General features: G+C 42.3%; 59 protein-coding genes (2 of these 59 cut by a window edge). 26 read left to right on the forward strand and 33 right to left on the reverse strand.

The window, feature by feature from the left end; translation table 11 throughout:
* Positions 1-48, reverse strand: partial view of a DoxX family membrane protein gene (locus ACNURT_RS17885; RefSeq protein ID WP_419698873.1) — the 5' end (the start) only. The gene continues 333 nt to the left of window position 1, outside the view; only the first 48 of its 381 coding nucleotides appear in the window; its start codon is at positions 46-48; its stop codon lies beyond the left edge, outside the window.
* Positions 49-312: 264 nt separating this feature from the next.
* On the opposite strand from ACNURT_RS17885, the gene map reads away from it, so the two are divergent.
* A complete protein-coding gene (map, locus tag ACNURT_RS17890) occupies positions 313-1,077 on the forward strand; it encodes a type I methionyl aminopeptidase (protein WP_419698874.1) in 765 nt (254 codons plus the stop codon).
* 146 nt (positions 1,078-1,223) lie between these two features.
* On the opposite strand, the gene ACNURT_RS17895 is transcribed toward map, so the two are convergent.
* Positions 1,224-1,361, reverse strand: a complete 138-nt coding sequence (locus tag ACNURT_RS17895; protein WP_419698875.1) for a hypothetical protein — start codon at positions 1,359-1,361, stop codon at positions 1,224-1,226.
* A 116-nt stretch (positions 1,362-1,477) separates the two neighbouring features.
* Here ACNURT_RS17895 and ACNURT_RS17900 point away from each other — a divergent pair, with 116 nt between their 5' ends.
* From ACNURT_RS17900 to ACNURT_RS17910, 3 genes are all read left to right on the forward strand, one after another.
* On the forward strand, positions 1,478-2,299 hold the full coding sequence (locus tag ACNURT_RS17900) for an SDR family NAD(P)-dependent oxidoreductase (RefSeq protein WP_419698876.1): 822 nt from the start codon (positions 1,478-1,480) through the stop codon (positions 2,297-2,299).
* A gap of 59 nt (positions 2,300-2,358) precedes the next feature.
* Positions 2,359-3,255 (forward strand): helix-turn-helix domain-containing protein, encoded by an 897-nt coding sequence (locus ACNURT_RS17905; RefSeq protein ID WP_419698877.1) that lies wholly within the window; start codon positions 2,359-2,361, stop codon positions 3,253-3,255.
* 299 nt (positions 3,256-3,554) lie between these two features.
* Positions 3,555-3,770, forward strand: coding sequence for a hypothetical protein (locus tag ACNURT_RS17910; RefSeq protein WP_090465504.1), 216 nt, complete (start codon positions 3,555-3,557; stop codon positions 3,768-3,770).
* Between the two features lie 57 nt (positions 3,771-3,827).
* On the opposite strand, the gene ACNURT_RS17915 is transcribed toward ACNURT_RS17910, so the two are convergent.
* A complete protein-coding gene (locus tag ACNURT_RS17915) occupies positions 3,828-4,379 on the reverse strand; it encodes a DUF2892 domain-containing protein (RefSeq protein ID WP_370995327.1) in 552 nt (183 codons plus the stop codon).
* A 72-nt stretch (positions 4,380-4,451) separates the two neighbouring features.
* On the opposite strand from ACNURT_RS17915, the gene ung reads away from it, so the two are divergent.
* Positions 4,452-5,129, forward strand: coding sequence for a uracil-DNA glycosylase (gene ung, locus ACNURT_RS17920; RefSeq protein WP_419698878.1), 678 nt, complete (start codon positions 4,452-4,454; stop codon positions 5,127-5,129).
* Between the two features lie 139 nt (positions 5,130-5,268).
* Here the strand turns inward: ung and ACNURT_RS17925 are convergent, their stop codons facing one another.
* Positions 5,269-5,739, reverse strand: coding sequence for an Lrp/AsnC family transcriptional regulator (locus ACNURT_RS17925; protein ID WP_090465496.1), 471 nt, complete (start codon positions 5,737-5,739; stop codon positions 5,269-5,271).
* A 141-nt stretch (positions 5,740-5,880) separates the two neighbouring features.
* Between ACNURT_RS17925 and ACNURT_RS17930 the strand changes: the two genes are divergently transcribed.
* The 3 genes from ACNURT_RS17930 (at position 5,881) to smpB (ending at position 8,991) form a co-directional block, all read left to right on the forward strand.
* Complete coding sequence (locus tag ACNURT_RS17930; protein WP_419698879.1) at positions 5,881-6,534, forward strand: metal-dependent transcriptional regulator; 654 nt, start codon at positions 5,881-5,883, stop codon at positions 6,532-6,534.
* A complete protein-coding gene (locus tag ACNURT_RS17935; RefSeq protein WP_419698880.1) occupies positions 6,531-8,414 on the forward strand; it encodes an Nramp family divalent metal transporter in 1,884 nt (627 codons plus the stop codon). The genes ACNURT_RS17930 and ACNURT_RS17935 overlap by 4 nt, the downstream gene beginning before the upstream one ends.
* Positions 8,415-8,535: 121 nt before the next feature.
* Positions 8,536-8,991, forward strand: a complete 456-nt coding sequence (gene smpB / locus ACNURT_RS17940) for an SsrA-binding protein SmpB (protein WP_370995332.1) — start codon at positions 8,536-8,538, stop codon at positions 8,989-8,991.
* Positions 8,992-9,160: 169 nt separating this feature from the next.
* Here smpB and ACNURT_RS17945 read toward each other — a convergent pair whose 3' ends face one another.
* Complete coding sequence (locus ACNURT_RS17945; protein WP_370995335.1) at positions 9,161-9,820, reverse strand: protein-L-isoaspartate(D-aspartate) O-methyltransferase; 660 nt, start codon at positions 9,818-9,820, stop codon at positions 9,161-9,163.
* A 214-nt stretch (positions 9,821-10,034) separates the two neighbouring features.
* Between ACNURT_RS17945 and ACNURT_RS17950 the strand changes: the two genes are divergently transcribed.
* The gene (locus ACNURT_RS17950; protein WP_419698881.1) at positions 10,035-10,466 is read left to right on the forward strand and encodes a GxxExxY protein; all 432 of its coding nucleotides are present in this window, start codon (positions 10,035-10,037) and stop codon (positions 10,464-10,466) included.
* A gap of 24 nt (positions 10,467-10,490) precedes the next feature.
* Here ACNURT_RS17950 and priA read toward each other — a convergent pair whose 3' ends face one another.
* Positions 10,491-12,983: a replication restart helicase PriA gene (gene priA / locus ACNURT_RS17955; protein WP_419698882.1), complete on the reverse strand. Its 2,493-nt coding sequence runs from the start codon at positions 12,981-12,983 to the stop codon at positions 10,491-10,493.
* Between the two features lie 95 nt (positions 12,984-13,078).
* Positions 13,079-13,465, reverse strand: a complete 387-nt coding sequence (locus ACNURT_RS17960; protein ID WP_419698883.1) for a DUF423 domain-containing protein — start codon at positions 13,463-13,465, stop codon at positions 13,079-13,081.
* A gap of 85 nt (positions 13,466-13,550) precedes the next feature.
* On the opposite strand from ACNURT_RS17960, the gene ACNURT_RS17965 reads away from it, so the two are divergent.
* Together ACNURT_RS17965 and ACNURT_RS17970 are read left to right on the forward strand one after the other, a co-directional pair.
* Complete coding sequence (locus ACNURT_RS17965) at positions 13,551-15,146, forward strand: hypothetical protein (RefSeq protein ID WP_419698884.1); 1,596 nt, start codon at positions 13,551-13,553, stop codon at positions 15,144-15,146.
* Positions 15,147-15,283: 137 nt separating this feature from the next.
* On the forward strand, positions 15,284-16,756 hold the full coding sequence (locus ACNURT_RS17970) for a DUF5723 family protein (protein ID WP_419698885.1): 1,473 nt from the start codon (positions 15,284-15,286) through the stop codon (positions 16,754-16,756).
* A 20-nt stretch (positions 16,757-16,776) separates the two neighbouring features.
* Here the strand turns inward: ACNURT_RS17970 and tsaB are convergent, their stop codons facing one another.
* From tsaB to rpmH, 4 genes are all read right to left on the reverse strand, one after another.
* Entirely contained in the window at positions 16,777-17,469 is a 693-nt protein-coding gene (gene tsaB, locus ACNURT_RS17975) for a tRNA (adenosine(37)-N6)-threonylcarbamoyltransferase complex dimerization subunit type 1 TsaB (protein WP_419698886.1), read from the reverse strand.
* A gap of 116 nt (positions 17,470-17,585) precedes the next feature.
* Complete coding sequence (yidD, locus tag ACNURT_RS17980) at positions 17,586-17,828, reverse strand: membrane protein insertion efficiency factor YidD (RefSeq protein ID WP_370995346.1); 243 nt, start codon at positions 17,826-17,828, stop codon at positions 17,586-17,588.
* Position 17,829: 1 nt separating this feature from the next.
* A complete protein-coding gene (gene rnpA / locus ACNURT_RS17985) occupies positions 17,830-18,243 on the reverse strand; it encodes a ribonuclease P protein component (RefSeq protein ID WP_419698887.1) in 414 nt (137 codons plus the stop codon).
* Between the two features lie 66 nt (positions 18,244-18,309).
* Positions 18,310-18,468: a 50S ribosomal protein L34 gene (gene rpmH, locus ACNURT_RS17990; RefSeq protein ID WP_110583460.1), complete on the reverse strand. Its 159-nt coding sequence runs from the start codon at positions 18,466-18,468 to the stop codon at positions 18,310-18,312.
* 140 nt (positions 18,469-18,608) lie between these two features.
* On the opposite strand from rpmH, the gene ACNURT_RS17995 reads away from it, so the two are divergent.
* Positions 18,609-19,487 (forward strand): ChaN family lipoprotein, encoded by an 879-nt coding sequence (locus tag ACNURT_RS17995; protein ID WP_419698888.1) that lies wholly within the window; start codon positions 18,609-18,611, stop codon positions 19,485-19,487.
* An 81-nt stretch (positions 19,488-19,568) separates the two neighbouring features.
* Here ACNURT_RS17995 and mscL read toward each other — a convergent pair whose 3' ends face one another.
* Positions 19,569-19,979 (reverse strand): large-conductance mechanosensitive channel protein MscL, encoded by a 411-nt coding sequence (gene mscL / locus ACNURT_RS18000; protein WP_419698889.1) that lies wholly within the window; start codon positions 19,977-19,979, stop codon positions 19,569-19,571.
* Between the two features lie 193 nt (positions 19,980-20,172).
* On the opposite strand from mscL, the gene rpoN reads away from it, so the two are divergent.
* The gene (gene rpoN / locus ACNURT_RS18005) at positions 20,173-21,648 is read left to right on the forward strand and encodes an RNA polymerase factor sigma-54 (protein WP_370995353.1); all 1,476 of its coding nucleotides are present in this window, start codon (positions 20,173-20,175) and stop codon (positions 21,646-21,648) included.
* Between the two features lie 152 nt (positions 21,649-21,800).
* Here the strand turns inward: rpoN and ACNURT_RS18010 are convergent, their stop codons facing one another.
* From ACNURT_RS18010 to ACNURT_RS18030, 5 genes are all read right to left on the reverse strand, one after another.
* Positions 21,801-22,817: a type IX secretion system membrane protein PorP/SprF gene (locus tag ACNURT_RS18010; RefSeq protein WP_419698890.1), complete on the reverse strand. Its 1,017-nt coding sequence runs from the start codon at positions 22,815-22,817 to the stop codon at positions 21,801-21,803.
* A 131-nt stretch (positions 22,818-22,948) separates the two neighbouring features.
* Positions 22,949-23,398 (reverse strand): response regulator, encoded by a 450-nt coding sequence (locus tag ACNURT_RS18015; protein ID WP_419698891.1) that lies wholly within the window; start codon positions 23,396-23,398, stop codon positions 22,949-22,951.
* Positions 23,399-23,549: 151 nt separating this feature from the next.
* On the reverse strand, positions 23,550-24,254 hold the full coding sequence (locus ACNURT_RS18020; protein ID WP_370995359.1) for an NUDIX hydrolase: 705 nt from the start codon (positions 24,252-24,254) through the stop codon (positions 23,550-23,552).
* 352 nt (positions 24,255-24,606) lie between these two features.
* Entirely contained in the window at positions 24,607-26,367 is a 1,761-nt protein-coding gene (locus tag ACNURT_RS18025; RefSeq protein WP_419698892.1) for an ABC transporter ATP-binding protein, read from the reverse strand.
* 151 nt (positions 26,368-26,518) lie between these two features.
* Positions 26,519-28,270 carry an ABC transporter ATP-binding protein gene (locus ACNURT_RS18030; RefSeq protein ID WP_419698893.1) on the reverse strand — a complete coding sequence of 584 codons (1,752 nt, stop codon included), beginning with the start codon at positions 28,268-28,270 and terminating at the stop codon, positions 26,519-26,521.
* Positions 28,271-28,492: 222 nt separating this feature from the next.
* Here ACNURT_RS18030 and ACNURT_RS18035 point away from each other — a divergent pair, with 222 nt between their 5' ends.
* The 5 genes from ACNURT_RS18035 to ACNURT_RS18055 all read left to right on the forward strand — a co-directional run bounded on the left by ACNURT_RS18035 (position 28,493) and on the right by ACNURT_RS18055 (position 33,820).
* Positions 28,493-29,125 carry a MarR family winged helix-turn-helix transcriptional regulator gene (locus ACNURT_RS18035; protein WP_419698894.1) on the forward strand — a complete coding sequence of 211 codons (633 nt, stop codon included), beginning with the start codon at positions 28,493-28,495 and terminating at the stop codon, positions 29,123-29,125.
* Between the two features lie 21 nt (positions 29,126-29,146).
* Positions 29,147-29,746 (forward strand): GNAT family N-acetyltransferase, encoded by a 600-nt coding sequence (locus ACNURT_RS18040; RefSeq protein WP_419698895.1) that lies wholly within the window; start codon positions 29,147-29,149, stop codon positions 29,744-29,746.
* A 136-nt stretch (positions 29,747-29,882) separates the two neighbouring features.
* A complete protein-coding gene (locus ACNURT_RS18045; RefSeq protein WP_419698896.1) occupies positions 29,883-30,572 on the forward strand; it encodes an ABC transporter ATP-binding protein in 690 nt (229 codons plus the stop codon).
* The gene (locus ACNURT_RS18050) at positions 30,550-33,135 is read left to right on the forward strand and encodes an ABC transporter permease (protein WP_419698897.1); all 2,586 of its coding nucleotides are present in this window, start codon (positions 30,550-30,552) and stop codon (positions 33,133-33,135) included. The genes ACNURT_RS18045 and ACNURT_RS18050 overlap by 23 nt, the downstream gene beginning before the upstream one ends.
* A 4-nt stretch (positions 33,136-33,139) precedes the next feature.
* Entirely contained in the window at positions 33,140-33,820 is a 681-nt protein-coding gene (locus tag ACNURT_RS18055; protein ID WP_419698898.1) for an arylesterase, read from the forward strand.
* 6 nt (positions 33,821-33,826) lie between these two features.
* Here ACNURT_RS18055 and ACNURT_RS18060 read toward each other — a convergent pair whose 3' ends face one another.
* The 3 genes from ACNURT_RS18060 to ACNURT_RS18070 form a co-directional block, all read right to left on the reverse strand.
* Positions 33,827-35,110 (reverse strand): serine hydrolase domain-containing protein, encoded by a 1,284-nt coding sequence (locus ACNURT_RS18060; protein ID WP_419698899.1) that lies wholly within the window; start codon positions 35,108-35,110, stop codon positions 33,827-33,829.
* Between the two features lie 47 nt (positions 35,111-35,157).
* Positions 35,158-36,171 carry a LacI family DNA-binding transcriptional regulator gene (locus tag ACNURT_RS18065; protein WP_419698900.1) on the reverse strand — a complete coding sequence of 338 codons (1,014 nt, stop codon included), beginning with the start codon at positions 36,169-36,171 and terminating at the stop codon, positions 35,158-35,160.
* 201 nt (positions 36,172-36,372) lie between these two features.
* A complete protein-coding gene (locus tag ACNURT_RS18070) occupies positions 36,373-37,068 on the reverse strand; it encodes a hypothetical protein (protein WP_419698901.1) in 696 nt (231 codons plus the stop codon).
* Between the two features lie 207 nt (positions 37,069-37,275).
* Here ACNURT_RS18070 and ACNURT_RS18075 point away from each other — a divergent pair, with 207 nt between their 5' ends.
* Together ACNURT_RS18075 and ACNURT_RS18080 are read left to right on the forward strand one after the other, a co-directional pair.
* Positions 37,276-38,586 (forward strand): PQQ-dependent sugar dehydrogenase, encoded by a 1,311-nt coding sequence (locus tag ACNURT_RS18075; RefSeq protein WP_419698902.1) that lies wholly within the window; start codon positions 37,276-37,278, stop codon positions 38,584-38,586.
* Positions 38,586-39,047 (forward strand): c-type cytochrome, encoded by a 462-nt coding sequence (locus ACNURT_RS18080; RefSeq protein WP_419698903.1) that lies wholly within the window; start codon positions 38,586-38,588, stop codon positions 39,045-39,047. The genes ACNURT_RS18075 and ACNURT_RS18080 overlap by 1 nt, the downstream gene beginning before the upstream one ends.
* Before the next feature lie 311 nt (positions 39,048-39,358).
* Here ACNURT_RS18080 and ACNURT_RS18085 read toward each other — a convergent pair whose 3' ends face one another.
* From ACNURT_RS18085 to ACNURT_RS18110, 6 genes are all read right to left on the reverse strand, one after another.
* Complete coding sequence (locus tag ACNURT_RS18085) at positions 39,359-39,880, reverse strand: tetratricopeptide repeat protein (RefSeq protein WP_370995377.1); 522 nt, start codon at positions 39,878-39,880, stop codon at positions 39,359-39,361.
* A gap of 330 nt (positions 39,881-40,210) precedes the next feature.
* Positions 40,211-40,453, reverse strand: a complete 243-nt coding sequence (locus tag ACNURT_RS18090; RefSeq protein ID WP_419698904.1) for a hypothetical protein — start codon at positions 40,451-40,453, stop codon at positions 40,211-40,213.
* A 34-nt stretch (positions 40,454-40,487) separates the two neighbouring features.
* Positions 40,488-41,237, reverse strand: coding sequence for an ABC transporter ATP-binding protein (locus ACNURT_RS18095; RefSeq protein WP_419698905.1), 750 nt, complete (start codon positions 41,235-41,237; stop codon positions 40,488-40,490).
* A complete protein-coding gene (locus ACNURT_RS18100; RefSeq protein WP_419698906.1) occupies positions 41,234-42,103 on the reverse strand; it encodes an ABC transporter permease in 870 nt (289 codons plus the stop codon). Before ACNURT_RS18100 ends, ACNURT_RS18095 begins: the two co-directional genes overlap by 4 nt.
* Positions 42,104-43,078, reverse strand: coding sequence for an ABC transporter substrate-binding protein (locus ACNURT_RS18105; RefSeq protein WP_419698907.1), 975 nt, complete (start codon positions 43,076-43,078; stop codon positions 42,104-42,106).
* Positions 43,079-43,246: 168 nt separating this feature from the next.
* Complete coding sequence (locus ACNURT_RS18110) at positions 43,247-43,702, reverse strand: NUDIX domain-containing protein (protein ID WP_419698908.1); 456 nt, start codon at positions 43,700-43,702, stop codon at positions 43,247-43,249.
* Positions 43,703-43,780: 78 nt separating this feature from the next.
* Here ACNURT_RS18110 and ACNURT_RS18115 point away from each other — a divergent pair, with 78 nt between their 5' ends.
* Complete coding sequence (locus ACNURT_RS18115; protein ID WP_419698909.1) at positions 43,781-44,278, forward strand: SRPBCC family protein; 498 nt, start codon at positions 43,781-43,783, stop codon at positions 44,276-44,278.
* 238 nt (positions 44,279-44,516) lie between these two features.
* Positions 44,517-45,101, forward strand: coding sequence for a riboflavin synthase (locus ACNURT_RS18120; RefSeq protein ID WP_419698910.1), 585 nt, complete (start codon positions 44,517-44,519; stop codon positions 45,099-45,101).
* 184 nt (positions 45,102-45,285) lie between these two features.
* Here ACNURT_RS18120 and ACNURT_RS18125 read toward each other — a convergent pair whose 3' ends face one another.
* Complete coding sequence (locus ACNURT_RS18125) at positions 45,286-46,434, reverse strand: hypothetical protein (protein WP_419698911.1); 1,149 nt, start codon at positions 46,432-46,434, stop codon at positions 45,286-45,288.
* 118 nt (positions 46,435-46,552) lie between these two features.
* Here ACNURT_RS18125 and ACNURT_RS18130 point away from each other — a divergent pair, with 118 nt between their 5' ends.
* Entirely contained in the window at positions 46,553-46,843 is a 291-nt protein-coding gene (locus ACNURT_RS18130) for a hypothetical protein (RefSeq protein WP_370995388.1), read from the forward strand.
* A gap of 217 nt (positions 46,844-47,060) precedes the next feature.
* Complete coding sequence (locus ACNURT_RS18135; RefSeq protein ID WP_419698912.1) at positions 47,061-47,585, forward strand: DinB family protein; 525 nt, start codon at positions 47,061-47,063, stop codon at positions 47,583-47,585.
* 135 nt (positions 47,586-47,720) lie between these two features.
* Here ACNURT_RS18135 and ACNURT_RS18140 read toward each other — a convergent pair whose 3' ends face one another.
* The 4 genes from ACNURT_RS18140 to ACNURT_RS18155 all read right to left on the reverse strand — a co-directional run bounded on the left by ACNURT_RS18140 (position 47,721) and on the right by ACNURT_RS18155 (position 53,181).
* Positions 47,721-48,731: a hypothetical protein gene (locus ACNURT_RS18140; RefSeq protein ID WP_419698913.1), complete on the reverse strand. Its 1,011-nt coding sequence runs from the start codon at positions 48,729-48,731 to the stop codon at positions 47,721-47,723.
* Between the two features lie 183 nt (positions 48,732-48,914).
* Entirely contained in the window at positions 48,915-50,771 is a 1,857-nt protein-coding gene (hscA, locus tag ACNURT_RS18145; protein ID WP_419698914.1) for a Fe-S protein assembly chaperone HscA, read from the reverse strand.
* Between the two features lie 162 nt (positions 50,772-50,933).
* Positions 50,934-52,253 carry an MFS transporter gene (locus ACNURT_RS18150; RefSeq protein ID WP_419698915.1) on the reverse strand — a complete coding sequence of 440 codons (1,320 nt, stop codon included), beginning with the start codon at positions 52,251-52,253 and terminating at the stop codon, positions 50,934-50,936.
* A 118-nt stretch (positions 52,254-52,371) separates the two neighbouring features.
* Positions 52,372-53,181 carry an SDR family oxidoreductase gene (locus tag ACNURT_RS18155; RefSeq protein ID WP_419698916.1) on the reverse strand — a complete coding sequence of 270 codons (810 nt, stop codon included), beginning with the start codon at positions 53,179-53,181 and terminating at the stop codon, positions 52,372-52,374.
* Between the two features lie 181 nt (positions 53,182-53,362).
* On the opposite strand from ACNURT_RS18155, the gene ACNURT_RS18160 reads away from it, so the two are divergent.
* Complete coding sequence (locus ACNURT_RS18160) at positions 53,363-54,016, forward strand: FadR/GntR family transcriptional regulator (RefSeq protein WP_370995395.1); 654 nt, start codon at positions 53,363-53,365, stop codon at positions 54,014-54,016.
* Between the two features lie 27 nt (positions 54,017-54,043).
* The gene (locus tag ACNURT_RS18165) at positions 54,044-55,273 is read left to right on the forward strand and encodes an MFS transporter (protein WP_419698917.1); all 1,230 of its coding nucleotides are present in this window, start codon (positions 54,044-54,046) and stop codon (positions 55,271-55,273) included.
* Positions 55,274-55,377: 104 nt separating this feature from the next.
* On the opposite strand, the gene ACNURT_RS18170 is transcribed toward ACNURT_RS18165, so the two are convergent.
* Together ACNURT_RS18170 and ACNURT_RS18175 are read right to left on the reverse strand one after the other, a co-directional pair.
* Positions 55,378-56,184, reverse strand: a complete 807-nt coding sequence (locus ACNURT_RS18170; RefSeq protein WP_370995397.1) for a polysaccharide biosynthesis/export family protein — start codon at positions 56,182-56,184, stop codon at positions 55,378-55,380.
* Between the two features lie 4 nt (positions 56,185-56,188).
* Positions 56,189-57,116, reverse strand: the 3' portion of a protein-coding gene (locus ACNURT_RS18175) for a DUF1972 domain-containing protein (RefSeq protein ID WP_419698918.1). It continues 233 nt past the right edge of the window; 928 of the gene's 1,161 nt are visible here — the last part of the coding sequence; the start codon falls outside the window, past its right edge; it ends in the stop codon at positions 56,189-56,191.

Below are 57,116 nucleotides of genomic sequence, written 5' to 3' on the forward strand. Positions count from 1 at the left end.
CATCAAACCGGTTAGCAAGCATAAAACAAATAGAATTTTACTTTTCATAATTATTTATTTAAATAAGAAACCAACTGGTTGCAAATATATACGCAACCGACTGGTTTCGCAAATTTTATTAAAAAAATTTCTCCCCTTTTTGCTTATTCTGATCAAATTGAAGGAATGGATCTCTTTATGTGAGTGGAAGGTTGCTTAAATAGCAGGAAAAGCTGAACAAAATTGCCGGGAACGTTATTTTCATAAACTGACGTTTGGCAAACGGTGTAGAATGTATTAATTGTTATTTTTGTTACGGATAAAAGCTTAACAATGTCTATAACTACCGAAGACGAAAAAATTGGCATGCAGCAGGCAAGTAATGCAGTTGCCATTACGCTTAAAAAGATGCGTAAGTTTGCTAAACCTGGCATTTCAACAAAGGAACTTGATGAGTATGGCGGCGAATTGCTGGCACAGATGGGCGCCCGTTCTGCACCTATGCTAACCTATGGTTTCCCTGGGCATACATGTATCAGTATTAATGAGGAAGCTGCGCATGGCATACCATCAGTGGATAAAATCCTAAAAGAAGGCGATCTGGTAAATATTGATGTATCGGCAGAATTAAATGGCTATTGGGCCGACAATGGCGGCTCGTTTGTATTAGGCGAAGATATCCACGGCCATGGCAGGCTGGTAGAAGCATCAAAAGAGATATTGAGAAAGGCGATCAGCAACATTAAAGGTGGTGTCAGAATATCGGAGATAGGCAGGTTGATTGAGACTGAAGCCAAAAAAGTTGGCTACACAGTAATAAAAAACCTGACCGGGCATGGTGTTGGTCGCAGTTTGCACGAAGAACCCCACGAGATAGCTAATTACAGCGACAGGTACAACACTACGCGTTTCAAAAAGAATTCGGTAGTAGCGATAGAGACATTCATTTCAACACGGTCAACAATTGCCGATACCCAAGCCGATGGCTGGACGCTACGCGGTAATAAAGGTGGTTTTGTTGCACAGCACGAACATACCATTATGGTAACTGGCGGTCAGCCGGTAATATTTACAGCGCAGAATGGCATTTGGGATTAATTATCGCACAACAGTAATGTAAACCAGAATTGCTGCCAAAACACCTCCAACTTTTACACCACCTTTTTAATAAGCATGGGCCCGTTTTTTGTAAATCGGGCCTATTTATGTATTTAACATATTACGCTTTTTTTGGCCGATCTGGCTTATGGGGTAGCTATAGGTGTAGGTTTACCTGCATTGCTTTTTAAATAAAACAAGCAAGAAATCGTATACTCATCAATGTAATGATACCGCTGACGCTCGGTTGAAGCAGGGCGGCTTTTTACTGGATCAATCTCCATTGATATGATATAAAGCCCCAGAATCCCATACTGGAAAAATATGTATCCGATATTCAGCGATATGTATAACTCACCGATACCCGCCACCGGTAATTTTGTATCATAAAATAATTGATATGAAATCTAAAGTAATTTTAATAACAGGCGCATCCAGGGGGCTTGGTAAAATATGGGCCGAAGCATTTTTAAAACGTGGTGATAAAGTAATCGCAACCGCACGAAACACTGATTCATTAAAGGATCTGGTAACCATTTATGGAGACGCTGTATTGCCCGTTCAATTAAATGTAAATGACCGCGAACAATGTTTTGCCGCCGTTAAGCAAGCTAACGAACATTTTGGAGGCATCGATGTTTTGATCAATAACGCTGGTTATGGTCTGTTTGGTGCCATTGAAGAGGCGACTGAACAGGAAGCCAGGGATCAGTTCGAAACCAATGTGTTCGGCTTGTTGTGGATGACTCAGGCGATTATCCCGGTTATGCGGGATCAGGGTCATGGACATATCGTACAAGTTTCAAGTTTGGCAGGTCACACAGGCGCACCTATCATAAGTATTTACATCGCCTCTAAATGGGCGGTTGAAGGATTAAGCGAAAGCCTTGCTGCGGAGGTAAGAGGATTCGGCATTAACGTAAGCCTTGTTGAACCCAATGCCTTTGGCACAGACTGGAGCGGAGATTCGGCCGTTAAAACTCAATCTCTTGCCGTATATAACGGCCTTAAGGAAACATTCAATGGCTATTTTACCCCTGAAATGGTTGGCTACCCCGAAGCAACAGTACCGGCTATTTTAAAATTGGTGGATAGCGATCAGCCGCCATTGCGTTTATTTTTAGGAAAAGTCGCCTTACCCAGAGTACAACAGGTTTATGCAGACCGGCTGGCAGTTTGGGAATCATGGAAAGAAGTTGCAGCAGCAGCACACGGTCATTGATCAGTTAAATTAAAAAACGATACAGTATCCTATCAGCCGGATGCTGTATCCTTATTAAAATGAAGCATTTTAAAAGTTTAAGCGAACTGCATAAAGCCAGAGGGTGGCCGATGTCGGAAAGCCCCTTACTTAGCCTGATTACATGTATAGATACATGCCCAACTACCTGCGGTATCCCTAACAATGAATATACAACCGACTTTTATATTATCGCGTTTAAGAAAGTCATATCCGGCAGTCTTTATTACGGCCGTACCAAATACGATCACAATGGAGGTTCCATGATCTATATTAAACCAGGTCAGATTGTTGAACTTAAAAACATTAAACTGGAAGGTAGTGGGTTTACGATCATGTTTCACCGTGATTTCCTGAATGGGGAACCGTTGCATCAGACCATCAAAAAATATAGTTTTTTTGATTACGAAACCAATGAGGCCCTCCATATTTCGCCTCGCGAGGAAGAAATTATGTGGGAACTATTCCGCAAGATCGAGACTGAATATAATAATAATCAGGATGAGTATACCAAGGAGATCATTTTAGGTCATATTGAAGCTATCCTCAAATATTCACAACGGTTTTATAAACGTCAGTTTCTGAACAGGACCGAGCTGACGGGCAAGGTAATTTCCAAATTTAATAAAGCCATCCGGCAGTATTTTGAGAATGGTGCATTACAAACCAATGGTTTGCCAACTGTTACAGCTATTGCAGCCCAGCTAAAAATGTCGCCTCATTATCTCAGCGACTTACTTAGGCAGGAAACAGGAAGGTCAGCAATTGACCACATTCACAGTTACCTGATCACAGAAGCAAAAAACCTGTTAATTGGGGCCGATCTTACTGTGGCGCAGATCGCCTATCAGCTTGGATTTGAAAATCCCCCTTACTTCTCCAGGCTTTTCAGAAAAGAAACAGGCATCAGTCCTGTGGCTTATCGTAACCAGCATTAATAAAAAGTGCGGTACGGTAATAACACCAACTACGGTTAAGATATCAAGATATAAGCCACAGGAGATGCTGACAAGTGTCCATATATAAAAATAAAAACGAAAACTCTCCGATTTGTATTTCTTTTTATGCTATTTTTACCCCAGTTAACACCTTAACAGGGCCATTATCCGGGCTACTTCGATACCCAACTCTGTATCAGTAATTTAATAACAATTTATTAATAAAAGCTTAAAGCAAACAGTACTTTGTGTTTAATTATGTTGATTATACTTGCAATAAACAACTATTAAAAAAAGTCATGACCAATTCAATTTTGGAGATCACCGAGAACGAATACCTGATCAAACTGAACAGAAGTAACTTCAACTTATCGTTCATCAGGAGTTTATTAAAGATGGTCGAAGTGGCCAACCCGAGCGAAGAAAGCGACTATTCTTATAGCGACCGTGTAGTATCGCCTTACCAGAACCATTCTGCTACTGCCGATTATTTCAGCGCTATCGACGAGAAATAAAAAAGGGATGCTTTCGCGTCCCTTTTTTATTTTATTCCTTTTTATTTTCTTTCCCGATCAAAACTGGCGATATCCGCCCCTTACTACCTGTTGTTTATCCATCTGAGCCATTTGCCCTTTCATCATTTTGATCTGCTCGGCCAGTAATTTATTCTTATCGTCCTTGGCAGCTTCTGAAAGATACATTTGCGCTTCGCGCTTATTACGTTTAGCCATGGAGATACCTGCCAGGCTCAATTTAGCTAAAGCCGTATTGTGCGACATTTTCATACCCAGCTGAAGCGCTTTTTTAAAGTATTTTTCCGACTTCATAGGTGCCTTACGCGATTCAACCAAACCAATCAGTAAGTTATAATAGCCATGCTGGTTTTTATGCAGCTGTTTTTCATAATCAGTGATCTTCATTAACCAGGCCTCGGCTTTTTCTGAATTTTCTTTACGCAGGTAAAACTGTGATATGATCATGTTCTCGTTAAAAAAGAAACTCAATAGCACAATACCGCCTAAAAACAAAACTAAAATTCCCCAGCCCCAAAATCCGAAGGCACAAAGCGCAACCGCCGCACCGAACAGTACACAGGCTATAATTAGCCTAACAATATTTGACATAATTTATGATACTATATATTGAGTACAAATATCCGTTAATTTGTACGCTTAATCAACATTATATCAATATTTATGGCAAATGCATTAGACCCCTCCTGGATGGAAGTTCTGAAAGACGAGTTTGGGAAAGACTATATGATAAAACTAAAGGATTTTTTACAAAATGAAAAGGCAGCAGGCCAAGCGGTTTACCCCAAAAACAGCGAAATTTTCAATGCCTTTAACACCACCCATTTTGATGATGTAAAAGTGGTGATACTGGGTCAGGACCCATATCATGGTGCGCACCAGGCCCACGGGCTTTCGTTTTCGGTGCAAAAAGGCATTGCTATCCCCCGTTCGCTCAGCAATATTTATAAAGAACTGCAAACCGATATTCCCGGCTTTAAAGTACCCAACCATGGCAACCTGGAAGACTGGGCCAAACAAGGGGTATTATTATTGAACGCTACTTTAACGGTTAGGGCCGGCAGTCCGGGTTCGCATCAAAAGCAGGGCTGGGAAGAATTTACCGACGAGGTGATCAAAACTATATCCGACAAAAAAGAAGGCATTGTATTTATACTCTGGGGAGCCTTTGCGCAATCAAAAGCAGCGCTGATAGACGAGAAGAAGCATTTTATCCTGAAATCGCCCCACCCCTCACCTTTCTCTGCCGACCGTGGCTTTTTCGGCAGCAAACCATTTTCAAAAACCAACGAGATATTAAGAAGAGAAGGTAAACAAGAGATAAACTGGCAGATCAGTTAGATGTGCAGATTTCAGATGTGCAGATATGCAGATGAAAAACAACCAGTAATATTATATAAAAAGAATATACCTAAACAAAAATGTGCAAATCAGCTTAATTGAAGCTCATTTGCACATCTGAAATCTGCATACCTGCACATCAATATTCAAGCGGCACAATAGGTTCCTTTTTGCTGGTCGACATGATCATCATGGTTTGGAAAGTTTTTACTACCGTAATACGGCTTATCTTTTCCATGATCAGTTGTTCGTATGATTTAATGTCGCGCACATAAACTTTCAGCAAAAAGTCGCACTGGCCGGTTACGTGGTGGCACTCCGTTACCTCTTTAATGTGCTTGATCTCATCCAAAAATGTTTGAATGGTATTTTTCTGATGAAAATCAAGAGATATCTGTATAAAGGTTTTGATCCCCAGGCCCAGTTTTTCCTCATCAACCAGGGCATGATAGCTCTTAATGTACTCGGCATTTTCCAGCTTGCGCACACGCTCCAGGGTTGGGGCTGGCGAAAGCCCTATTTCGTTTGAAAGTTGAAGGTTGGTTATTCTTCCGTTTTCCTGTAATATCTTAAGTATTTGAAGATCGATTTTATCTAATTCCGCAGCCATTAGGTTACAATAATGTACGCAAATATACAGTTTTCCTCTGTTCACAAAATTATATTTCTCTTAAAAGTAATTCAGCAAAAATATATTTCCCACGATTTTCATAATTTAGATAAGTCTAAATTTTTTATTAGATTTGTATAAATGAATACGTTAGCCGAGGAAAACTATTTAAAATCCATCTATCACCTGTCAATGGATGCCGAGAATGTGAGCACCAATCAAATCGCCTCGTCATTAAATACCAAGGCCTCGTCGGTAACGGATATGCTGAAAAAGCTGGCCGATAAGACGCTGATCAACTATACCCGGTACCAGGGCGTAAGCCTTACCCCATCGGGCGAAAAAATAGCCATTAACATTATCCGCAAACATCGGCTTTGGGAGTATTTTTTGGTAGAGAAATTAAAGTTTAAGTGGGACCAGGTACATGATATGGCCGAAGAGATGGAGCATATATCATCGGTAGAATTAATTGACCGGCTTGATGAATTTATGGATTATCCGCAGCACGACCCGCATGGCGAACCCATTCCTGATTGTAATGGCCGGTTTACCGCTTCGGAGCTGACGCCCGTATCTGCATTAAGCGTAAACGACAGCGGCACCATATCCGGTGTACGCGACCACAGCTCGTCGTTTTTACAATACCTGGAAAAACAACAGCTTACCCTCGGGAAAAGAATATCCATTATAGAAATTGTGGAGTTTGACCATTCCATGATCATACAAATGGAGAATAAAAAAGAAATACACATCAGCCGCGAAGCGGCCAACAATTTACTGATAGCTTTATGACCGATAACCATAATCAATCATTAGGAGACGTACATAGTTCGGTTACAACCGAAAACAAAACGGGCTGGCGTAAAATAATGGCCTTCCTGGGACCCGCCTATCTGGTAAGCGTGGGTTATATGGATCCGGGTAACTGGGCAACCGACATTGCCGGCGGCAGCGCGTTTGGCTATAAACTGATATGGGTGTTGTTCGCGTCCAACCTGATAGCACTACTCCTGCAATCGCTCAGTGCACGGCTGGGGATCGTTCGCGGGCTCGATCTGGCGCAGGCATCCAAAAACGCCTATCCCCGCTTTGTTAACTTCTGGCTATACATACTGGCGCAAATAGCCATTATAGCCTGCGACCTGGCCGAGATAATCGGTATGGCTATCGGCTTAAAACTGCTGTTTAACCTGCCCCTGATATGGGGCGTATCGCTTACTATTACCGATACCATCCTCATGCTGTATTTAATGAATAAGGGCATGCGCAAGCTGGAGGGCTTTATCATATCGATGATATTTATTGTAGGTCTATCTTTTTTAATAGAGATGTTTATTGTGAACCCCAGCGTAGTTGAAATTGCCAAAGGTTTTGCTCCAGGTAATTTAAGCGGCGAATCGTTATACATTGCTATTGGTATTATTGGCGCTACGGTGATGCCGCATAACTTGTACCTTCACTCCTCGCTGGTGCAAACCCGGCAGATCACCCGTACAGACGCGGGTATTAAATCGGCCATTAAATTCAATCTTTTCGATACTGTTATAGCGCTTAACCTGGCCTTTTTGGTGAACGCGGCTATACTGATATTGGCAGCTACCGCGTTTTATAAGAACGGTTATTTTAAAGTTGCCGAGATACAGGATGCTTATAAATTGCTGGAACATATTTTCGGCCGTGTTGCCCCTGTGCTTTTTGCCATCGCCTTGATCGCCTCCGGTCAAAGCTCAACCATTACAGGTACCCTTGCCGGGCAAATTATTATGGAAGGCCATATTAACCTGCGTATTGAGCCCTGGCTGCGCCGTTTGCTTACCCGTGTGCTGGCTATTGTGCCTGCTGTTTTTACCATTATTTATTTTGGCGAGGCTGGGTTAGGCAGCCTGATCATATTAAGCCAGGTAGTACTGAGCCTGCAGTTGGGTTTTGCGGTTATCCCACTTATCCACTTTACATCCGACAAGAAACGAATGGGCAAATTTGCCATCCGCTTTAAGGTAAAAGTACTAGCCTGGGCTTGCGCTCTCCTTATTGTTGCCTTGAATGCAAAACTGGTGTACGAGCAATTATTCGACTGGATAAAAGAGTACCCATCCTCCTCTATCTGGATCTATTCCCTCGTTTTTCCCATCGTAATTGGTGTAGCTGCGCTGCTGGTATATGTATTTTTCAGACCGATGCTGTACAAGCATAAAGATCAACCGGTTTATATTCCGCATGGCATTGCCAGCGCCATTACCGAGCTTGATGCCATTACCTATAAACACATAGCCATAACTATAGATTTTTCAAAAAATGATAACGACTGCCTGCGGCATGCCATTATGCAGGGTGGTAAACGGGCCAATTACACGCTGATACACGTAGTAGAAACTGCCGGGGCACGCTACTATGGTAAACAGGTAATGGATAGTGAAACGCAAAGCGACGTTGACAACCTGAACCAGTATGTAACCGCGATGGAAAACCTGGGCTATAAGGCGCAGGCGCAAATTGGTTATGGTAACCCGGCAAGTGCTATCGCTAAGATAGTAAATGAAGAAGGCGTTGATTTTATTGTGATGGGGTCTCATGGTCACAAAGCGCTCAAAGACCTTATTTTTGGTACAACTGTAAACTCGGTAAGACACATGGTTAATGTGCCGGTACTGGTGGTAAAGCCGAGCCGGTAACCAGAGCCCCACCCAACCCTCCCCAAAAGGGAGGGCTTTGAAAATAAAGTCTCCCCAACCGGGGGAGATTTAGAGGGGGCGGAAATTTTACGTAAATTTGTACCTCACCGAAAGGAAAAACATGACTACCCAGGATAAAATATATATAAAAAACAAGAAGGCTTATTTTGAATACCACATACTGGATAAATACGTGGCAGGCATTCAATTATTAGGCACCGAAATAAAGTCGATACGGGAAGGTAAGGCTAATATTAACGATGCTTTTTGCACCTTTATCAACAATCAGCTATTTGTACGCAACCTGCATATATCTGAATATTCATACGGGTCATTCTACAACCACGAGGCTAAACGCGATCGTGTGCTGTTACTTACCAAAAAAGAGCTCAAAAAACTCCTGACCCGCGGTGAAGAAAAAGGCCTGACCATTGTACCATTGGCCCTGTTCATCAGCGAGCGCGGTTTTGCCAAACTGGAGATCGGCCTGGCCCAGGGTAAAAAGACATTTGACAAACGCGAAACCTTAAAAGAGCGCGACACTAAAGTTGAAATGGACCGGGCGCTGAAAAGGTAGACCCTCTTTTGAATGTGCAGGTGTGCGGATTTCAGATGTGCAGATGATTTTTATAAAATGAAAAGCCCGGCTTGGTTAAAGTCGGGCTTTTCATTTGCACATCTGAAATCTGCACATCCGCACATCTACCAAAATCATCTGCACATCTGAAATCCGCACACCTGCACATCTACCAGGCCTTATCCCCCACCAATGGCACAAATCTGAAGGTATCGAGTACAATCTTTTCGTAATCATGTTCGGCAACTTTGAGTACGGTTACCATTTTTTGGGTTTCCTCGTCGCCAACAGGAATCACCAAAATGCCGCCTATTTTAAGTTGTTTCAGCAGTACATCGGGTACCGTAGGTGCACCGGCTGTTACGATGATCTTATCATAAGGTGCGTGTTTGGCTATACCAATGGAGCCGTCACCGCAAAAAAAGTTAGGTTTGTAACCCATTTTTTCGGGCAGGATAAACCGGGTGCGCTCGTACAATTTTTCCTGGCGCTCAATGGTATAAACTTTGGCGCCAAGCTCCATGAGTATACAGGTTTGATAACCTGAGCCTGTGCCTATCTCCAGTACTTTATCACCTTTGCGAATGTGCAGCAATTCGGTTTGGTATGCAACGGTATAGGGCTGTGATATAGTTTGTCCCTCGCCTATCGGAAAAGCGATATCGCTGTAGGCCTGGTTCCAGAAAGTTTCATCAAAAAAGTAGTGCCGCGGTACTTTGCTTATGGCCAGCAACACCTCTTCATCCTGGATACCTTTTTTTCGCAGGATGTCAACCAATCGTTTCCGGGCGCCTTTTTCGCGGTAATTATCAATATACTTATAAGCCATTTATACGGCAAAGTTAGCAGGAATTTTTACACGATTTAATGATTAGAAAGAATTACAGGACAAGGCACCATTAAACACTTCATTGACAAACCTTAACAATTTTTAAACAATTTTCTCGCATGATGAAGTTTAAAGAATTGTACCTTATGGATGATATTTGAGATTTATCTCTAAATTTATATGCATAATCTATACCGGCATCCTTAAATAATTTATGATACTCAGATCAAAAGAAGAAGTCAATAATATAACGCACAAAATTATCGGTTGCGCTATGCAGGTTCACAAAACTTTAGGTTGCGGATTCCAGGAGGTTATTTATCAAAGAGCCTTAGCTATTGAAATGAAGATGGCAGGACTATCTTTTGAAAGGGAAAAAGAAATGTCCATATTTTATCGGGATGAACTAATAGGCAACAGAAGAGTAGATTTCTTCGTTGAAGAATGTGTAATGTTAGAATTAAAAGCCGTTGAAACTATTGCCGACCTTCATAAAACTCAAACTATAAATTACTTAGAAGCATATAATTTAGCCGATGGCCTCCTGATAAACTTTGGAGGACTAAGCCTTGATTTTAAACGTATGTATAACAAAAGATTGGTAACCCCTCAAAGTCACCCTCTAAATAATCAACAAGTCCTGTAAATCCTTCTCAATCCCGTAATCGTGTCAATAGGGATCAACATCGGGCTGAATAATACTTCCCTTGCTTAGTTTAGTAGTTTGAAACTGGATGATCACATCCCGCAATATGGCCTTGGCCTTAACTATGGAAATGCCATCCCGCTCAAATTTGAGCATGATTGATTTGATATAATAATTACGGATACGGCTGATTAACGGCGATTCAGGACCTATTACCCGTTCTCCAAAATGCCTGCGCAATTCATTACCCAGATAATTGGCCTGGTTGTACAACACATCAGGATCCTTATGTTTAATATCCAGGTTGATGATGCGGTAGAACGGTGGATATTTGAAACTTTTGCGCTCCTCCATTTCTGTAAAATACAGATCATTATAATCATTGGCGATCACCTGTTTGATAACCCGGTGATTAGGATCGTAAGTTTGTATCACCACTTTTCCTTGCTTGCCCCTTCGCCCGGCCCGGCCGCTCACCTGTGCCAGCATCTGGAAACTCCGTTCGTTGGCCCGGTAATCCGGAAATTTGAGCATACTATCTGCATTGATGATCCCAATGAGCGTAACATCGGCAAAATCCAGACCTTTAGCTACCATTTGGGTACCTACCAGTATATCTATCTTTTTCTCTTCCAGGTTGTTCAGTATGGTTTGCAGCGAATTGCGGGCACGGGTGGTATCCAGATCCATACGGGCAATGCGTGCATCGGGAAGCAGGAGGCTCAATTCATCTTCTATCTTCTCTGTACCAAAACCTTTGTATTCCAAATGCGTTGAGCCGCAGGCTGGACAAACAGATGGTGAATCTTCCTTATAGCCACAGTAATGACAATGCAGCTTACCACTGCTTTTATGATAGGTCAAACTCACATCGCAATTAATACATTTGGGTGTGTAGGCACATATTTTACACATGAGCACCGGCGCGTAACCACGCCGGTTCTGAAACAGGATCACCTGCTCCTTATTGATCAAGGCCTGGTTGATCCCTTCCATCAACACGCTGGTAAAATGCGATTGGATAGTTTTCTGCTTGGTTTCATGACTAATGCTCACCACCTGCACATCAGGCAATTGTACACCTCCATACCGTTCGGTGAGTTCGGCAAAACCATATTTATGCGTACGGGCATTAAAATAGCTCTCAAACGAAGGTGTAGCGGAACCCAGCAATACCTTTCCCTTGTGCGTGTTAGCCAGAAAAATGGCAGCATCACGAGCGTTGTAACGTGGCGCAGGGTCAAACTGTTTATAGGAGGTTTCATGCTCTTCGTCAACCACAATAAGGCCGAGGTCATTAAAAGGCAAAAATACCGACGACCGTGCTCCCAGGATCACCTTGTAATCATTGTTGAGCACCTTCTGCCAAACCTCTACCCTTTCGTTATCATTAAACCGGGAATGATAAACACCAATGTCGGCGCCAAAATATAGGCGCAGCCTTTCAATAATATGGGTAGTAAGCGCAATTTCGGGCAACAGGTAAAGTACCTGCCGTTCGCTACGCATCATTTCTTCTATCAGCCTGATGTAAATTTGCGTTTTGCCTGATGAGGTTACCCCATGCAGTAACACCACATCCTTTTCCTGGAATTGTGTACGCACACTTTGCAATACTTCGGCTTGTTGTTCGCTTAGTTCAAAATTGCTGGCCAGTTCCTCATCCTCCTCAAAATGCAGGCGACTAACATTTTTTTCTTCGGCTATCAGGATCTCTTTTTCTATAAGCGATTTAATGCTCGATTCGCCGGCGCCGCTTTCTTCTATCAGCTCGTTTTTGGTAATAGCTTTCTGATGCCTTGCCAGTTTGATATAAGCCAGCAGTGCATCGGCCTGTTTGGGAGCGCGTTTCTCCAGTATCGGGAAAAGCTCACGCAAATTATCGGGGTGATTATAAACCGGGTTTAGCGTAATAAAAGTACGCTTACGGGGTTTATAACGTTCACTTACTTCTTCGGATATATGGATGATATTTTTCTCAAACATCAGCTTCAGGATAGGCATTACCGTTTTTTGCCCAAGCAATTTGGCAATATCGCTTACAGTAAGCTCCGGCTGGATATCCAGCGCTTCTACAATCAGAAACTCTTTATCGTGCAGGGTTGATCGGTCAATATCATACTCTTTGTTGAGCACAATACGGGTTTCGCTGGCCAGTTTAAGCGCAGCGGGCAGGGCGGCATTCATCACCTCACCAATATTACACATATAATAGTCGGCCAGCCATTGCCAGAAGTTGAGTTGATGAGGGGTTACAACCGGTTGATCATCCAGGATCTCAATAATGTATTTCGCCTCATACTTTTCAGGCGCAAGGGTGCTTATCTCTTTAACAATGGCCGTATATAGCTTGCTTTTACCAAACTGTACCACCACCCTTTTGCCTATAGCGATGGCGTCATTTTGCTCATATGGAACCCTGTAAGTATAATTTTTTGAAATTGCCAGCGGTAAAATCACTTCTGCAAAAAGCGTTTTACGATCGGTATGTTCAATTTCAGCAAATTCCAATATCATGTAAATCCTAAACTCTAAATGCTAAATCCTAAACTCTAAACCCTAAATTGCCAGGCATTTTTACTCACAACTCACAACTCACAACTCACAACTCACTATTTACTGCGAAAAGCAGCGATCGCCAGCATTAGCCAACCTAAAATAAACAGTAAGCCGCCAAGCGGTGTAATTGGGCCAAGCGCTATCAGCCAATCCCAGCCCAGCAAACTGCGGCATGATAACAGGTACAATGAACCGGAAAAGAACAAGATGCCAAAGCTAAAAAAGTAATAGGCCAGGGTTATCTGGCTATTTTTAAACCTGGCAAAAGTCGACAGGAAAAGCAATGCGAATACATGGTAAAAATTGTATTGTACAGCGGTGTGCCATACCTCCAGGTCGGCAGCTGATAAGCGCCCTTTTAACCCATGCGCTCCAAAGGCTCCTGTAACAACGGCCAGCATGCCAAAAACCGAAGCTGTAATAATTATTTGTTTGTTCATGCAGATATAAAAAGCTAAGTTAACCAATTGAAAGTATTACTTTAATGCCGCAGGGTAAAATTCTATCTTTGTAAAGCAATCCGCTATGAAACGTCTGATAGTTATCACCTTAATTTTACTTGCCGCTGCTATAGCTATAACAGTTGTTTACTTTAAAAACTTAAGTCCGCCAGGCGTGCGTACCGGCCAGGTAATGCATACCATACCTGATAATGCTACCGCCGTATTTGAATTTAACAGCGAAAAAGGGTTTTACGACATTTTTAAGGGCAACCAACTACTCAGCGCCGTTATGGGTAAAGATAAACTGGCCGATCTGGATACCCTGCGTAAGTTATTGATCTCTTCACCACAATTGGAGCGCTTTTTCGACGGGCAAAATGTATTTATCTCGGTACATCCATCCAGCGGTAACGATATCAACCTGCTCATCACCATACCCACCACTAATGATTTTAAAACAGATGCCTTTACTGCCTTAAATACACAACCCAATAGTGGCTTATCCGTTAGCCCGGTACATAATACAATTGGAACAACTTATGATGTATTGGTTAAGGCCATCAATAAACACTTTTATATCACCCAAAAAGAGAATAATATTTTTGCCGGCAGCTTTTCAAAAGAGCTGATAGATCAAAGCATTTTATATAGGGACGATAAAAGCAAAAACGTTTTTATTCCACTGCCCGAACAGCAAAACGCCAACTCCCTGGCTAACCTTTATATTAACTACAGTCAGCTTACCCCTCTGTTCGACCAGATATTTAAAAACAAGAACACCGACATTTTTAAGAGCTTTAAGCTATTGCCTGCTTTAGCGGCCCTGACTTTAAACTTCAAAAACGATGCCTTGATGTTTAGCGGTTTTACCACCATACAACACAATCACACAGCCAGTTATTTAAATTTATTTGCCGATCAGCAGCCGGTGGTGAATCACCTAAAGGAGATTTTCCCGTCCACTACAGCTTATACCATTAACTTCGCTATATCTGATCCTGCCAAATTTTCTGCCGGGCTTTCACAGTGGCATATTCAAGCAGGTATAGGTAAAGAGAAGGACCAGCTCTTCAATAAAATAAAGGCAGAAACCGGTGTTCTTTTAAAACCAGAGTTCGAGCACTTACTGAGTAACGAATTTGCCGTGGTTACTACCCGTTACCAGGAAAAATACGCCATTGTTTCTGTTAAGGACGGTTCAAAACTGAGACCCATCCTAATGAACATCAGCACCATGACCAATGATAATATCGGGCAGTTCAATTATGATAAAGTTCCGTTTTATTTATTAGGCGATGCATTCAGCATTTTCAGGAAGCCTTACTTTATGATCATTGATAATTACCTGGTGTTGGCAGCTACTTCCTCCGAACTTACCAGCTATTCAGACACCTACTATAACCGCAAGTTTATCAGTAAAACCGATCAGTACAACCAGTTTGACAATCTGCTGGCCGAAAGAAGCAATGTTGCTTTTTTTATCAATTTCAAAAACTCACAATCTATATTCAAACGCGATCTGAAAGATGCTTTTTATGATGCTTTTGAAAACTCCAGCCCCGGCTGGAAAAGCTTTTATGCCGCAGCCTATCAGTTTAGCGCTTCGGATAAAAACTTCTATACCAACCTCTGTATGCGCCTGAATAATACAGACACCACCACTACTCAAATTAAATAAAAAAACACACAACCATACGTTAACAATTCCCGTTAAAAGGGCCTATCGAACCTGCAATATTTCCCTATAGTTTATGGAAATATTTCCCTGTGGCTTAAAATAAACCATTACTAAACAGAAAGTCGGCAAATTATCGTATGAATAAAAATAAACTATTAATTGTTTTTGGTATACTATTTTTCTCTTTATCAGCTTCTGCACAGCAATTTTCGCAATACAATACCGGCACTCTGTATGATTCTTTTGAGAATCCTTCACAACGATCATTCATCCCCGACTCCAGCCGGCAATATGCTTTTAACTTTTTTATCCCCGGTTTTAATGTAAATACATACTTAACCGGTAACGCGCAGCGTACTTTTAAAAACAAGATATTTGGCAGCAATTCACAATACTATACCGATAATTTACAAATTGGCCGGGGCAAATACAACCATTTTAACGCCAATATAAATGCCTACGCCATTATGTTTAAGCTATTCACGAGTTTTAAGGGCGATGTAGAGATCGGCTTTTCGGCACAAATAAAAGCAGAGGCGCGGGGGCTTTTTTCAGATGAATCATTCGCCCTGTTAAACGGCACCCGGAACTTCCCGAACGATAATTACAGCAATATATTTAATGATAATTACCGGTACCAGGCTTATCACCAGATAGGTTTTTCGTACCGCGAGCGCATTAATAAAAAGATAGCGCTTGGTTTTAAAATAAGCGCCCTGCTGGGCATCCAATACCAGGAATTTAACATCAACCACTCACAAATTACTTTTGACCGTACTAATCTGAATAATCCGAGCGCCGTATTGGCTTTAAGCGGCCGCTATTACGCCAACTACATTCCCGGGCAACGGGATTCCCGTGATTACCTGCCAAACCTCCGCAACCCCGGCGCTGCTATTAGTTTAGGTGCATCGTATATTACTGATGACCGGATAACCATACAAGGCAACATTAAAGATCTGGGTTTTATTCACTGGAGCAACAGATCAACAACTTATGATTTTAATAACAGCGGTGTGATCAATAATTTGGGATCCCAGCACTTTGCAGATACACTTTATGACCGGGTGCATAAAATTTTGCAGGATGATAATCACAAAACAGTTAAACCGCTCACCACTGCCATAAACGGCCTTGCAGAACTAAGCGCGACCAAAAGTTATTGGATAGGTTATGGTAATACCTGGAAATACTCACCTACGCTTATAGCCTCCAAAGCGTTATTCTATCCGGATTTTAAAGGAGCGCTGGTTAACCATTTTAATTACAGAGGTATTTTTACGGCTACGCTTACCACGAGCTATGACGATATGCATTTTTTCAATATCGGCACGCAGCTCATGATCAAATCGCCCAATACCGAATTTTATATAGGTACCGAAAGATTGACCAATACCGGCAGATTGGCATTAGCGGCCGTACATAACAATTCACAAATAAACCAGGTGGGTAATTATTCAGGGGGTGATTTTTATTTAGGATTCACCCTGAAATTTGGGCGCGTAATTGAACATCCCATGAATGCCAGCATTATCCCCATGGGCGAAAAAGGCTTTTTTGGGCGCCTGTTTGGCCGCCTGTTTAAAACCAGTACCAATAAAGGAGTTTAGATATTAGGTAGCTATCCTATTTATAAAGCTTTCTTTCCGGCTATAAAATCTTTGAGGTAATAAGGCTCAAAATAAGCCACATCTTCAAATTCTTTTTTGTCGAACTTTTCGACAGCCTTTTGAGTAAGAAAAGTTGCCGAGTTAACAAAGCCCGGTAAAAATTGCGCGTTCGGATTTGCGCCTAATGTGGCCTCGCACTTATCAGCACCATCGCCAAAAAACAGGATCTTGTTCTGGTTGAGTTCTTCGGTAAAACTATGCTCGTCTATAATATCTGCCGAAGTTGGTCGTATTTTTTGACCATGAACATTAAACAAGGAACAATAAACCTCCATGCGCCGGGCATCAATCATGGGGCATAAAAGTGTATCAGGATCAATTGTAAAATCATTGCCGTAAATAACCCCATAGGCCATAGCCTCCAATGTTTCAATGGCGATAAGCGGCTTATCCAGGGCAAAACACAACCCTTTAGCTGTTGAAACCCCGATCCGCAGACCGGTATATGACCCCGGACCGCTACTCACGGCAATAGCATCAAGATCAGTATAAGTTAAATTTGCCGTGGCCACCAGTTCATCAATAAACAAAGTGATCACCTCTGCATGTATGTTACGTTCGTTAATCTGTTTAAATGCCACAACTTTACCATCAATAGCCAGGGCTACTGAACACGAAGTGTTTGCGGTTTCAATTTGTAAAATAACACTCATCGTTTGTCTGAATCAGAATTTTCAGGATTTAAGAATTTTCAGAATTTGATTAAATTGCTTGTCACTTTTTCAAACTCACTACTCACTACTCACTACTCACTACTCACTACTCAAACTCAGGGTACCGGATCGTGGCCGTGCCCTCCCCAGGGGTGGCAGCTGGCAATGCGTTTTATGGTTAACCACCCGCCTTTAAAGGCTCCATGCTTTTTGATGGCTTCCACACCATATTGCGAACAGGTTGGCGTATACCTGCAGGAGGCGCCTGTGAGCGGAGAAATAAAATATTGATATATTTTGATCAGCAATATAAAAATGCCGCCTACAGTTGCCTTCAATATATTGATCACTGCGTTCATATCACTTCACCGGGATATTATTTGCAGCTGTTAGTTGCTCGGCAAGCTGGCTAAGCATCTTCAGCATTTTTTTTTCAATAACGCTGTAAGGAACAATTTCTTTCCCGATATACCCTACCGACAACACAATAGTTTTATTGGCAGCCGTGAGCGTATTATAAAGGCATTGCTGCTTATGCAACCGGTACGACTCACGCATGCACCTTTTTATTAAATTACGGTCGACAGCATGCTTATAACGCTTTTTGGAAACCGAAAATAAAACCTGGGCCGGGAATTGCTGTGGTTCGGAATTAATTAGCCACGAAGCTTTGAAGGGATAACACAAAAAAGAAGAACCGTTATGAAAAAGCTTATCTATAAGCCTTTTGTTACATAATCGTTCTTCTTTTTTAAAAGTATACATAGTTGCCATAATTGAACCGGAGTTTGAGCATATAAACGGTCCATGTCCCCTTATGAAAGGACCAAGCAACCAGGTTTATGCTTTATGACGACCTTCGTCAGAAACTGTTAATCTTTTTCTGCCTTTAGCTCTTCTGGCTGCTAATATTCTTCTACCGTTAGCAGTTGACATGCGCTCACGGAAACCGTGTTTGTTTCTTCTTTTTCTTTGAGAAGGCTGGAAAGTTCTTTTCATGACTATATATTTTTATTCTGTTCGATCTTTTTAAAAACAAGAGCGCAAATGTAGTAATTTTTCAAAACATTTCAAATACTATTTTTCTTATTTGTTGCTCTATGTTTCTTACTGTAAATTAAGCACTTTAAAACTGTAATATGAAATCATTACTAATCCTGCTCCTAATAGGTTTACCATCAATTGTTTTAGGGCAGGATATATCGCCATCTCATTACAAAATATACAGCACGACTGAGCAAAAACTGGTCACAATTAAGAATATTATTGACCAAAGCAACAAAATTGATGTACTGTTTTTTGGCGAAGAGCATAATGATTCAACCGCCCATTTTCTGGAATTTACCTTATTTAAAGGTTTAGTAGAAAAATATCCTAATCAGGCAGCGCTTTCCATGGAGATGTTTCAAACCGATTGCCAGTTGGTGTTAAACGAATATCTCAGTGGTCTTATCCGTGAAAAAAACCTGTTAACCGATGCCCGCGCCTGGCCAAATTATAAAGATTACCGGCCGATGGTTGAACTGGCCAGGCTTAATCATTTACCGGTTATGGCCGCTAATGCGCCTTCGCGTTATACCAACATGGTTACAAGAAATGGTCTTGCCAGCCTGCAGCAACTGAGCGCTCAGGCCAAAAGCTACCTGGCTCCCCTCCCTATTGATACCGCTACCGGGGCTTACTATGATAAGTTTGTTAAGATCATGGGTGGACACGAAGCGATGGCCGGTATGCAGATCTACCAATCGCAAAACCTGTGGGATGCAACCATGGCCTGGTCAATAGCACAGTTTCTTAAAATCCATAGCGGCTTTAAGGTATTACAACTTAATGGCGGTTTTCACAGCGAAGAAAAGCTTGGAGCCGTGGCTCAACTCAAAAAGTATGCGCCGAAAGCAAGGGTGTTAACCATAGCCTCCTATAGCGGAGACAATTTTGACAACCCGGATTGGGCAAAATTTAAAACCCTGGCAGATTATATTATTTTAACTGATACAAAATTGCCAAAAGATCAATGACCAGTTACCAGTGACGCGGAGCGAGGTTCGTGTTCAAGACATTCCAGTTCCCGCACCTCAAAACCCGCTCCACGCACCAGATTACGCTTTTTTAGCTAATAAGTCTCGAATCTCAGTAAGCAATGTTTCTTCTTTTGTTGGTGCAGGATCAGCAACAGGAGCTGCCTCTTCTGGTTTCTTCAATGAATTGATAGCTTTTACTACCATAAAAATACAAAAAGCAACAATCAGGAACTCGATCACGGTATTGATGAAATTACCGTAGTTGATAGCAACCTCTGCTACTTTATTTGCAGGGTCAGCTGGTTTTAAAAGCACTTTTAAGTTTTTAAAATCAATACCACCGGTTACGTAGCCAATTGGCGGCATAATTACATCATTTACCAATGAGGTAACTATTTTACCAAAAGCAGCACCGATGATAACGCCCACTGCCAGGTCAACAACGTTGCCACGCATAGCGAACTCCTTAAACTCTTTGATTATTGCCATAATAATGATAGATTTTAGTTAATAATTAGTTCAGGTAACGGAATAAATAGGTTTTAGTTTTAACTAAAGTAACGAATAAATTTTAATGCTTTTCAAACAAATTATATTTTTTAATATTTAATACCAGCGTCCATTGGGCATAAGATATTTTAAAGTTAACGGTAATTGATGTATTTTTGGGCTCATCTTAATTATGCTTAAACAGAATCTTCAACAAAAACTCTTACAAAAACTCTCCCCGCAGCAAATACAATTTATAAAATTGCTGCAGGTTCCTACAGTTTCATTGGATACCCGGATAAAAGAGGAACTGGAAGAGAATCCCGCGCTTGAAGATCTGAGCTTAACCAATTTAAACGAACCAGAGGAGCAATATCCAGATCGTGACCCGGATGAAGAATCCTATAATAACGATGAAGAGAAGGGCGAAATGGATGAGTTTAATATTGATGATTACCTGCAGGATGACAGCGTGAATGATTATGGATCGCGATACGATCAGAATGGCGATGATGAAGATGAGCGCAAAGAGATCCCGATAGCGGTACAAAATTCATTTTTTGAAAGCTTGCAATTACAGCTCGATCTTTTGCCGTTAAGTGATAAGGATTTTAAGATCGGGCAACAAATTATTGGCAGTTTGGATGACGACGGCTATCTGCGCCGCCCCATCATGTCGCTTACGGACGATCTGGCATTTTCGCAAAATGTAATGGCCGAGGATGAAGAGGTAGAGGATATGCTAAAGGTGATACAAGGGTTTGACCCTGCCGGCGTGGGTGCACGAAGTCTGCAGGAATGCCTGTTGATACAATTGCGTAAAAAAGACCCTAATGATCCGATCATCGCGAAAGCTATCATTGTTGTTGAACAATACCTTGACGAATTTACCCGTAAACATTACGATAAGCTGGAGAAATCGTTGAACATGAACTCCGACGAATTGCGCGGCGTAGTGAACGAAATACTAAAGCTTAATCCCAAACCAGGCGATTCCAACGAAATCAACACCAAGCAGATGCAGGTGATCCCCGATTTTCATATTACCAACAACGATGGCGTACTTATACTCACACTCAACTCCAAAAACGCGCCCGAACTTAGGGTAAGCCGCTCTTACCAGGAAATGTTTCAGCATTATGATAAGGCAGCCCAGAAAGATAAAAAACTCAAAGAAGCGGTACAGTTTGTAAAGCAAAAGCTAGATTCGGCCAAATGGTTCATTGACGCTATTAAACAGCGCCAGCAAACTTTGCTCAAAACCATGAATGCCATTATGCAGTACCAATATGAGTTCTTTTTAACAGGCGACGACAAAAACCTTAAACCTATGATCCTGAAGGATATTGCCGACAGGATAAACATGGATATCTCGACAGTATCCCGCGTGGCCAACTCCAAATATGTACAAACTGAATTTGGCACCTTCCTGCTCAAATCATTCTTCTCCGAAGCTATCCAAACCGAGAGCGGTGAAGAAGTATCCAACAAGGAAGTAAAAAAGATACTGGAAGAGCATATAGGAAAGGAAGACAAACGCCACCCGTTAGCTGATGAAAAACTAACCGATATCCTGAAAGATGCCGGCTACAATATTGCCCGCCGCACCGTTGCCAAGTACCGCGAACAAATGAACATCCCGGTTGCCAGATTGAGAAGAGAACTATAACCCCCGCTTTTGATGTGCAGATATGCGGATTTCAGATGTGCAAATGAAATAACGAAAAGCCCGATTTTATTAAACCGACATTTTTTATTAGCATCTGCATATTTGCACATTTAAAACCTGCACATTTACTCCCCCTTCAGGGGGCTGGGGGGCTAAAACGTATGCTGGCCGCTACTTACCTTGTAGCGATTGTTGAGCAGTATACCTATTACAATTTCATGTGTACCATTACTTACAGTGTTCAATGATGATGTGGTAACGTCATAAGAGTATCCAATATTGACAAATGAACTAAGATTAAGCCCTACCAACCCTGCATAGGAATCGTTATGACGGTATGAGCCGCCTATCCAAAGTTTATCAGCAAAAGATAATTTCATGTTAATATCATACGTTGTGGGCAGAGGACTGATATACTTCAGCATAACGGATGGAATAAACGCCAACTCATCCGACAGAAAAACCTTTATTCCCCCTGTTAAAAAATAATTTGGTACAGTTTTGTTCTGATATTGATTTGCTTTGCTGGTTACATACAAATTCTGCGGTAAAATCTGCTGGGCCGAAACGCCAATAAAATAATCGGAAGCGTAGGCCCAAATACCTATTCCCAAATCGGGTTTCCATTGGTTATTATTCAGGCTATTGAATATAGGATCTGAAGGATCGGCGGTAGTAATTGCTGATAAGTTTAGCACATTATGGCTAAAACCGGCCGATACACCAACCGCCAGGTTCAGTTTGCTTGTCAGGCCCAGGTGATAGGCATAAGTCGCGTCAATGTTTGTTTGTGTAAAAGGGCCGGCTTTATCCGAAACTACTGTTAAACCAACACCATGATGTGGTTCTGCCGCCTGATACTGTTGGGTATATAACCTGCTGGCCGGATTAAGCCCTCCACTGGCCGGAAAAGCGGTAGCATCTCCCTGTATAAAGTTTTGGCCAATGGGCATATTTACCGATAAATAAGCAGTTACCGGAGCGCCTTCCAGTCCGGTCCATTGGCTGCGGTAGCCCGTCTTTACGTCGGTATAGTTTTCAATCCCTGATAAAGCAGGATTTAAGAGATAGCTATTGAAAATGTACTGCGTGTACTGGGGACGTTGCTGCGCTATGGTACACTGAATAAAAAGAACAAAATTAAAGGTTATGAATAAGATCCTTTTCATCAGTTAGCGTTTACAGCAGGCATAATTCAACCTTATTTCAAGACCAAAAAGCCCCAAATACGAGCAATAAACTAATATAATCTTTATAAACAATATTGGCCAAAAGGCGATACCGCAAGGGTGAGCAGGTTTTACCGGAAAGCTTTAGCCAGCGTTTCCAGTTCCATGTTTGCTATCTGCAACTTATAGGTGAGTTCTTTATTTTCTTTCCGAAGATTATAAACTTCAATGGCATTTTGGATATGGATCCGCAGTTCATCATTTTGCCATGGTTTTACCAGGTATTTATAAACCTGTCCACGGTTAATAGCATCAATAACCGCATTGATATCCGAAAACCCGGTTAATAATATCCTGATTGTATCCGGGTTTGTTTGTAAAACCGATTCCAGAAATTCAATACCAGTAGTAACAGGCATACGCTGATCTGTGATGATCACTCCAACCTCATTCGCATCCAGTATCCTGCGTCCTTCAGCAGCAGAGCTTGCCGTATATATGTTAAAATCGCGTCTGAAGGCTGCTTTAAAACTATTCAGGTTATTTATTTCATCATCAACATACAACACTCCTACGGCCATAGCAAAACACTTTAGTGAACGGTTAATATCGGCTTATAAAAGTAAATTTATGCAAAGTTTAATTTACTGCACATTTTATTATAATTATTGTTCTGCATAGATGTAACAACTATTGGCCGCTAAAAACATAGTCAAACCTGCGCTGTCCTAACTAAAAGAATTTCTCCGGATTAGGTACCAGATTCAGGAACGATTCAAAGTTCTGTTCGTAATGCGACTGGTCAAGCCTGTAATAAAAAGCCCCTTTCTTTGATGATAGCTTATCCTTCTCGGGCAGTTTTACCAGCAGGCCTGTTGATAACAATTTACGGCTAAAATTACGGTCGTCAAATTTGGTTTGATAAACCCCTTCATAAAGCGCCTGCAATTGCGGAATGGTGAACTTTTCGGGCAGTAACTGAAACAAGATCGGATGCAGGGCAGCCTTATAACGCAACTGACGCAAGGCAAGCCTTACCATTTCTGTATGGTCAAATATCAGTTCGGGCATTTCATTCAATAAAAACCACTCCGGGTGATATTCTTCGCTTAATTGTTTTTCATACTGATGAATATCGATAAGGGCGAAGTAAGCTATAGACAAGGTTCTTTCCACCGGGTCGCGGTCTGGATGTCCAAACACATGAAATTGCTCCATGTACACGTTTTTAAGGCCGGTACGTAATTCTAATATGCGGTTAGCAGCATCATCCGGTGACTCCGATGGCTGTATAAAGCCGCCCATCAGGCTCCATTTATTTTTTTCGGGTTCAATCCCGCGCTGTACAAGCAATAATTTGATATTAAATCCGTCGAATCCAAAAATGATACAATCTGTCGCCGCTAAAATGCGTGTCTCGCCGGTATACTTATGCATAATTTGGTTAAAGTTTATTTGCAAGTGTAAAAATAATTATGCAATTATTTAGTGTAGTTACAACAACTATTTCATTCGCGGTGGCATTTTTTAATTTTTATAAGATCCCTTATTGTAGCGGGTTTAAAACTAAAATACTTGCTTAATAAAGTTTTCAAAATAAATTCGGCGAAAGCTTGTATATCGGCGGCCGACTCACCCCGACGTCGCTGCGCTTGTCATCCCTCTCTACGCTTCGGGCATAGAGGGGATTTTCTTTTTTTACCCTCTTTGCGGCAAAGCCGCAGAGAGGGTGGTCGAGCGAAGCAACGACCGGGTGAGTCAATTATCAAAGCGCTATTTGCCATTTCCCTTAACTCACCCGCTTACCCTGCAGCAACATATCCATAGCATCGTTAAGCGAACCTGCACGGGATACTTCGCCTGAATTGACAAAAAATATCTCATCGGCATTTTCAATGGTATTGAGGCGATGAGCAATGATTACTCTGGTGGTAGTATCTGGTAATTTGTTCAGTATATCACTTAATAACTGCTCGGTTATGGTATCAATATTGGCTGTGGCTTCATCCAATATCAGTATTTGCGGATTACGCAATACCGCCCGCATAAAAGCGATCAGTTGTTTTTGACCAAGACTGATGCTATCACCAGAAGAAAGCACCTGGGTTTCCAATCCGCTTTCAAAAATAGCCAGCAAACTACCCAGGTTTGCATCAATAATTACTTTTTCCAGTTGCTCATTGGTATGATCCTTATACAGATCGTTACCATATAAAATATTATCCTTAACTGTCCCGGTAAATAAAAACGGCTCTTGCAAAATAAAACCTATTTTCTGAGTACGCTCTTCCGGGCTGTAGGTTCTGATATCCCTGCCATCCAGCATAACCAATCCTTTAGAAGGGTCATATAAGCGGGCAATCAATGATGCTGTAGTGGTTTTACCGCCACCGGTTGGCCCCACCAGCGCATAGGTTTTACCTTGCTCCAGCTTAAAGCAAACATTATGCAGTATTTCCTGATCCTCGTTATAACCAAAATGAACGTTCCTGAATTCCAACAAAGCGGCATTCGACTCAGTTATGCCATTTTCTATAACGGGCAGATCGGTTTCAAGGGATAATATTTGTGATATTCTGTCCCAGCCAGCCATAGCCAGCTGAAAGTTTGTCCATAACGCGGCTAATTGCCTCAAAGGGTTATAAAAGTTGGTGGAGTATGATAAATAACTTACTAATAGCCCGATACTAAACTGCCCGATAGTGATCAAATAAATACCGAAGGCCAGTACAATCAATTGCGCAATACTGGCAAACAAGCCATAAACAGGTATAAAAACATTGTTCGCCAAACCTGATCCGATCGCGGTTTTGTAATTTTCACGATTAGCTGTTTCAAAGCGCTTACGAAAATAATCGCGGCGGTTAAAGGCTATGATCACCTTAAAATTATGCAGGCTTTCCTGTATCTCTGCACTCATCCCTCCTACACTTTTCAGGTTCCTGGCATTTTTCCGCTTTATCCAGGGCGATAAGGCCAGTGTCAATACCAAAATAAGTACAGCCGGCGCCAATGTGGCCGCGCCTAATTCAAACTTGATCAATAACAAAAATACGCCTGCGCCTACCATAATGGATATGTTCCCGATAAACTGCATCAGCGATTGTGAAAAAAACTGGTTCAACTTGTCGGTATCATTGTTTACTCTCGATATCAGGTCACCGGCTTTATTCTGATTAAAAAAGCCCACAGGCAGTTGCTGCAACTTATTGAATATGGAATTACGCAAAGTAAACAGCATGCGCTGACTCACACTACCCATTAATTTGGTTTGACTAAAACTGGTAAACAAAGCCAGCAGGTACATACATAACAGTATAATGGCGTTATGAATAACCCCGCTATAATCCTTATGCTGCACATACTTATCAATGGTATGCCCTATAACCAGCGGGCCCAATAAGTTGAGCGAAGAATTGGTTAATATAGCTAACAACGCCAGCAAAAGCACCTTTTTTTCATGTGCTATTAGTTGCAGTAGTTTTTTTAGCCCCGCCAGGGTTGAGGTCTTTTGCTGTGCCTGGCTAAGCTTATTCAGATCGTAATTCATATATAATTATTGAATTAGTGAATTAGTGAATTTTGTCTAAACTCGAATTTTTAGAATTTTAGAATTAACAGAATCTGCATATCCGCACAGTTGCATATCCGCACATCAGAAATCTGCACATCCGCACATCTGCATATTTGCACATCTATTTTCAATGCGCAACACCATGTTCGTAATTACTGGTGCTTTGCTGCGAGTTAAATATCTGTACATAATCCGGACTGCTTTGCATCAGTTCATCATGCACACCACGGGCAACAATTTCGCCCTGGGTAAGCAACAGGATCTGGTCATAATGCTCCACCGATGCTATTTTCTGGGTAACCGATATCAGCGTTAATCCGGGATAATTTTTCTGGATATTGCTTAATATCTTTTTCTCGGTATTGGTATCAACCCGGGCCGTAAAATCATCCAGCAATAAAACTTTGGGATTAACCGCCAATGCCCTGGCCAGCATGATCCGTTGTTTTTGCCCGCCAGAAAGGCTTGATCCGCGTTCGGAAACTATGGTATTCAGCTTATCAGGCAAGTTATTTATAAAATCACTCAGTTCCGCTGTTTCAATGGCTTTCTCCAATGACTCATCGGTAACCGTATCACTAAAAGCGATGTTTTCGCGAATACTCATATTAAAAATGATACTATCCTGAAAAACAAAACCCACCTGACTATGGAACGATTCGCTGTTATAATCGTTAATACTGCGCCCGTCATAATGCACATAACCGGATGTTGGATTGATGAGATTGGTAAGCAAATAAAGCAACTGTGTTTTACCGGCGGCCGTAGGACCAATGATAGCAATTTTTGATCCTCCTGCTACCGAAAACGACACATTTTTAAGTGCTGGTTTTTGGCCGTAAACTAATGATACATCCTTAAGTTCCACATCTCCTCGTAATGTTTCCTTTAAAGTTCCGCCATCAACCATATCTGGTGCATCAAGTACTACACTGATACGGGTAAATGATGCCGAGGCCTGCGCAATAAGGTTGCTCATAAAGCCTAATATAAAAATCGGGAATATGAGTAAAGACAGATAACTGTTAAAGGCAGCAAAACTACCCAGGCTCATGCTGCCATTGATCACAAAATGCCCACCCATCATTAAAATGGTTAGCGCCGCCATGTTGGCTGTAAAGGTTACAATAGGTATCAATCCGGCAAAAAAGCCTAATATCTTCAGTCCGTATCGTTTAGCCTCGGTATTGGCCTCCAAAAACTTATTATACTCCAGTTGCTGTGAGTTGATAACACGGATGAGCGCTGCACCCAGGATGCTTTCGTTTATTACCTTGTTCAGCTGATCAATTACTCCCCTGCTTTTTATAAACAGCGCGCGTACATTCTTCAACACATAAAAAAATGTACCTCCTATGATCGGGATAATAGCGATCACGGCAAGGGCAAGCTTCCAGTTTATAGTAAACAGCAATATGCTTGCACCAATGATGATAAATAAGGATGACACGATAGATACCAATGCCTGCGATACAAACAGCTTTATGGAATCAACATCAGCAGTTAAATTGGTAAGCAATTTGGAGGGGTTGGCTTTTTCAATAAAGGCGTTACTTTGTCTTGATATCTTATCAGCCAGCTTTTGCCGCAAATCGCGGGCTACCCGCTCCGAAGCATAAGTTTGAATAATAGTTTGCAGGTAACTGAACACAAAAATAACCAACACCGCTAACGAGAACTTTTTAATAATATCGCTAAATACAAAGTGTTGCTTAGTATAATCGTCTATTCCGCTGGCTATAATCTTGGGCAACCAAAGATTTACACCGTTGCTGAGTAAGGCAAACAACAAAAGCAGCGAAACCATCCCCATGTAAGGCTTTAGCAAGCTAAAAACACCAGGAGGTTTTTTATCAGGTTTTTGAGTATCAGTTTTCATATTTTCATCTGTTAAGAGATGTTTTAAAGTTTAAGGCTTAGTAAAAGTACGCCATTATAAATGATGACGATTGTGAAAGTAAAACATTTTGCCATGGTATAAATATTTCCAACCTTTCACAATACTACAATAGTGGCATATTTATACAAATATATTCCTATTATGTAGTAATTAAAACATTTTGGAAATAATTTTCTAAATTTACAACCAAATAGGACCAATATGAAGCCAGTTGTACAATTAATAGAAGAATGGACTGCTTTTGAAGAGATTAGCAATGAGCAATCCGTTGAAGCTTTTTGCCGGTATTACCTTCAAAAACAACGACCAAAACCCAAACATCCGGGCAAAAAAGGCGAACGTATTATGAATGGTGTTAGCCTGCTTAAAACAGTAGGTCGTATTTTGAGCGCCTACTCCCTTTACTTCCGATCGGCAGTTAACCATATCGAGATGCCCCCCGTCGAAAGCTTTTATTATCTGAATACGCTTGTGCACATGGGCGAAGTAAAAAAGAGCGATCTGATTAACCAGATGTTTGCCGAAACTACTACCGGTATGGAAATCATCAACAGGCTTATCCGCGAAAAAAAGATAACGGAGCGTACTTCGCCCGATGATAAGCGTGCTAAGCTCATCAAAATAACTCCCAAAGGAACAGCTGCCCTTGATGAATATTATAAAATTTCGGCCAAGGTAATCGAAATGACCTTTAAAGACCTGAGCGATGATGTTTTGGTTGATTGTTATGAGATGCTAAAATATTGCGAGCAACGTAATTCAACCCTTGCTATTGAACTAAAGAACAAGCCATTTATGCAGATGTATGAACAGGCCATGGCTGATAAAGCCTGAAAACTTAAAATAAAACACGCCATGAATTCAAAATTTTCGCCAGAGGCTGATTATATTTTAGAAGATGACCGGGTACTGATCAGACCTTTAACTATCGACGACTATCAAAACCTGCTGCCTTTTGCCTTGTATGAACCCTCCACCTGGAGCTACTCCCAGGTGAGTGCTAAAGGTGCCGATGGCATGCGTAACTATATTGATCAGGCACTTAAAGCCCGACTTGAGGGTAAGGAATACCCTTTTATTATTTATGATAAAAAAACTGGCGAATATGCCGGCAGTACCCGCTTTTATGATATACAACCGGTTAACCAGGCACTGGAAATAGGTTATACCTGGTATGGCGAAAAATTCAGGGGAACCGGTCTCAACAAACACTGCAAATTTCTATTGCTGCAACTTGCCTTCGAAGAGCTGGATATGAAACGGGTAGGCTTTCGTGCCGATGCCCGGAATGAACGGAGTATAGCAGCCATGAAAAGCATAGGATGTACGGTAGAGGGTATTATTCGTAGCCATATGCCACTCTCAGACGGAACCCGACGCGATTCTATCCTCCTGAGCATTTTACAGCACGAATGGCAGCAGGATGTAAAAGAACGGCTGAAAGCTAAGCTGTAATTGTATTTTTAAAGTCATTTAACAAAACCGCACCTGCTTTTATAGCCTAAACGGCATGATTCATGAATATTTATGCAAACTGACCAGGTAACAAATTACAGCCAGGTGCATCTATTATCATAAAAAAACATACCATTTGGAAACTATACTCAATATTTCAGATCTGGGCAAAACCTACCAAAGCGCAGGGCGTACACTCACCGTGCTGCATGATATAAATTTCAGCATCGCTGCCGGTTCTACCAATGCTATTGTAGGCCCTTCGGGTAGTGGCAAAACTACCTTATTGGGCCTGTGTGCCGGGCTTGACCGTTCCAGTAAAGGTGCGGTAGAATTAAACGGCATTAACCTCGGAAATTTAACAGAAGACCAATGCGCGCAGGTACGTAACCAATACGTGGGTTTTATATTTCAGAATTTTCAGTTACTACCTACCTTGACGGCCCTGGAAAACGTAATGGTTCCGTTGGAGCTTCGTAATGAAAAAAATATCCGCGCAAGGGCCTTGGATCTGCTGGATAAAGTAGGTTTGGCCGATCGCGGGCACCACTACCCATCTCAGCTATCGGGTGGTGAGCAGCAACGTGTTTCGCTGGCCCGGGCCTTTTCCAATTCACCCAAAATACTATTTGCGGATGAACCTACGGGTAACCTTGATGCCGAAACCAGCGAAAAGGTAGTAAAGCTCCTTTTTGATCTAAATAAAGAGGCCGGCACTACACTTATCCTGGTAACACACGACCTGGATTTAGCCGCGAAAACACAGCGCATCATCCGGATAAAAGGAGGCCAGTTGATAGCTGATGAAAAAACAATTAACGGATAAGTTTATGGAGACCAATCCTGTTAATTATCAAAGAAAAATGAACATCCCCTGGCTGTTTAATATGGCCTGGCGCGATAGCCGTAAAAACCGGTCGAGGCTGTTTCTGTTCATATCTGCCATCGTATTTGGTATAGCCGCACTCGTAGCCATTTATGCTTTCAAATATAATGTTCAAAATGACATCAACGGACAGGCAGCTACCCTGATCGGTGCCGATCTTTCCGTATCAGGCAATAAACCTGTCGATGCAAAACTGAAAAAACTATTGGATTCATTAGGCGATGATCGCTCGCAGGAACGCAGCTTTGCTTCGATGGCTTATTTTCCCAAAAGCCAGGGCACAAGGTTGGTACAGGTACGGGCCTTGCAGGGCAATTTTCCCTATTATGGCACCATTGAAACCACACCCGAGCAAGCAGGAACATCCTTTAGAAAAGGCCAGATGGCCGTAGTTGATAAAACCCTGATGCTACAATTCAATGCTCATGTGGGCGATTCTATCAAGATTGGTAACATTCAGTTTTTAATTACCGGGATCTTAAACCGTGCACCCGGGCAGGCGGGTGCTGTCGCAGGAATAGCGCCTGTGGTTTATATTCCCATGCAATACCTGGAGCAAACCGGGCTGGTCAAGATCGGCAGCAGGGTAAACTACAGTTTTTACTATAAGTTCACCAAACCGATAAACCTGGACAAACTTACCAAAAAGCTCGATCCCATGTTGGATAAAGCAGGTATGCGGTACGAAACCATTGAAGGCCGCAAAGAAAATACCGGTCGTAATTTTGGCGATCTGAGCCGTTTTTTATCATTGGTGGGCTTTGTTGCTTTGCTATTGGGTTGTGTGGGTGTGGCCAGCGCTGTTCATATTTATGTACGTGAAAAAATAGCATCCATTGCCATAATGCGTTGCCTGGGCGTTAAGTCATCCGAGGCATTTCTGATCTATCTGATTCAGATTGTTGGCATTGGACTCATTGGTTCTATTATTGGAGCAGCATTGGGTACAGCTATACAACATTTATTACCCGTGGTGTTTAAGGATTTTATACCCTTCACCATATCTGTTCAAATTTCGTGGATGGCAATTGGTCAGGGTATTTTGTTGGGGGTGATTATTTCCTTGCTCTTTGCCTTACTCCCGCTGATATCCGTTCGTAATGTATCGCCCTTAAATACCTTGCGGCTATCCTTTGACGATGCGATGTTATCCCGCGATCCCTTACGTTGGCTGGTGTACCTGTTAATTGTACTTTTCATTATCACTTTTACCTATTTACAGTTAGATAGCTGGTTGGGGAGTCTGTTCTTTACGTTGGGCATACTGGCTGCTTTTATGATACTATCAGCAGTAGCCTGGCTATTAATGCGTTTGACTAAATTGCTGATCAAAGGCTCCTGGAGTTATTTGTGGCGGCAAGGCTTTGCCAACTTATACAGGCCCAATAACCAAACGCTTATCCTCATGGTATCCATAGGTTTAAGTACCATGTTTATTTGCATATTGTTCCTGATCCAGAATTTGCTCATTGGTCAGGTTACCCTGTCAAGCAGTGGTAATCAATCCAATATGATCCTGTTTGATATACAAAATAACCAGAAAGATTCTGTTGCCCGTTTAACCCGGCAACAAGGCTTGCCGGTATTACAGCAAGTGCCTATTGTTACCTTGCGGATAGAACAGATAAACGGTAAAACCTTTGCTGACCTGCAAAAAGACTCGACCATAAAAATACCGCACGGGGTATTTGCTTATGAGTACCGGGTTACTTTCCGCGATTCCCTTTCCGGATCAGAAAAACTGACGGATGGCACCTGGATAGGCAAAGCAACACCCGGAAAAGATATTCCAGTGTCTGTGGAAGAAAACCTGGCACACCGCGCAAACCTTAAAATTGGCGACAAAATAGTTTTTAACGTTCAAGGGGTAGAAATGCCTGCCTACGTGGCCAGCGTACGTAAAGTAAACTGGGGTAAAGTACAAACCAACTTCCAGGTGGTTTTTCCTAAGGGTGTTCTTGAAGATGCTCCGCAGTTCCAGGTATTACTTACGCACGTGCCATCAACTAAAGTATCAGCCACCTTTCAGCGGGCCATTGTGCATAGCTTTCCAAATGTTTCTATAATCGATCTGGGCCTGGTTTTAAGCGTACTGGATGAATTATTGAGTAAAATAAGCTATGTGATCCGTTTTATGAGCGCGTTCAGTATTATAACCGGTGTAGTGGTATTGGTGGCATCGGTACGCATTAGTAAATATCAGCGCATACAGGAAAGTGTATTACTGCGTACTTTGGGTGCAAGCCGTAAACAAATTTTTGCCATTACCGCGTTAGAGTATTGGTTCCTGGGTTCTTTATCGGCCCTTACCGGTATCGTGATCGCTTTTGGGGGCAGTTGGCTATTGGCTAAGTACAGTTTTGAGATACCTTACACTGTTAACTTTCTACCAGCATTGATATTATTTTTCGTTATATCCATACTAACCGTTATTATTGGTTTGTTAAATAGCCGGGGTGTTTTGAATAAACCCCCGCTTGAAATATTACGCAATAACGCTTAATACCATGTACAAATTCAAATTAACGTTCCTGTTATTGACCACGCTTATTTTGACAGCGTGCAACCAAAATAAAAAACCTGCCGCTGACGAAAATGCTAAAAGTGATACAACCGCCCAATCAGACGCAGGTACCTCAAAAACCGTTTTGTTTTTTGGCGATAGTTTGACCGCCGGTTATGGATTGGATGATCCATCTGAGGCTTTTCCGGGTGTGATCAAGGATAAGATAGATTCGCTTAAACTCCCCTATAAGGTTGTTAACGCTGGCTTAAGCGGCGAAACCACGGCAGGCGGCAACGCGCGTTTAGACTGGCTGCTGAAACAAAAGGTTGATATTTTCATATTGGAGCTTGGCGCTAATGATGGTTTACGTGGTATCCCGGTAAGCGAAACCAGCAAAAACCTGCAAAGCATTATTGATAAGGTAAAGGCTAAGTATCCGAAGGTAAAGATCGTACTGTTGGGCATGCAGGTTCCACCTAATATGGGTGCCGATTATGTCAATAAATTCAAGACCGTTTACCCCGATCTGGCAGCCAAAAATCATACCCAATTGGTGCCTTTTCTTTTACAGGGTGTAGGCGGCATACCGGCATTGAACCAGGCCGATGGTATTCATCCAACAGCAGAAGGGGCCAAAATAGTAGCCAACAACGTTTGGAATGTTTTAAAGGGCGTACTTTAAAGGTTATCAATCGGCCAAAGCCTGGTAAACCAGGGCACGGAATTTATCCTGAATAGCATTATGCGGCAATGGCCAGTTTTGAATAAAAAGCAGGCAAACCAGGTGTTCTTTTGGATCGACCCAGTACAAGGTACCATAAAAGCCGCCCCAGGCAAAGGAACCGGGACTTACACCCAATTTGGCCGAACTTGCCGGGGTAGTAATACCAAAACCCAAACCAAATTTATCCTTATCCGGATTAATATACAGATCGCCTATCTGATTTTCGGTCATCATTTCAACCGTATGCCGGGCCAGTAAACGCTGCCCATTGTAAACTCCCCCGTTCAGCATCATTTGTAAAAAGATGGCATAATCCTTAATTGTTGAACTTAAACCAGCACCGCCAGAAAAATATGTTCCTGCCGTTTTAGGGTAATCAAAATCTACTCCGGGAAGCGTAGAAGCAGTCCATTTTACCAGACGCCCTTGCTTATCGGGTGTGTAAACGGCTACTAACCGGCTTTGCTTGGCGGCAGGTATATAAAAATAGGTATCCTTCATCCCCAGCGGATCGAATATGCGCTCTTTAAAAAACTGGTCTAAGGTTTTTCCTGATACCCTTTCAACAAGGTAACCTAATACATCTATGTTCAAGCCGTAAGTCCAGCGCTCGCCAGGCTGGTGAGTTAAGGGTAACTTACCCAATCTGTCCATCACATCGGCCAAACGGATCTTATCGGCTACGAACCCTCCGGGTATTTTCGATTTGGCATAAATGGCATTCATTCTGGGCGAGCCGATCTGCGCGTATTCAATACCAGAGGTATGGGTAAGCAGATCACGGATAGTTATTTCGCGTTTAGCGGGAACGGTGGTATAAGTGGTATCTTTTTCATTATACAGATCGATCACTTTAGGGTGCGCAAAGGCGGGAATATACTTAGAGATAGGCTCATCCAATAAAAACTTTCCTTCCTCAAATAACATCATGACCGCCACGCTGGTGATGGCCTTGGTTTGCGAAGCAATACGGAATATATGATCATTTTCCATCAGCTTTTTTTGCTCCACATCGGCAATGCCGAATGATTTATTGTACACTATTTTACCGTTCCGGGCTATGAAACCAACAGCTCCATTGATATATCCGGAGTCGATATTAGCTTCTATCAGATGATCGATACGCTGCAACCTTTCAACGGAGAATTTTTCTGATACCGGGTTGCCAACTTGTAGGGTAACACCCTGAGCAGTGGCAACTAAATCAACGCTAACGAGTAGCAAAAACAAAAAGATCTTTTTCATCATCAATAGCTAATTAAATGATACTTACACGTATATCGTTTCCAGATATTTTATTTTGTTGATTTTCTGATTCTCAAGTCGGTACTTAATATCACTTGTTGTTTTACATTATTCTCTACAGAAGTATTAAGTCTGTTAAGCAACAGCGTTATCACTTTATCCGCAATGGCATCAATGGGTTGGGCAATTGCCGTTAGCGGAGGATTGCAGAGTTCAAAAACCTCATAATCGTCAAAACATATGAGCGCAATATCATCCGGTATCTTTTTGCCCAATTTCATGAGCACTTTAAGCCCGCAGGTTCCTAAACGGTTATTACCGAATAATATGGCATCTGTTTCCGGATGTTCATTCAGAAACTCCAGGATCGGATCGGTCATCAGCTTTTCATCCTGGTAAAAATCTACCTCTTTAATACTGGTTTTAAGCTTACTTTGGACCATGGCTTTTTTATAGCCGCTGAGCCTGTCGGCCATTTGGGTTTGCTGATTATTAAAGCTGATAAAAGCTATGTTCTTAGATCCCTTGTCAATAAGGTACCGTGTTGCATTGTACGTACTGAACAAATTGTCAACCACTACATAATCAGTCTCCACTCCCGGCAAATACCTGTCAAACAGTACTACGGGTAAACCATCTTTGATCAGGGCGCTGATGTCCTCCTCAATGCCCTCCGGCGGAACGATGATATATCCATCAACATGCCTGTCGCGGAACATGGCTATCAGTTCCTGGGTTTTTTGGGTATCATTATCGGTACTGCTATAAATAATTTTATAACCGTTTTTGTAAGCGCGGTCTTCAATTTGGCGGGCTATGGTAGCAAAAAAGTTATTGGATATATCCTGTACCAATAAACCTATAATGTTTGATTTGCCGGTACGCAGGCTTTTTGCCAATGAATTTGGTTTATAACCAACTTCTTTTACATATTTTAAAACACGTTCAACCAGTTCTTCGCTTATCCGTTTTTCGCGTGCCCTGCCATTCAGAATAAAGGACACAGTGGTTTTAGATATATTAAGGCTGTTGGCAATATCAACAATAGATAATTTCTTCTTCAAATTCTTTAGCGTTGTTTATCCAAATATATAACATAAATAATAACACAAAAGAGCCTTTGGCATGATAAGTTAGCTATAGACATAAATAAATGCTAAATCGAGCTATTTATATAACCTTTATTAAAACCCTATAATAAAAAAATCGCCCATTACGGGCGATCTCTTTATTATTTATATATTTTGGGAGTTTATATTATTAACTTATTGACGTACGCCGTAGCCGCGGTTTTCGGCAAAACGCTGGCCACCTCTGTTTTCTGAACGTTGGCCGCCCCAGTTACCGCGGTTGCGGTTATCATTGTTATTATCTCTGCCGCCCCAGTTGCCACGGTCATGATTATCTCTGTTCCAACCACGGTTGTCATTTTGGTTACCACCCCAGTTACCGCGGCCATAATTGCCTCTGTCCCATCCGCGGTTATCACGGCTTGAATATGCATAACCTCCGTTGTAACGATTATCAAAACGATGGCCCCAATTGGCGCGACCGCCAGCATAACCACCCCACCTTGACCTGTAAAAATCATGGTGCATATAAGGCCTTGGTGAACGCACTTCGTATCTCACAGCAGTGCGCCAGTTATAATTACGGTAAGCACCTGGCAAATAAGCGGCAGTTACCCATGAACTGCCATCGTTATAGTAATAACAGTGCCTTGGCACAGAATAATAGGCTTCAACTTCGGGCAGGTAGTAGTAGTCATCATCATAGCTTGCAGGTACATTATCATCATCATAAACCGGTGTCTCTTGCACCACAACAGGTTGCGGAGCAGGCACATAAACATGGCGTACAGGTATATTTAAACCTACATGGATAGATATTTGCGCATCGGCGGTTTTGGCGTAAAATAATCCGCTTGCTGCTATTGCTGATAATATGATGAGCTTCTTCATAATTGTTAAATTTTATACAGTTAGGACGATAGTTAATGGCAATGGTTTAATGGTACAACTATTTTTGATACAAGAAACACGTATAACAAATCCTTGATCCTTGTTCTTTACCCCCAAAAACGCTGACTAATGTCATAGCATTACTACAAAACAGATTTGGGTATTCACTGTATATTTATTTAATTTGATAACCATTAATCAACTGCCATGAAGAACAGAAAATTACTTTCGGTATTGCTGCCTGTTGCAGCAATAGTGGGTTTCATATTATTTAATGCCTGTAAAAGCGGCGAATCAACCAATAACGGCAAAGATTCCGTTGCAACCGCCACGCCAATTGCCGATGGCGGTGCCGGATTAAAATTACCTGCTGGCTTTAACGCCGCCGTTATTGCCGACAAATTGGGTGGTACCCGTGAAATTGCGGTAACCCCACAAGGCGATATCTATGTTAAACTTAACCGCCCTAAAAACGGTAAAGGCATTTTGTTTTTACACCAGGAAGGCGATAAAGCCACTGTAAAAACAGGCTTTGGTACCTTTGGCGGCACAGGTGTATATGTTAAGAACGGTTACCTGTACGCATCATCCGATGAGGAAGTTTTCCGTTATAAACTAAACACTCAAAATGAAGTGATCAACCCCGATAAGCCCGAAAAAATTGTGACCGGTTTACTGAGCCGCCGCGAACACGAGGCCAAAGCCATTACCCTTGACAACGATGGCAACCTGTATGTGAACATTGGCGCTTACTCCAATGCCTGCCAGGTAGAGGACCGCAAAAAAGGTTCTCCAGGCCAAAAGGGCTGCCCTATTTTAGATTCAGCAGGCGGCATATGGCAGTTTAAAGCTGATAAGCTAAACCAGCATTATGGCGATGGTGTTCGTTATGCTACAGGTTTGCGTAATGTGGTTGGTTTCGACTGGAACCAGCAAAACAACCAGCTATTTGTGATGCAGCATGGCCGCGACCAGCTACATGATCTTTTCCCGGATATGTTTACCACCAAACAATCAGCCATATTACCGGCCGAATGTATGTATGCCCTTAAAAAAGGGGATAACGCCGGCTGGCCTTACATGTACTATGATCAGGAACAACATAAAAAGATCTTAATGCCTGAGTATGGTGGTGATGGCAAAAAAGAAGGAGGCCAGGATGCTATTGATCCGGTTGCTGCTTTTCCGGGTCACCTTGCCCCTAACGGCCTGTTATTTTACACCGGCAACCAATTCCCCGAAAAATACAAGAATGGTGCTTTCATCGCTTTTCATGGCTCCTGGAACCGTGCGCCTGAACCACAGGCCGGTTACTTTGTGGTATTTCAGCCGTTTAAAGATGGTAAACCAAGCGGTGAATGGGAAGTATTTGCTGATGGATTTGCCGGTACCGCCGCGCAAACAGCATCTGGTCGTGCCGAACACCGTCCATGCGGATTGGCACAAGGCCCCGATGGCTCACTTTATGTAACCGACGACAATCAGGGAACTATTTACAAAATAACTTATAAAAAATAATGAACTTTAAAAAAGCCGCGCTAATCATATTCGCATCCGTATTGTTTGCCGTAACCAGTTTGCATGCTCAAACCAAACATAAGGCCAAAGCCCCGGTAAAACATACAACCGTTGGCTTAAAAGCCTCAATTGCAGCCGGTCAAAAGGTATTTACCCAGTATTGCGTATCCTGCCACCAGGCGGATGCGCTGGGTGTACCACACATGAATCCACCATTGGTTAAAACAACCTATGTTTTGGGTGATAAAACCAGGCTCATCAAAATCATACTGAATGGTTTTAATGAAGATGTGGAGATCAATGGCGAAACCTACTCCAATAGTATGGCCTCGCACGATTTTCTGAAAGACCAGGAAATTGCCGATGTACTCACCTTTGTACGTAACAGCTTCGGCAATAAAGCCCCGGCCATTACAGCGGCCCAGGTAAAAACAGTTCGGGCAGCTAATAAAAAGAGCTAAAGGCTAAAGGCTAAAGGCTAAAGGCTAAAGGCTAAAGGCTAAAGGCTAAAGGCTAAAGGCTAAAGGCTAAAGGCTAAAGGCTAAAGGCTAAAGGCTAAAGGCTAAAACAACAAAAGCGGGCATGCCCGCTTTTGTTGTTTTATAGAAAACGCGTTATTGCGAGGTACGAAGACAACCGACCGCAGAGAGCTCATTAATACAGATATAAAACAATCAAAATATTAATAATCCCCGATTAACAGATCGGCTCTGTAAAATATAGAGATTGCTTCGTACCTCACCAATGACGCGTTTATTTATTTAATTGGCTTTTACTCCGTAATCTGATAGGTATAAGCCAAGGTTTGTTTCATTTTTGACTGAACCCGTTTCAGGCTCAGCTCAATATCAACCTTTTCGTTATTTTCAGTTACCTCCATAAAAGCTTTCTGATAAGCGTCTAAAGCTTTTGTCCATTGCTTGTTTTTTTCATAGAACAGGCCAAGCAAGTCATATATACCGGCAGCATCCACCCCTTGTGTGTTTAAAGCTTTGGTTGATATGGTATTCACCAGTTTTTCCATGTTCAAAAAAACCAACAGATCAAGGTAGTGCGTATAGTTATCCGGGAAGGATGGCTCCAATTCCATGCAGGTTTTGAAATGGTAACCTGCGGTTTGGTAATCTTTGATCTCGTAATAATATATCATCCCTAACTGGTGATGGGCACGTGCATATAATGGATCGTTGCTGATGATCTCGTTAAGTAATTTAAGTGCTTTGGGTGTTTTCCCGTATGATATTTTATCGATAGCCTGCAGATACTTCTCTTCGATAGTATAGTAAGTGTTCATAAATTTTAAAATTGCAAAAGCCTACCTGCGGTAAGCATAAATAAATAATGATGTAATAAATTCTGTCCGTGGTGATGAATTTTCTAAAACGGACTGGAGAAGAGTATCATTGATGCACAATCCTTCTGCCGGGCCACCATGGGCCACATCATATTTTTAAAGCAGAATGAATTATTAAACAGCATCATTTATTTTTTTTACAAAATTACACTTATTGATCGAAATTGCCAAATGGTGGGTAAATGCGGGATATGAGACGCATGTGATGCGTCTCTACGTAAAACAAAAATGTAGAAACACATTACATGTGTCTCCTATTATCAGAAAGATTTAAGCAGCAATCGCAGCCTTAGCACCTTCTATCAAAAAATTGTTCTTTAATTCTTTTTCGGAGACGATCACGCTGAAATCGTCATACTTTACGCCATGCTCCAAAGGATATAGGGTGTACCCTCTTTTTAAAGCATCGTATATGCCCAGTTCAAATATTTCGTCTTGTTTTTTTCCTTTTATTTTGGCGCCGCTTACTAACTGGTAAGCATCGAGTATGGGTTCAAAATTGTTGTTCTTCATAGTACCCATCACTATACAATTACTTTGCCATTTTTTAACTGAACCAGTCAAAAAGGTCATTTTGCTTTAAATCTGACTTTTGTTTGTTGTTCAGATCGCGCAACACCAGTCCCTCACTCATTTGTATGATCCTTGTGCCATAATTATAGGCATCTTTGAGATTATGAGTGATCAATATGGCAGTCAGTTTAAAATCAGTTATCAGTTTATCAGCCGTACGCATCACTACTTCTGCCGAACGGGGATCAAGAGCGGCGGTAGGTTCATCCAGCAACAATACCTTGCAGCTATCCATCACGCTCATCAGTAATGTTAAAGCCTGGCGTTGCCCACCCGAAAGCGTACCCATGGATTGCTCTATCTTATTCTCCAACCCCATGCCCAGCGTGGCTATTTTTTCTTTAACCTGCCGTTTGAATTGATCATTAACACCGATAGATAAGCCTTTGGCCTTAGTACGTATAGCAGCCAGTCTGAAATTATCTAAAATGCTCAGATCGGATGCCGTACCGCTCACGGGATTCTGGAACACCCTGGCAATCCATTGGCTGCGGCGGTAATCTGGCAGTTTACTGACGTTATTTTCATCTATGCTGATATTACCCGCATCTGGGAATACACTTCCGGCAACCAGGTTAAGCAAGGTGGTTTTACCCGAGCCATTAGAGCCCACGATCACCAGGAACTCTTCCTCTGCAATATTCAGGGTGATGTCATTAACCGCATTAACCTGGTTGGCTTTACCCTTGTTAAAAACCTTATGTACGTCGTTTATTGCTATCATGATGATCTGAGTGATGATAAACGGGGTAAGCTAACTATAAGCAGTACAAAAACAGCGGTCACTATTTTAAGCATATTCGGGTCGACGCCGATAGCCAGGGTAACCGCCAGTACCAGTTGAAATACTATCGCCCCGGCCAACACCAAAATTAAACTGAGCCAAACGCTGGTGATACGCAGCCAGTTGATCAGCGACTCGGCTATAATAACCGAACCCAGGCCAACGATAACGATACCTATACCCATATTGATATCGGCAAAATCCTGCGATTGTACAAAAAAGTAGCCGCTCAGGGCTGTTAGCGCGTTAGCCAATGCCAAACCGGTGATCTTCATCCTATCAGTATTAACTCCAAGCGCACGGATCATAGATTCGCTGTTGCCTGTTGCCCGCATAGCTATACCAAAATCTGTTTTAAGCAGGTACCCTATCAAAAAAGTGATCAGCACCACAAATATTAGCAGTATCCAAAAAGCATTCTGGTTAACGTTGGCCACCACTTGCATTGACGAGAATATGGAAGGTAAATTACTGAGCGGTATATTAGAACGCCCCATAACAGTGAGGTTTACCGAATACAGGGCTGTCATGACGAGGATACCAGCCAACAGAGCATTTATTTTAAGTTTGGTATGGATGAGCCCTGTTAAGGCCCCGGCTATACCACCGGCAACGATCACCGCGGGTAAAATAATGTATGGCGATTGATGGTGCGTCAGCATCACAGCCGTAACCGCGCCGCCCAGCGTATAACTGCCATCGGTAGTGATATCCGGGATATTAAATATCTTCATGGAGATATAAATACCCAGCGCCAGAGCCGCATAGCAAAGTCCCAGTGTTACCGTGGTGAGATAAAAATCCATTTATTTAACAGCCTCAAAATTTGAAGGCACCGTAATATTATATTTTTTGGCGGCAGCTGGGTTATACACCCGTTTTCTGATCTTCACCATTTGAGGTGCCAGTCCATCGGTTTTATGATTTTTCAGAAAGTAAGCCGCCTGTTCGCCTGCCTGGTAACCCCATTGGTAAATATCGGCACCAAAAGCGGCTACGGCACCGCGCTGTACCAAACCGGCCTCACTGGTAAATATAGGCACATTCTTTTGATTGCAGCTTTTCAGGATGGTCTCAAACGATGCAAAAACCGTATTATCCGGGTTAGCAAAAAAAGCATCAATGTTTTTGTTTAGCAGAGATTGCGTAACTAGTTGCGCATCCGCTGAAGAATTTAGTGGCAGCGCCATGATAGTCACATTTTGCTTTTCGGCCAGTGATTTGATCCGGTTTAACGCGTCTGTTGATTGTGGCTCTGATTGGTTATAGATCATCCCGATCACCAGTTTTGCCCCTTTAGGTTTCAGTAATTTGGGGATGATAGCAAATGAAGTATCTATATAGTTTAAATCTTCAACCGCGCCAAAAAGATTAGCCGGTGCTTTACCGCTGGCATTAAGCACATGCATACGCTCGGGCACAGGCGATACCATAGCAAAAATGGGTATGGTTTTGGTTTTTTGTATTGCCGTAACGGTAGAAAGGGTTGTACAAGTAGCCAGCAGATCAACATTTTCAGAAACAAAATGATTCACGATCTGGGTTAGCGTTGGGATATTGCCCTGGGCGTTACTGTACTCTATCTGCACTGTTTTTTTTTCCTCGCTAAAGCCTCCTTTTTTAAGGGCATCCGTAAAACCGGTGCGGGCCTGCGATATGGTGGCATCCTCAAAAGCATCCACAAAACCCACTACGGGGATACTTGTCGATTTTGGTTTTGGTTTACACGATACAATCGAGATTAATAAAAAAGCTATAGTTAGATATTTAAAAAACTTCATTTTACTAAGTTATGTAATTACCTATAAAGGTAAAAGCAGAACGGCAAAAGGTGAAATTAGTTTTACAAAGGAACTTTGGGATGACGGGATTTGGGGATTGTTGGATAAAAACCATTGATGATCGGGCTTGTCCAATAGTCTTAAAGTCCCATCCTCCCACAGTCATCACTATAACTTCTCAATCAACTCTTCAATTAATCCCGCCTGCGCCAGGTTGATCTTAACTTTGGCTGTTTCTATATCAAACCATTCCGCCCTATCCACCTCCGCAAATGATTGCTGTTTGCCAGAGCGCGGCGGCCACTCCATTTCAAAGTAATTGCTTTTGATGGTTAAATGGTCTATATCACCAACTATGGCCCAGGCATACACTTTTTTACCGCCCTTTTGAGTGATCGGGTTTAACTTGATGAACTCACCTGTGATCACTTGCCCGGTTTCCTCCTCAAATTCACGCCTGGCAGCCTCCAGCGGGTCTTCATCATCCAAAAACTCCCCCTTGGGTACCGACCAACTGCCGTCGTCCTTATTTTTAAAGAATGGGCCGCCCGGATGCACAAGGAAAACCTGTAGTTTACCTTCAGTTTTCCGGTATAATAGTATTCCTGCGCTTTGTTTACCCATGGGCTAATATTTAAAAGCAAGTTAATAAAAGGGTGAGGTATTATGATTATTTTTATGTCAAACAATGCCTATTTATATATGACTGACAACCGCTGGACAACCTTTAAACTAACCGCAGATTTTAATACCAATGTTCGCAATATTTATGAAGCCTGGGCCACACCTGCCGGGCTCGAAAGCTGGTTTTTACGCCAGGCTGATTTTTTTACCATAGTTGGCCGCCAGCGCGAAAAAGACGAATTCATCAGCAAGGAAGACACTTATTCCTGGTACTGGCACGGCTTTGATAATGAAACGGTTGAGAACGGCCAGGTACTGGAAAATAATGGCTCCGACCTGCTCAAATTTACCTTTACCGGCGGAAGTATTGTCACCATTGATATTCAGAACAAGTATGGACTCACGCTCATTGAACTTACTCAGGAAAATATCCCTCTGGAAAATGACCCTGCCAAAAACCTGTACGTACAATGCCAGCTCGGATGGACTTTTTATCTCACCAACCTGAAATCGGTGATCGAAGGCGGTAAGGATCTACGGAATAAAAGAGTGGATATAGCTACCAGTTTTAAATAATTTGTCTGAACCTTGATTAAGAGTATTGACAGGATTATTTCTTTTTAATTTTGTCATGCTGAGCGGAGTGAAGCATCTATTATTCAATATACATAGTTCATTAATAGATCCTTCGTTCCTCAGGATGACAAACGAAGATGTTTATCGTTTTTTCATTTTCCGCTGACAAAAAACATCTATAATATTCTTTAGCTTTGATGCTCATCAAAAAGCTCCCTCTTCGGGAGTCGGGAGGCATATGTTTACAGGAATTATAGAAACTTTGGGTAAAGTAACCGATTTGCAGCAAGAGCAGGGCAATTTGCATATCACTGTTGAATCGGCGATTTCGCACGAATTGAAGATCGACCAGTCGGTAGCGCATAACGGAGTTTGTTTAACGGTAGTGGCACTGGCCGATGGCTTGCATGTGGTTACCGCTATTGAAGAAACACTGAACAAAAGCAGCCTGGGCCACCTGAAGGTGGGCGAACCTGTAAACCTGGAACGCTGTATGCAAATGAATGCCCGCCTCGATGGTCATATCGTTCAGGGCCATGTTGACCAAACCGCCGTTTGTACCACGTTTAAGGAACTCGATGGTAGCTGGGAGTATACTTTTGAGTACGATGCCTCCACCGGCAATGTCACTGTCGAAAAAGGCTCTATCTGTGTTAACGGTATCAGCTTAACCGTAGTTAACTCCAGGGCCAATAGCTTTTCGGTAGCTATTATCCCTTACACATTTGAGCATACCAATCTGCACAACGTGCGCGAAGGTTCTGTCGTGAACCTGGAGTTTGATATCATTGGCAAATATGTTGCCCGCTTGATGCAGCGTTAAGATCGTATTTAACAAAATAATTATTAGCCCAATTACTAACAACTACGCTGTCATTTCGAACGAGCCCGCGGTGGAAGGTGAGCTGGCGCGAGGAGAAATCTTTTACGTGGGATATATCGATCGGAAAAGATTTCTCCTCGTTCCTCGTCGAAATGACAAGCTTTTCTACATTTTAAAACATAGCTTAACGCGCCAACTCGTCCAGTCTCGATTTGGAATAAGTCACATACTTCTGCTGCTTTTCGGGTGGCTTGCTATTGGTATACTTCTTATAATACTTTAAGGCAAGCGACTTATTTTTAAGCTCGGTATCATAAACCGAAGCCAACAGGTAATACAATATCGGTTTCTCCGAAAACTGCAGCGCTTTTTGATAGGCCCAAACAGCCTTTTGATATTTTTTGCGTACCTCGTAGCTATCGGCCATTTCCGCATAATAATCGCCGATGTTGGATGATATACCTTCCTTAATAGCATTATCCAGATTTTGGATGGCTTTGGGCTGATCTTTAAGCGCTTTGTACGCCAGGGCAGCTACATAAAAGCTCGTTTCCGTCTGCTCAATCATGGAGATATCGGCAAAGGTTTCCACGCTACAAGTATAGTTTTTAAGATTATAATAAGCTACACCAAGTTTGGTTAGTACATAGCCCGAACGATTACCCAGGTCCATCAATTTTAAACAGGTATTTTTAGTTTCTTCAAACTTATCCTGCGATGATACCAGTTTGAGCAAACTTTGCAATAAGATCATATTTTCAGGATCACCGGCAATAGCGCCATTCAGCACCTTTTCGGCCGCGGGGTATTGTTTCAGGTTGACGTATTGGTCACTCAAATCTGATGCTACATCGGGTTCGGCCGGGTTCAGCTTATTGGCTTTCTGCAAATAATAGATCATGTTTACAAAGTCGGCCTTATCACCGGCAATTTTACCCAGCTGCTTGTACACCAGGAAATTGGTGCTATCCTTTTGAGCTATCATTTTATAATAAGTTTCGGCCTTTACATTATTACCCCGGCGCAGGTTAATGGCTCCCAAGCTAAACAAGGCTACAGTATTAGTGGAGTCGGTATTGTATATCCGCTGATAGTACCCTTCCGCATCGGGAAGCCGCCCAGCCATTTGCGAGGTATAAGCCAGTTTGCCCAGCACCCGAATATTGCTCACCGGTTCGGGATATGTTTTTTTAAGATAGTCGGCAGCTTCGGCGAAGCGCTGATTCTGATAATAATCGACTAATAAAGAATCATTTACAGCCGGTTGTTGCTGGCCTTTAACCATTACTGACAGATAAAAAATAAGTAAAAAAGATAATACAAGGCTTTTCATATAACTAATGTTTTAGTTTTAAACTAAAGTATTAGTTATCGACCAATAATCCAAATCCTAAACAATTTTTATTTTTTAGAGTTAATGAGATATACTTTTAATTAAAAACCCTAACAGTATGGATAAGTTAAAGAAGTTTGGACTGATGGAGAAAATTGTCCATGAATTGGAAGACCTAAAGAATAGTCAGCAGGCTATTATTACCAAGCTGGCCAAAATTGAAGTAGATAATATAGAATTGGGCGATAAAAGACTGGAAAAAGACCTTCCAGACATGCACCAGCGCGTAGCCGACAATCTGGACAACACCATTAGCCTCCTGGAAGAATTCGCCAAACAAACCGACTCATTTAGCGATAACAACAACATCCAGGCGCTCAAAGAACAGGAGGCCCTTAACAAATCATAAAAAATTCAGATCCCCGGAAACGGGGATTTTTTTTTGCACCTATGGTTAGTACATTGTGGTGGTGACTTGCTCTGGACAGTCCCCTTTGTCATTCTGAGGAACGAAGGATCTTCTTCAATAGGTATATCGCAAAATAGATGCTTCAATCGTTCAGCATGACAAAGGAATTTAATAACTTAGTATCAACCAAAATAACCAATCTTAAAACTATTAAAACATGAAAAAATTAACCCTGCTGTTTACCTTTATGGTAACTGTTTTTGCCTGCGCAACAGTGCGTGCCCAGGTTACTACCGATCAAATAGTTACCGAATGGCAGCGCGCCAAAAACTTCACCAAAACCTATCTGGATGCCATGCCCGATGATGGTTACAGTTTTAAACCAACGCCCGAAATGAGATCATTTGCCGGACAGATGCTACACTTAACAGATGCCAATTATTTTTTCGCTTCTTCGGTAAGCGGCAAAGCAAGTCCGCTTGGAAAAACATCAGCCGAAAAAACTGTTGAGCAAACAAAAGCCGCTACTACCAAAGCAGTAATGGACAGTTACGATTTTGTGATCAGCTCGATACAGGGCATGACCCCGGCCCAGCTACAGGAAGGCATGAAATTTGGCGGTAAAGATCTGCCAAAGGCTATTGTTTTAGGTAAAGCATTTGAACATCAGACACACCACCGCGGGCAAACTACGGTTTATCTGCGTTTAAAAGGGGTAACACCGCCGCCCGAAATGTTATAAAGTATAATATGATATAATCAAAAAGAAATGTCATCTCGAGGTACGAGGAGAGATCTTTTGCAAGCGATATGCAAGTAGTAAAAGATTTCTCCTCGTACCTCGTTCGAAATGACCGTATTAGTAGAATAACAAAACCTACTGGTATTGTATGTAAATAGGCGCGGGTTTCAGGTTTAAAATCTCTTTGGGGGTAAGCATACGGTGAGGTGCGTTCTTGATATCGTTTTTATAAAACAGCTTAAAACCGGTAAACTGCACAGGTTCCTGAGCTATAAAATATTTATAGGTACCTTTTTTCAGATCGGGGCCACCCCAGCCATCCATATCCATCACTACCTGTACCTCGTTGCGCAGTTTGATATCCTTGTAATTGGTCACCATGCGTTTGGTAAAGCGGTGTATCACAAATATTTTAGGTGGTAAGTTGTATTTTTTTACCAGGCCGCTTAAATAACCGGTTACATAATTAATATCATCAGCATCAAAAGTACCTATGCGTTTGCCCGGTGCACTCCCCTCTTTCATAGAAAATTCCGGGTCGATGCCCAGGTGTACGTTGGGCATTTTCATATATTTTTCCAGCAAGGGCAGTTCGGTTTGCATGGTGCTGAAACCTACCTGGATATCCAAAAACACAATGGCATTGATCTGTTTGGCCATATCCAGCACTTTGTCGATCTCTCTAAAAGGCATCCGCAGGTTATGCAAACCATTTCTGCCAGCATCGGCCTGGGCGGTTACGCAGATATAGTGCAACGCAGGCACCACCGGTATAAGCGTATCAGCTTTTTCCCATACTTTCACTTCGCTTTTGAGCTTAGCCAGCATCTCTTTTGGAGCGTATTCGCCCAGTACCCCCATGTTTTTGGAGTACATATTACCATAATAGGCCACAATGCGGTTGAAAGGCAAAATAGCGCCGGGCAAAGGGTATGGCGCTTTTTTCACGGGCCATCTGCCGGTTTGATCGCCATTGGCCAGGCGTTTCATCAGCGAATCATATTGCAGGGTATCCAGCGTGGGTGCGCTTTTCAGCGTAGTATCTTTATGGATAGACCGAGCACTTGCATAAACCGAGGTTAAGGTACCCATTAAACAAACAGCAGCGACTGCTAACAATACAAATATCCTGGTGATTCTCTTCAATTTATAATTTATTATGATGTAACGTTTATAAATCCCCTCTTGAGAGGGGACGCGTAAGGCTGAGTGATGGGAGGAGTGTGTTATCAAGTATTTCGTCCATAAACACACCCCTCCGCCCCTCTCAAGAGGGGATTCGCACGAGCCTCGCTCTTAAAAATTTCTATATCGCGCTAACAATGTCTATTATTCGATACTCTTACCCTTCATGGCGGTGCTGATGGCCTGATCCATCAGGCGCTCGGCAAATGGCCGGGTAAATTCATTGATCTCATCAATACGTTTCAGGATGAGGTCTTTGTCACCAGACACCAGCGACTCTTTCAAAGCCACCAAATGCTTATGTGTTTCAGCAATTTCTGCAACCGTAACGTAATTAGCATTGTTTTGCAAAAAGCGTTCCACGGTATACACCATCTGTTCGCCTTCGGTACGGGCTTCTATCAGCATACGCTGGTTTACATCGTCCTTGGCATGGGTTATACTGTCCATTAGCATCTGTTCTACCTGCTCATCGGTAATACCGTAAGTAGGCTTTACTTCCACTTCCTGTTTCACGCCAGAGCGCAGTTCGATAGCTTGTATAGTAAGGATGCCGTCGGCATTCAGTAAAAAGTTAATATCAACCTTGGGGAAACCGGCCGGCATAGATGGGATGCCTTTAAGGTTAAATTCAGCCAGTTTACGGTTCTCTTTGATCAGGTCGCGCTCACCCTGGTAAACGGCGATCTTCATGTTCACCTGTCCGTCAATGGAGGTAGTGTACTGCCTGCCGCCTTTGGTAGGTACTTTGGAGTTACGGGGGATGATGACATCCATCAAACCTCCCATAGTTTCGATACCTAAGGACAGCGGGGTAACATCCAGCAATAAAATATCTTTACGGTTACCGGCCAAAATATCGGCCTGTATAGCAGCACCCAGGGCCACCACTTCATCAGGATTCACATCATCATGCACGGGGCGGTCGAAGAACTCAGCCACCATTTTTTTAACCAATGCTGTACGCGTCGATCCCCCAACCATAATCACTTCATCGATCTCTTTAATGGTCAGTTTTGCATCTTTCAGTGCATTCTGGCAAGCCGTGATGGTTTGCTGTACCTTTGGCATGATCAACTCTTCGAACGTGGTTCGATCCAATGTACACCAGATCTCCCCTATTTTTTCGTTAAATAGACTTTGGTGCGCGAAGGCCTTTTTAGCTTCTTCGGCTTTCAGGCGAAGTTGTTGTGCCAGTTCGTTATTGGCAATAATTTCAGCTTTGTTTAGTTGATTCCTCTCAATCCAATAGTCAACAATCAGTCGGTCAAAATCATCACCGCCTAAAAATGTATCGCCATTGGTGGCTAATACTTCAAAAATGCCGTTCTGTATTTGCAATATAGATACATCAAAAGTACCACCGCCCAGGTCATATACTGCAATCGTTTTGGTTTCTTCGGGGTTTAAGCCAATGCCATAAGCCAAACTCGCTGCGGTTGGTTCGTTCACAATGCGCAATACATCCAGTCCGGCCAATTTACCGGCATCTCGTGTGGCCTGGCGCTGAGAATCGTTAAAATAGGCAGGCACGGTGATCACCGCGCGGTTCACCGGGGTTTTCAATGCGTGTTCGGCACGGGCTTTTAATTCTTTTAATATCAGGGCCGATAGCTCTATCGGGGTATAAAACTTATCGCCAACCTTAATCTTCACTAAGCTTTCGGTATCATCGTCGATAACTTTGTACGAGAAAAAGTCCTTATAATTTTCGATATCATGGTAACTGCGACCCAACAGGCGTTTTACCGAGAAAACGGTATTCTGAGGATCGGTTATTAAAAATTCTTTGGCCTCGTTACCTACCAAAACATCGCCCGCTGGCCCGAAATGTACAACAGAAGGCACCAGGACACCTTTACCAGTATCATTGATAACCAGTGGATTTTTCTCCGGGGTGATGAACGCCACTAAGGAATTGGTGGTACCCAGGTCGATACCCACAATAATATCTTCTTTTTGTATGGAACCCGTTGCCAGGTTGATTGAAACTTTAGCCATGGTAGTTACTTAACAAGCCGCAAATGTACTTAGTTTTAGGGGATGGTGTGTCTTTTCAATCTGAAATTCTGAATCAGAATTTACAGAATTTTTCAATTAACAGAATTAGGGAGGAATTCAATTCTGAAAATCCTTTAATTCTGTAAATTCTGATTCTGACAATTACGCCGCTAAAGATTCTGCTGATCTAACCCTTGCTTCTACAACGATTAATGATAGTAACAAAATCAGGCCCATCGCAAAAAAGCAATCGAGCATCAGGGCGGAATCGCGCATTTCATGGGTCACTGATTCTACAAAACCGAATGCGAACAGGCCTACTACGATAGACATCTTTTCGGTAACGTCGTAAAAGCTAAAATACGACGCCGTATCCGGGATATTGGCTGGGATATACTTGGAAAAGGTTGACCTTGACAACGACTGTACACCACCCATAACCAGTCCTACTACCACAGCGGCAGCATAAAACTGGTGGGCGTTAGCCACAAAATAAACACTGCCGCATATCAGGCACCAAACGCCTACTATCCCTGCCAGTACCTTGGTGTTACCATATTTAGCAGATAGTTTCGCGGTTATGGCTGCGCCGATGATAGCCACTATTTGTATGAGCAGAATGATAATGATCAGATCTTCCTCGGGCATTTTTAGTTCTTTAGCTCCAAAATTGGCGGCCACCAGCAAAATGGTTTGTACCCCTACCGAGTAAAAGAAAAAAGCGGGTAAAAATCGCTTTAACAAAGGCAGCTCTTTTACTTTTCGCCAAACTTTGCCCAGCTCCTTAAATCCGCCGGTTAACACATTATATTCATGCGATCCCGCATTGGGCTGGCCTTTGGGCAGCATATAAAAAGCGATAAACGAAAAACCTATCCACCAGATACCTACTATGAGGAATGACAAACGTGCCGCAACGTCATCGGTGATACCAAATGTTTTGGGCGATAATACAAACACAAAGCAAAGCACCTGCACCACAATACTGCCAGCAAAACCATAAATAAAACCTTTGGCACTCACAGCGTCCTGCTGATCAATTGTGGCTATTTGCGGCAGGTACGAATTGTAAAACACAAAACCACCGCAATAACCTATAGATGCTAAGCCGTAGCAAACCATACTAAAGGTGAAGGTATGCATGGTAAAAAAGAACATACCCGCGCAGGCCAGGCTTCCCACCCAGGTAAACAATTGCATGTATAGCTTTTTATGACCCTTATAATCGGCAATGGAGGTAAGTATCGGCAGCAAAAATACGATGATTAGGTATGAGAGCCCTAACACGTAAGTTGACAGCACCGTATTAATATACCGGTGACCAAAAAAGGTAACCATGCCCCCCGGGTTGTTTTCCTGGGTAATAGCTACATAATAGGCCGGGAATATGGTAGATAAAATTACCATATTATAAGCCTGGTTGGCCCAATCAAACATAGCCCAGGCCCAAATGGTTTTCTTATTATTTTTTACTGTTTCCATTAGATGGTGAGTGGTTAAGTGATGAGCAGTGAGTGGACGGTGAGTAGTGAGTGATCAGTGGTGAATAATTAAATCCTACTCCTTTCATTCACCACTCACTATTCCACTACTCACTAAATTACTTTATCCCGTAATGATCATTCATCAGTTTCACAAATATGGAGCCCGGCAGTATGGCTTTAAGTGTAGGCACAATGGTTTGACCCAATGCCCCTACCAGGTAATTGTGCGCCGGTTTTGCTTTGGCTACAATCTTGCAAACCTGATCAGCCACTTTGCTGGCTTCGCCACCTATGCTTTCGTCTTTTTCCATGCTGGCTACAGCTGCTTCAAACTCTTTTTTCAACTGCTCGTTTGGGAGCGTAAAAGGTACTTTTTCCCGACTGCCGGTAAAATCGGTTTTAAAGTCGCCAGGGTTAACTACGGCCACCTTAACACCTGCGTTTTGCAGTTCCATACGTAAGCTTTGAGAATATCCTTCAATAGCAAATTTTGAGGCACTGTACAAACCCTGGTATGGCAAACCAAATAAACCGGCTAAGGAACTGATATTGATTACCAGGCCTTGTTTTTTCTCGATCATGCCCGGTAACACAGCGCTATTTACGCGTACCACACCAAAGAAGTTTACTTCAAACTGCTTTTTAGCGTCATCAACTTGCACAGCATATAAGGGCGCGGCAATACCGTTACCCGCATTATTTACTACTACATCAATACGGCCTTCAGCCTTGATGATGGTTGCAATGGCCGCGTTTACCGAGGCATCGTTAGTAACATCCATCTCCAGAGGCGTAAACGAAACATTACTGATCCGTTTCAGATCGCGGCTGGTGCCGTAAACTGTATGTCCCTGGGCCGATAGTGCGCTGGCTGTGGCCAGGCCCAAACCAGATGATGCTCCGGTTACTAAAATTACTTTCTTCATCTTATTGATTAATATCTTATGCTTTACGTTTGACTTTGGAGCCGTGAAAATAGGATTTTATCGGCTTATAAATTTATAAATATTGCACATTAAAAAAAGTAACGATGATGCCAGCGATTTATCATTTTTAAATTAAATTTTGTTTCCAAAAAGAAAGTTTATACTTTAGTCATCAGATGATATGATGATAAACATTATCCATAAAAGATCTCTTGCCGAGGAAGTTGCCGAACAATTGCGCAAAGCTATTGCCGATAGCAAATACAAAACCGGTGAGCAATTACCTACCGAGCCTGAACTGATGAAACAGTTTGGTGTAGGCCGGTCGTCTGTGCGCGAGGCTATCCGTATTTTGGCCAATTCCGGATTATTACGGGTACAACAAGGTGTAGGCACTTTTATTGAAGCCCCTGCCGGTATCAACGAGCCTTTTCATCAGCGCCTAAAGCGCGCCGAAGCCCATGACCTTGACGAGGTACGCCAGCTGCTCGAAATGAAAATAGCCGAAAAAGCCGCGGCCAACCGTACAGAGGAGGATCTAAAAAAGATAAAAGCCAAATTAGATAAACGAACAGCTATGGCACATGGAGGTTCGATGGAAGAATGCATAGAAGCCGACATTGAGTTTCACATGAGCATTGCCGAAGCAGCCGGTAACCCTATCCTGACCGATCTTTATCAATCATTTTCCATACAGCTTAAAAGCTGGTTCCTGAAAATATATCCGGATGTTACCATATTTCAGGATACACTTCATGAAGAACTTTATGAAAGTATTAAAAACCGCGACGAGAAAAAAGCCTGGGACTGCATTACACAAATAATACAACGATAAATTTTTTACCTACAATCATCAGATGATATGACGAATAAAACTTTAACTGAGCCGCTGGAACAAACCAAAACCATAGCTGAGAAAACGGTTTACTCTATCTTGTTCACCATCAGCCTTTCGCATTTGCTGAATGATATGCTGCAGTCGGTCATTCCATCTATTTATCCGCTCATTAAAACCAGCTATCATTTAAGCTTTAGCGATATTGGGTTAGTGACCTTAACTTACCAGCTATCCGCCTCCTTGTTGCAACCGTTTGTGGGGATGTATACCGATAAAAAGCCCAAACCGTATTCGTTACCTGTTGGCATGGGCTTTACCTTAACAGGTCTGGTATGCCTGGCATTTGCTCCGGGCTTTTATTCGATACTTCTGGCAGTGGCACTGATAGGCGTCGGTTCATCCATATTTCACCCGGAATCGTCAAGGGTGGCCCACATGGCATCAGGCGGTAAACGTGGGCTGGCACAATCTATATTTCAATTGGGGGGTAATGCAGGTAGCGCGCTTGGCCCATTGCTGGCTGCCTTAATTGTGGTACCTTTTGGCCAAAGCAGCGTAATGTGGTTTTCGTTAGCCGCGCTACTGGCTATCATCATTTTAATTTATATTGGTAACTGGTATAAAGCCTTTGCCTTACCCAAAGCTAAAACAACTCATGCCGTTACAGCAACCCATCAATTATCATCCAGGCGTATTGGCTTTTCATTGGCTATTCTTATTGTACTTATATTTTCGAAATACTTTTACCTGGCCAGTATCACCAGCTATTACACCTTTTTCCTGATCGATAAATTTCATTTGAGCGTGCAAAGCTCACAGCTTTATTTATTCCTATTCCTGGCAGCAGTTGCGGCAGGTACGCTTTTAGGGGGCCCATTGGGCGATCGTTTTGGCCGTAAATACATTATCTGGATCTCCATACTCGGCGTGGCGCCGTTTACTATGATGCTTCCCTATGCCAATTTATTCTGGACAAGCATCTTATCTGTACTCATCGGTATAATTATCTCCTCTGCATTTTCGGCCATACTGGTGTATGCACAGGAGCTGATGCCCGGAAAGGTGGGCATGATAGCGGGCCTGTTTTTCGGCTTTGCCTTTGGAATGGGCGGCTTAGGATCAGCCATATTAGGCAAGCTGGCAGATAGCACCAGCATTAGCTATGTATTTCATGTATGCGCGTATCTGCCTTTGATTGGTATACTTACTGCCTTTTTACCCAACCTGGAGGTAAAAAAGAAAAAACTGGCTTAATTCACGACTTTTATCCAAAAAAACAGATCCCCGGGCGGGTTATGCCAGGGGATCATACTTTGTAGGTAGTGCAAACAGTAATGAGGTTTAGATGCAGGGCTAATTTATTTTCTAAGTGTAAGAATAATTAAAGCCGTATTCAATAAAAGCAGAGCCGGTTGGGCAATGGTAGTAATGTTCTGTAATTTCTCATTACGTATAGCGCGCCTGTTTTGTTCCACATAAATGATATCCTGGTTCTGAATAATGGTTTCTGGATTTGTTAATGAGGCCACATCGTCAAGATCAACCTCAATAATTTGCTTGCTTTGCAATCCCCCTCCCCGCACAATCTTCACTTTTTTTTCGTTGCCTTTGTCGGTTAGTCCCCCTGCTTCACCTAATATTTCCATCAGGGTGGTTCCATCTTTAAGCAATGGATAATTGCCCGGTCTTTTTACCTCTCCTACCAGCGTTGCTTTTAAATTGATCACCTTAACCTCAATAATGGGGTTTTTAAGTACATTTTGACGGTATAAGTCGTCCAATTTTTTTGATGTTTCCAGTCTTGATAAACCTGCTACCTGTACCCGTCCAATTACCGGCAGGGCTATAGTTCCATCACTTTCCACCTGGTAATCCAATGCCTGGGTACTCCCGCCAGATGATGCCTGGTCTGTACTGCTGGCGGCACTGGCCTCGTCGGTAATAAGTTTAATGCTTTGCAAATTCCGGACACGCAAAATATCGCCTGCCTTAATTTTATAATCAGCTATCTTATAATCATCCGTTCTCACAGGAGCGGTCTGCGCTTTTGAATTTTGTTCAAAATAGGCTTGATTTTGTTTGTATGAACATGAACCCAAAAGCATGGTAAGGGCGCTTACCGTAAAAAGTAACGGTAAATAGCTTATTAATCTATTAATTCGCATTGATCTATAAATTTTCTAAAAGGAATGATACTTCAGGATTAACCGTTTTGGGTTGATAAGCTTTTCCGCGTTCTGCCATGATCCATTCAAAATGATCGGCATATAAATCGACGATCCTGTTGTAGGTATAAAGCTCTGTTATTTTTTGTTTGTTGTTCTCCATTAGCTGAGTATAGTGGGCCTCGTTTTTATTACCGGTAAGCAGGTTAAAAACAACATCATCGGCATCGCTAAAATACAGGGCGTCATTTTCCAGAATAGCCCTGTTAAATTTATTATCATTTGAGCAGATAAGGGCATTGGATGCCATAGCCTCTAACAACGAAGGATTGGTACCGCCAACCGTATGACCATGAAAATATAAATTAGAGTAATATCTCAAACTATTGAGTTTATTCATATTATATATACCGCCACAGAACTTAATATTATGGTAATTAGCAAATTTAGCCCTTAAATAAGTACCAAAATCATTATTAGTATTACCCACCACTAAAAACTTCCGGTTGGTACCAGCCTTAACCACTCCATCTAAAATGGTTTCAATGCTATTTTCGGGTTCCATGCGAGCAATCAACATATCATACTGGTATGGGTCCAGTTTAAATTCATCAAGCACCGCGGGGTCGGGCTGATCAAAGATCTCTGCACCGTAAGCAATATAGGTTGATTTTTTATTGTACTTATGTTCCAGGTATCGTTGTATCTCTACAGAATCAGCTATTAAATGATCACTGTAGCGAACGGCCAGTTTTTCGGCAAATCTTAAAAATGCCTGAACCGGTTTGGAATATTTCGACCTTTTCCACTCCAGCCCGTCCATATTAGTGGTAACTACAGAATTTCGTGGTAAAAGCCAACCCCATACAGAACTGCTGGTGTAGCCCAATTGAAGAATAATATCGAACTTTTTTTTCTTTAAATCTTTTATG

This window comes from Mucilaginibacter sp. NFX135, from assembly GCF_048565145.1.
GTDB lineage: Bacteria > Bacteroidota > Bacteroidia > Sphingobacteriales > Sphingobacteriaceae > Mucilaginibacter.

Bases quoted from the DNA above. Each gene is read 5' to 3' on its own strand.
- map (WP_419698874.1), top strand. From the start codon at position 313: ATGTCTATAACTACCGAAGACGAAAAAATTGGCATGCAGCAGGCAAGT.
- ACNURT_RS18170 (WP_370995397.1), bottom strand. From the start codon at position 56,184: ATGCGAATTAATAGATTAATAAGCTATTTACCGTTACTTTTTACGGTA.
- ACNURT_RS17970 (WP_419698885.1), top strand. From the start codon at position 15,284: ATGAATAAAAATAAACTATTAATTGTTTTTGGTATACTATTTTTCTCT.
- ACNURT_RS17965 (WP_419698884.1), top strand. From the start codon at position 13,551: ATGAAACGTCTGATAGTTATCACCTTAATTTTACTTGCCGCTGCTATA.
- ACNURT_RS17910 (WP_090465504.1), top strand. From the start codon at position 3,555: ATGACCAATTCAATTTTGGAGATCACCGAGAACGAATACCTGATCAAA.
- rpoN (WP_370995353.1), top strand. From the start codon at position 20,173: ATGCTTAAACAGAATCTTCAACAAAAACTCTTACAAAAACTCTCCCCG.
- ACNURT_RS18025 (WP_419698892.1), bottom strand. From the start codon at position 26,367: ATGAATTACGATCTGAATAAGCTTAGCCAGGCACAGCAAAAGACCTCA.
- ACNURT_RS18075 (WP_419698902.1), top strand. From the start codon at position 37,276: ATGAAGAACAGAAAATTACTTTCGGTATTGCTGCCTGTTGCAGCAATA.
- ACNURT_RS17950 (WP_419698881.1), top strand. From the start codon at position 10,035: ATGATACTCAGATCAAAAGAAGAAGTCAATAATATAACGCACAAAATT.
- ACNURT_RS18155 (WP_419698916.1), bottom strand. From the start codon at position 53,181: ATGAAGAAAGTAATTTTAGTAACCGGAGCATCATCTGGTTTGGGCCTG.
- ung (WP_419698878.1), top strand. From the start codon at position 4,452: ATGGCAAATGCATTAGACCCCTCCTGGATGGAAGTTCTGAAAGACGAG.
- ACNURT_RS18105 (WP_419698907.1), bottom strand. From the start codon at position 43,078: ATGAAGTTTTTTAAATATCTAACTATAGCTTTTTTATTAATCTCGATT.
- ACNURT_RS18130 (WP_370995388.1), top strand. From the start codon at position 46,553: ATGGATAAGTTAAAGAAGTTTGGACTGATGGAGAAAATTGTCCATGAA.
- ACNURT_RS18060 (WP_419698899.1), bottom strand. From the start codon at position 35,110: ATGATGAAAAAGATCTTTTTGTTTTTGCTACTCGTTAGCGTTGATTTA.
- rnpA (WP_419698887.1), bottom strand. From the start codon at position 18,243: ATGGCAACTATGTATACTTTTAAAAAAGAAGAACGATTATGTAACAAA.
- ACNURT_RS18120 (WP_419698910.1), top strand. From the start codon at position 44,517: ATGTTTACAGGAATTATAGAAACTTTGGGTAAAGTAACCGATTTGCAG.
- ACNURT_RS18070 (WP_419698901.1), bottom strand. From the start codon at position 37,068: ATGAAGAAGCTCATCATATTATCAGCAATAGCAGCAAGCGGATTATTT.
- ACNURT_RS18110 (WP_419698908.1), bottom strand. From the start codon at position 43,702: ATGGGTAAACAAAGCGCAGGAATACTATTATACCGGAAAACTGAAGGT.
- ACNURT_RS18095 (WP_419698905.1), bottom strand. From the start codon at position 41,237: ATGATAGCAATAAACGACGTACATAAGGTTTTTAACAAGGGTAAAGCC.
- ACNURT_RS18090 (WP_419698904.1), bottom strand. From the start codon at position 40,453: ATGAAGAACAACAATTTTGAACCCATACTCGATGCTTACCAGTTAGTA.
- ACNURT_RS17925 (WP_090465496.1), bottom strand. From the start codon at position 5,739: ATGGCTGCGGAATTAGATAAAATCGATCTTCAAATACTTAAGATATTA.
- yidD (WP_370995346.1), bottom strand. From the start codon at position 17,828: ATGAACGCAGTGATCAATATATTGAAGGCAACTGTAGGCGGCATTTTT.
- ACNURT_RS17995 (WP_419698888.1), top strand. From the start codon at position 18,609: ATGAAATCATTACTAATCCTGCTCCTAATAGGTTTACCATCAATTGTT.
- ACNURT_RS17960 (WP_419698883.1), bottom strand. From the start codon at position 13,465: ATGAACAAACAAATAATTATTACAGCTTCGGTTTTTGGCATGCTGGCC.
- ACNURT_RS18050 (WP_419698897.1), top strand. From the start codon at position 30,550: ATGAAAAAACAATTAACGGATAAGTTTATGGAGACCAATCCTGTTAAT.
- ACNURT_RS18085 (WP_370995377.1), bottom strand. From the start codon at position 39,880: ATGAACACTTACTATACTATCGAAGAGAAGTATCTGCAGGCTATCGAT.
- ACNURT_RS17945 (WP_370995335.1), bottom strand. From the start codon at position 9,820: ATGGCTTATAAGTATATTGATAATTACCGCGAAAAAGGCGCCCGGAAA.
- ACNURT_RS18035 (WP_419698894.1), top strand. From the start codon at position 28,493: ATGAAGCCAGTTGTACAATTAATAGAAGAATGGACTGCTTTTGAAGAG.
- ACNURT_RS18135 (WP_419698912.1), top strand. From the start codon at position 47,061: ATGAAAAAATTAACCCTGCTGTTTACCTTTATGGTAACTGTTTTTGCC.
- ACNURT_RS18055 (WP_419698898.1), top strand. From the start codon at position 33,140: ATGTACAAATTCAAATTAACGTTCCTGTTATTGACCACGCTTATTTTG.
- ACNURT_RS17935 (WP_419698880.1), top strand. From the start codon at position 6,531: ATGACCGATAACCATAATCAATCATTAGGAGACGTACATAGTTCGGTT.
- ACNURT_RS17905 (WP_419698877.1), top strand. From the start codon at position 2,359: ATGAAGCATTTTAAAAGTTTAAGCGAACTGCATAAAGCCAGAGGGTGG.
- ACNURT_RS18010 (WP_419698890.1), bottom strand. From the start codon at position 22,817: ATGAAAAGGATCTTATTCATAACCTTTAATTTTGTTCTTTTTATTCAG.
- ACNURT_RS17930 (WP_419698879.1), top strand. From the start codon at position 5,881: ATGAATACGTTAGCCGAGGAAAACTATTTAAAATCCATCTATCACCTG.
- smpB (WP_370995332.1), top strand. From the start codon at position 8,536: ATGACTACCCAGGATAAAATATATATAAAAAACAAGAAGGCTTATTTT.
- rpmH (WP_110583460.1), bottom strand. From the start codon at position 18,468: ATGAAAAGAACTTTCCAGCCTTCTCAAAGAAAAAGAAGAAACAAACAC.
- hscA (WP_419698914.1), bottom strand. From the start codon at position 50,771: ATGGCTAAAGTTTCAATCAACCTGGCAACGGGTTCCATACAAAAAGAA.
- ACNURT_RS18115 (WP_419698909.1), top strand. From the start codon at position 43,781: ATGACTGACAACCGCTGGACAACCTTTAAACTAACCGCAGATTTTAAT.
- mscL (WP_419698889.1), bottom strand. From the start codon at position 19,979: ATGGCAATAATCAAAGAGTTTAAGGAGTTCGCTATGCGTGGCAACGTT.
- ACNURT_RS17900 (WP_419698876.1), top strand. From the start codon at position 1,478: ATGAAATCTAAAGTAATTTTAATAACAGGCGCATCCAGGGGGCTTGGT.
- priA (WP_419698882.1), bottom strand. From the start codon at position 12,983: ATGATATTGGAATTTGCTGAAATTGAACATACCGATCGTAAAACGCTT.
- ACNURT_RS18160 (WP_370995395.1), top strand. From the start codon at position 53,363: ATGATGATAAACATTATCCATAAAAGATCTCTTGCCGAGGAAGTTGCC.
- ACNURT_RS18165 (WP_419698917.1), top strand. From the start codon at position 54,044: ATGACGAATAAAACTTTAACTGAGCCGCTGGAACAAACCAAAACCATA.
- ACNURT_RS18040 (WP_419698895.1), top strand. From the start codon at position 29,147: ATGAATTCAAAATTTTCGCCAGAGGCTGATTATATTTTAGAAGATGAC.
- ACNURT_RS18150 (WP_419698915.1), bottom strand. From the start codon at position 52,253: ATGGAAACAGTAAAAAATAATAAGAAAACCATTTGGGCCTGGGCTATG.
- ACNURT_RS17895 (WP_419698875.1), bottom strand. From the start codon at position 1,361: ATGGAGATTGATCCAGTAAAAAGCCGCCCTGCTTCAACCGAGCGTCAG.
- ACNURT_RS18100 (WP_419698906.1), bottom strand. From the start codon at position 42,103: ATGGATTTTTATCTCACCACGGTAACACTGGGACTTTGCTATGCGGCT.
- ACNURT_RS17915 (WP_370995327.1), bottom strand. From the start codon at position 4,379: ATGTCAAATATTGTTAGGCTAATTATAGCCTGTGTACTGTTCGGTGCG.
- ACNURT_RS18030 (WP_419698893.1), bottom strand. From the start codon at position 28,270: ATGAAAACTGATACTCAAAAACCTGATAAAAAACCTCCTGGTGTTTTT.
- tsaB (WP_419698886.1), bottom strand. From the start codon at position 17,469: ATGAGTGTTATTTTACAAATTGAAACCGCAAACACTTCGTGTTCAGTA.
- ACNURT_RS18080 (WP_419698903.1), top strand. From the start codon at position 38,586: ATGAACTTTAAAAAAGCCGCGCTAATCATATTCGCATCCGTATTGTTT.
- ACNURT_RS18015 (WP_419698891.1), bottom strand. From the start codon at position 23,398: ATGGCCGTAGGAGTGTTGTATGTTGATGATGAAATAAATAACCTGAAT.
- ACNURT_RS18125 (WP_419698911.1), bottom strand. From the start codon at position 46,434: ATGAAAAGCCTTGTATTATCTTTTTTACTTATTTTTTATCTGTCAGTA.
- ACNURT_RS18020 (WP_370995359.1), bottom strand. From the start codon at position 24,254: ATGCATAAGTATACCGGCGAGACACGCATTTTAGCGGCGACAGATTGT.